This window comes from Arthrobacter sp. FW306-06-A, from assembly GCF_021870055.1.
Lineage (GTDB): Bacteria > Actinomycetota > Actinomycetes > Actinomycetales > Micrococcaceae > Arthrobacter.
Genome location: NZ_CP084554.1, coordinates 1 through 55,965 on the forward strand (window position 1 = coordinate 1; position 55,965 = coordinate 55,965).

57 protein-coding genes, 1 pseudogene and 2 riboswitches (1 of these 60 only partly in view) are annotated in these 55,965 nt (G+C 64.1%); of the genes and pseudogenes, 35 read left to right on the top strand and 23 right to left on the bottom strand.

Translation table 11 applies throughout. The features are described 5' to 3' along the window. Positions 1-794 precede the first annotated feature (794 nt). The 4 genes from LFT49_RS21795 (at position 795) to LFT49_RS21810 (ending at position 3,556) form a co-directional block, all read left to right on the top strand. Positions 795-1,223 (top strand): hypothetical protein, encoded by a 429-nt coding sequence (locus tag LFT49_RS21795; RefSeq protein WP_237430671.1) that lies wholly within the window; start codon positions 795-797, stop codon positions 1,221-1,223. 73 nt (positions 1,224-1,296) lie between these two features. Further along, positions 1,297-1,572, top strand: coding sequence for a hypothetical protein (locus LFT49_RS21800; RefSeq protein WP_237430672.1), 276 nt, complete (start codon positions 1,297-1,299; stop codon positions 1,570-1,572). 659 nt (positions 1,573-2,231) lie between these two features. Continuing rightward, positions 2,232-3,215 (top strand): DUF4192 family protein, encoded by a 984-nt coding sequence (locus LFT49_RS21805; RefSeq protein ID WP_237430673.1) that lies wholly within the window; start codon positions 2,232-2,234, stop codon positions 3,213-3,215. 191 nt (positions 3,216-3,406) lie between these two features. Beyond that, positions 3,407-3,556 (top strand): hypothetical protein, encoded by a 150-nt coding sequence (locus LFT49_RS21810; protein WP_171059156.1) that lies wholly within the window; start codon positions 3,407-3,409, stop codon positions 3,554-3,556. An 85-nt stretch (positions 3,557-3,641) separates the two neighbouring features. On the opposite strand, the gene LFT49_RS21815 is transcribed toward LFT49_RS21810, so the two are convergent. Continuing rightward, complete coding sequence (locus LFT49_RS21815) at positions 3,642-3,854, bottom strand: hypothetical protein (RefSeq protein WP_237430674.1); 213 nt, start codon at positions 3,852-3,854, stop codon at positions 3,642-3,644. 506 nt (positions 3,855-4,360) lie between these two features. Here LFT49_RS21815 and dprA point away from each other — a divergent pair. From dprA to LFT49_RS21835, 4 genes are all read left to right on the top strand, one after another. After that, positions 4,361-5,284: a DNA-processing protein DprA gene (gene dprA / locus LFT49_RS21820; protein ID WP_237430675.1), complete on the top strand. Its 924-nt coding sequence runs from the start codon at positions 4,361-4,363 to the stop codon at positions 5,282-5,284. Between the two features lie 614 nt (positions 5,285-5,898). Beyond that, the gene (locus LFT49_RS21825) at positions 5,899-7,251 is read left to right on the top strand and encodes a ParB/RepB/Spo0J family partition protein (protein ID WP_237430676.1); all 1,353 of its coding nucleotides are present in this window, start codon (positions 5,899-5,901) and stop codon (positions 7,249-7,251) included. Positions 7,252-7,366: 115 nt separating this feature from the next. Further along, positions 7,367-8,584 (top strand): tyrosine-type recombinase/integrase, encoded by a 1,218-nt coding sequence (locus LFT49_RS21830; RefSeq protein WP_237430677.1) that lies wholly within the window; start codon positions 7,367-7,369, stop codon positions 8,582-8,584. Between the two features lie 26 nt (positions 8,585-8,610). Continuing rightward, a complete protein-coding gene (locus tag LFT49_RS21835) occupies positions 8,611-10,896 on the top strand; it encodes a tyrosine-type recombinase/integrase (RefSeq protein WP_237430678.1) in 2,286 nt (761 codons plus the stop codon). Between the two features lie 23 nt (positions 10,897-10,919). On the opposite strand, the gene LFT49_RS21840 is transcribed toward LFT49_RS21835, so the two are convergent. From LFT49_RS21840 to LFT49_RS21855, 4 genes are all read right to left on the bottom strand, one after another. Next, a complete protein-coding gene (locus LFT49_RS21840; RefSeq protein ID WP_237430679.1) occupies positions 10,920-11,213 on the bottom strand; it encodes a hypothetical protein in 294 nt (97 codons plus the stop codon). A 157-nt stretch (positions 11,214-11,370) separates the two neighbouring features. Then, entirely contained in the window at positions 11,371-12,516 is a 1,146-nt protein-coding gene (locus LFT49_RS21845) for a hypothetical protein (RefSeq protein WP_237430680.1), read from the bottom strand. Positions 12,517-12,651: 135 nt separating this feature from the next. After that, complete coding sequence (locus LFT49_RS21850; RefSeq protein WP_237430681.1) at positions 12,652-13,488, bottom strand: hypothetical protein; 837 nt, start codon at positions 13,486-13,488, stop codon at positions 12,652-12,654. An 883-nt stretch (positions 13,489-14,371) separates the two neighbouring features. Next, positions 14,372-14,680: a hypothetical protein gene (locus LFT49_RS21855; protein WP_237430682.1), complete on the bottom strand. Its 309-nt coding sequence runs from the start codon at positions 14,678-14,680 to the stop codon at positions 14,372-14,374. A gap of 247 nt (positions 14,681-14,927) precedes the next feature. Here LFT49_RS21855 and mobC point away from each other — a divergent pair, with 247 nt between their 5' ends. Genes mobC through LFT49_RS21870 form a run of 3 tightly spaced genes read left to right on the top strand, consistent with a single transcriptional unit; the run spans position 14,928 to position 17,706 of the window. Next, the gene (mobC, locus tag LFT49_RS21860) at positions 14,928-15,326 is read left to right on the top strand and encodes a plasmid mobilization relaxosome protein MobC (protein WP_237430683.1); all 399 of its coding nucleotides are present in this window, start codon (positions 14,928-14,930) and stop codon (positions 15,324-15,326) included. Positions 15,327-15,333: 7 nt separating this feature from the next. Continuing rightward, complete coding sequence (locus tag LFT49_RS21865) at positions 15,334-16,938, top strand: relaxase/mobilization nuclease domain-containing protein (RefSeq protein ID WP_237430684.1); 1,605 nt, start codon at positions 15,334-15,336, stop codon at positions 16,936-16,938. A gap of 9 nt (positions 16,939-16,947) precedes the next feature. After that, a complete protein-coding gene (locus tag LFT49_RS21870) occupies positions 16,948-17,706 on the top strand; it encodes a hypothetical protein (protein ID WP_237430685.1) in 759 nt (252 codons plus the stop codon). A 112-nt stretch (positions 17,707-17,818) separates the two neighbouring features. Here the strand turns inward: LFT49_RS21870 and LFT49_RS21875 are convergent, their stop codons facing one another. Together LFT49_RS21875 and LFT49_RS21880 are read right to left on the bottom strand one after the other, a co-directional pair. Beyond that, positions 17,819-18,037, bottom strand: a complete 219-nt coding sequence (locus tag LFT49_RS21875) for a hypothetical protein (protein ID WP_237430686.1) — start codon at positions 18,035-18,037, stop codon at positions 17,819-17,821. A 94-nt stretch (positions 18,038-18,131) separates the two neighbouring features. Further along, positions 18,132-18,803, bottom strand: coding sequence for a hypothetical protein (locus LFT49_RS21880; protein WP_237430687.1), 672 nt, complete (start codon positions 18,801-18,803; stop codon positions 18,132-18,134). A 190-nt stretch (positions 18,804-18,993) separates the two neighbouring features. Here LFT49_RS21880 and LFT49_RS21885 point away from each other — a divergent pair, with 190 nt between their 5' ends. Together LFT49_RS21885 and LFT49_RS21890 are read left to right on the top strand one after the other, a co-directional pair. Next, positions 18,994-20,235, top strand: coding sequence for a UPF0158 family protein (locus LFT49_RS21885; protein WP_237430688.1), 1,242 nt, complete (start codon positions 18,994-18,996; stop codon positions 20,233-20,235). A gap of 242 nt (positions 20,236-20,477) precedes the next feature. After that, complete coding sequence (locus LFT49_RS21890) at positions 20,478-20,780, top strand: DUF4193 domain-containing protein (protein ID WP_237430689.1); 303 nt, start codon at positions 20,478-20,480, stop codon at positions 20,778-20,780. Between the two features lie 82 nt (positions 20,781-20,862). Here the strand turns inward: LFT49_RS21890 and LFT49_RS21895 are convergent, their stop codons facing one another. After that, positions 20,863-21,186: a hypothetical protein gene (locus LFT49_RS21895; protein ID WP_237430690.1), complete on the bottom strand. Its 324-nt coding sequence runs from the start codon at positions 21,184-21,186 to the stop codon at positions 20,863-20,865. 384 nt (positions 21,187-21,570) lie between these two features. On the opposite strand from LFT49_RS21895, the gene LFT49_RS21900 reads away from it, so the two are divergent. Together LFT49_RS21900 and LFT49_RS21905 are read left to right on the top strand one after the other, a co-directional pair. Next, the gene (locus tag LFT49_RS21900) at positions 21,571-22,803 is read left to right on the top strand and encodes an ATP-binding protein (protein ID WP_237430691.1); all 1,233 of its coding nucleotides are present in this window, start codon (positions 21,571-21,573) and stop codon (positions 22,801-22,803) included. Between the two features lie 281 nt (positions 22,804-23,084). Then, a complete protein-coding gene (locus LFT49_RS21905; protein WP_237430692.1) occupies positions 23,085-23,630 on the top strand; it encodes a hypothetical protein in 546 nt (181 codons plus the stop codon). A 216-nt stretch (positions 23,631-23,846) separates the two neighbouring features. On the opposite strand, the gene LFT49_RS21910 is transcribed toward LFT49_RS21905, so the two are convergent. Next, on the bottom strand, positions 23,847-26,534 hold the full coding sequence (locus LFT49_RS21910; protein WP_237430693.1) for an AMP-binding protein: 2,688 nt from the start codon (positions 26,532-26,534) through the stop codon (positions 23,847-23,849). A 387-nt stretch (positions 26,535-26,921) separates the two neighbouring features. Here LFT49_RS21910 and LFT49_RS21915 point away from each other — a divergent pair, with 387 nt between their 5' ends. The 6 genes and pseudogenes from LFT49_RS21915 (at position 26,922) to LFT49_RS21940 (ending at position 30,592) form a co-directional block, all read left to right on the top strand. Continuing rightward, a complete protein-coding gene (locus LFT49_RS21915; protein WP_237430694.1) occupies positions 26,922-27,785 on the top strand; it encodes an SURF1 family cytochrome oxidase biogenesis protein in 864 nt (287 codons plus the stop codon). A 78-nt stretch (positions 27,786-27,863) separates the two neighbouring features. Next, positions 27,864-28,190 carry an ArsR/SmtB family transcription factor gene (locus LFT49_RS21920; RefSeq protein ID WP_237430695.1) on the top strand — a complete coding sequence of 109 codons (327 nt, stop codon included), beginning with the start codon at positions 27,864-27,866 and terminating at the stop codon, positions 28,188-28,190. Beyond that, positions 28,187-29,035 (top strand): cation diffusion facilitator family transporter, encoded by an 849-nt coding sequence (locus LFT49_RS21925; protein WP_237430696.1) that lies wholly within the window; start codon positions 28,187-28,189, stop codon positions 29,033-29,035. The genes LFT49_RS21920 and LFT49_RS21925 overlap by 4 nt, the downstream gene beginning before the upstream one ends. A gap of 15 nt (positions 29,036-29,050) precedes the next feature. Continuing rightward, positions 29,051-29,356: a hypothetical protein gene (locus tag LFT49_RS21930; RefSeq protein WP_237430697.1), complete on the top strand. Its 306-nt coding sequence runs from the start codon at positions 29,051-29,053 to the stop codon at positions 29,354-29,356. 68 nt (positions 29,357-29,424) lie between these two features. After that, a pseudogene (locus LFT49_RS21935) lies at positions 29,425-29,652 on the top strand (signal peptidase II); the annotation flags it as partial. A gap of 190 nt (positions 29,653-29,842) precedes the next feature. Beyond that, on the top strand, positions 29,843-30,592 hold the full coding sequence (locus tag LFT49_RS21940) for a cytochrome c biogenesis CcdA family protein (RefSeq protein ID WP_237430698.1): 750 nt from the start codon (positions 29,843-29,845) through the stop codon (positions 30,590-30,592). Between the two features lie 51 nt (positions 30,593-30,643). Here LFT49_RS21940 and LFT49_RS21945 read toward each other — a convergent pair whose 3' ends face one another. From LFT49_RS21945 to LFT49_RS21955, 3 genes are read right to left on the bottom strand one after another with little or no spacing between them, the layout of a single operon-like run. Beyond that, positions 30,644-31,279 carry a DUF3105 domain-containing protein gene (locus LFT49_RS21945; protein WP_237430699.1) on the bottom strand — a complete coding sequence of 212 codons (636 nt, stop codon included), beginning with the start codon at positions 31,277-31,279 and terminating at the stop codon, positions 30,644-30,646. Positions 31,280-31,329: 50 nt separating this feature from the next. Beyond that, positions 31,330-32,010, bottom strand: coding sequence for a DUF305 domain-containing protein (locus LFT49_RS21950; RefSeq protein ID WP_237430700.1), 681 nt, complete (start codon positions 32,008-32,010; stop codon positions 31,330-31,332). Further along, complete coding sequence (locus tag LFT49_RS21955) at positions 32,007-32,774, bottom strand: M23 family metallopeptidase (protein WP_237430701.1); 768 nt, start codon at positions 32,772-32,774, stop codon at positions 32,007-32,009. Before LFT49_RS21955 ends, LFT49_RS21950 begins: the two co-directional genes overlap by 4 nt. 37 nt (positions 32,775-32,811) lie before the next feature. Continuing rightward, a riboswitch (cyclic di-AMP (ydaO/yuaA leader) is annotated at positions 32,812-32,986 on the bottom strand. A gap of 168 nt (positions 32,987-33,154) precedes the next feature. On the opposite strand from LFT49_RS21955, the gene LFT49_RS21960 reads away from it, so the two are divergent. Next, entirely contained in the window at positions 33,155-33,769 is a 615-nt protein-coding gene (locus LFT49_RS21960; protein ID WP_237430768.1) for a TlpA family protein disulfide reductase, read from the top strand. 43 nt (positions 33,770-33,812) lie between these two features. Here LFT49_RS21960 and LFT49_RS21965 read toward each other — a convergent pair whose 3' ends face one another. Both LFT49_RS21965 and LFT49_RS21970 read right to left on the bottom strand, forming a co-directional pair. After that, positions 33,813-34,787 (bottom strand): cytochrome c oxidase assembly protein, encoded by a 975-nt coding sequence (locus tag LFT49_RS21965; RefSeq protein WP_237430702.1) that lies wholly within the window; start codon positions 34,785-34,787, stop codon positions 33,813-33,815. Between the two features lie 39 nt (positions 34,788-34,826). Next, a complete protein-coding gene (locus LFT49_RS21970; RefSeq protein ID WP_272912576.1) occupies positions 34,827-35,243 on the bottom strand; it encodes an ArsR/SmtB family transcription factor in 417 nt (138 codons plus the stop codon). Positions 35,244-35,433: 190 nt separating this feature from the next. On the opposite strand from LFT49_RS21970, the gene LFT49_RS21975 reads away from it, so the two are divergent. From LFT49_RS21975 to LFT49_RS21995, 5 genes are all read left to right on the top strand, one after another. Continuing rightward, positions 35,434-37,524 carry a cytochrome c oxidase assembly protein gene (locus LFT49_RS21975; protein ID WP_237430703.1) on the top strand — a complete coding sequence of 697 codons (2,091 nt, stop codon included), beginning with the start codon at positions 35,434-35,436 and terminating at the stop codon, positions 37,522-37,524. Positions 37,525-37,809: 285 nt separating this feature from the next. Further along, positions 37,810-38,727: a cation diffusion facilitator family transporter gene (locus tag LFT49_RS21980; protein ID WP_237430704.1), complete on the top strand. Its 918-nt coding sequence runs from the start codon at positions 37,810-37,812 to the stop codon at positions 38,725-38,727. Further along, on the top strand, positions 38,727-39,419 hold the full coding sequence (locus tag LFT49_RS21985; RefSeq protein ID WP_237430705.1) for a DsbA family protein: 693 nt from the start codon (positions 38,727-38,729) through the stop codon (positions 39,417-39,419). Before LFT49_RS21980 ends, LFT49_RS21985 begins: the two co-directional genes overlap by 1 nt. A gap of 59 nt (positions 39,420-39,478) precedes the next feature. Further along, positions 39,479-40,093 carry a hypothetical protein gene (locus LFT49_RS21990; protein WP_237430706.1) on the top strand — a complete coding sequence of 205 codons (615 nt, stop codon included), beginning with the start codon at positions 39,479-39,481 and terminating at the stop codon, positions 40,091-40,093. Positions 40,094-40,195: 102 nt separating this feature from the next. After that, a complete protein-coding gene (locus tag LFT49_RS21995; protein WP_237430707.1) occupies positions 40,196-40,810 on the top strand; it encodes a copper resistance CopC family protein in 615 nt (204 codons plus the stop codon). Positions 40,811-40,868: 58 nt separating this feature from the next. Here the strand turns inward: LFT49_RS21995 and LFT49_RS22000 are convergent, their stop codons facing one another. The 7 genes from LFT49_RS22000 to LFT49_RS22030 all read right to left on the bottom strand — a co-directional run bounded on the left by LFT49_RS22000 (position 40,869) and on the right by LFT49_RS22030 (position 46,650). Then, positions 40,869-41,180 carry a hypothetical protein gene (locus LFT49_RS22000; RefSeq protein WP_237430708.1) on the bottom strand — a complete coding sequence of 104 codons (312 nt, stop codon included), beginning with the start codon at positions 41,178-41,180 and terminating at the stop codon, positions 40,869-40,871. A gap of 361 nt (positions 41,181-41,541) precedes the next feature. Then, complete coding sequence (locus LFT49_RS22005) at positions 41,542-41,715, bottom strand: hypothetical protein (RefSeq protein ID WP_307311603.1); 174 nt, start codon at positions 41,713-41,715, stop codon at positions 41,542-41,544. 133 nt (positions 41,716-41,848) lie between these two features. Then, complete coding sequence (locus LFT49_RS22010) at positions 41,849-42,088, bottom strand: DUF3188 domain-containing protein (RefSeq protein ID WP_236803137.1); 240 nt, start codon at positions 42,086-42,088, stop codon at positions 41,849-41,851. Between the two features lie 362 nt (positions 42,089-42,450). After that, a complete protein-coding gene (locus LFT49_RS22015; RefSeq protein ID WP_237430709.1) occupies positions 42,451-43,230 on the bottom strand; it encodes an NlpC/P60 family protein in 780 nt (259 codons plus the stop codon). A gap of 3 nt (positions 43,231-43,233) precedes the next feature. Further along, positions 43,234-43,431: riboswitch (cyclic di-AMP (ydaO/yuaA leader) on the bottom strand. A gap of 344 nt (positions 43,432-43,775) precedes the next feature. Beyond that, entirely contained in the window at positions 43,776-44,252 is a 477-nt protein-coding gene (gene lspA / locus LFT49_RS22020; protein WP_237430771.1) for a signal peptidase II, read from the bottom strand. A 47-nt stretch (positions 44,253-44,299) separates the two neighbouring features. Further along, positions 44,300-46,252 carry a heavy metal translocating P-type ATPase gene (locus tag LFT49_RS22025; RefSeq protein ID WP_237430710.1) on the bottom strand — a complete coding sequence of 651 codons (1,953 nt, stop codon included), beginning with the start codon at positions 46,250-46,252 and terminating at the stop codon, positions 44,300-44,302. Next, positions 46,249-46,650, bottom strand: a complete 402-nt coding sequence (locus LFT49_RS22030) for an ArsR/SmtB family transcription factor (RefSeq protein ID WP_237430711.1) — start codon at positions 46,648-46,650, stop codon at positions 46,249-46,251. The genes LFT49_RS22025 and LFT49_RS22030 overlap by 4 nt, the downstream gene beginning before the upstream one ends. A 254-nt stretch (positions 46,651-46,904) precedes the next feature. On the opposite strand from LFT49_RS22030, the gene LFT49_RS22035 reads away from it, so the two are divergent. The 8 genes from LFT49_RS22035 to LFT49_RS22070 all read left to right on the top strand — a co-directional run bounded on the left by LFT49_RS22035 (position 46,905) and on the right by LFT49_RS22070 (position 53,645). Further along, positions 46,905-47,624 carry a ZIP family metal transporter gene (locus tag LFT49_RS22035; RefSeq protein ID WP_237430712.1) on the top strand — a complete coding sequence of 240 codons (720 nt, stop codon included), beginning with the start codon at positions 46,905-46,907 and terminating at the stop codon, positions 47,622-47,624. Between the two features lie 304 nt (positions 47,625-47,928). After that, positions 47,929-48,372, top strand: coding sequence for an ArsR/SmtB family transcription factor (locus LFT49_RS22040; RefSeq protein ID WP_237430713.1), 444 nt, complete (start codon positions 47,929-47,931; stop codon positions 48,370-48,372). Further along, on the top strand, positions 48,369-48,701 hold the full coding sequence (locus LFT49_RS22045; RefSeq protein WP_237430714.1) for a TFIIB-type zinc ribbon-containing protein: 333 nt from the start codon (positions 48,369-48,371) through the stop codon (positions 48,699-48,701). Before LFT49_RS22040 ends, LFT49_RS22045 begins: the two co-directional genes overlap by 4 nt. A gap of 65 nt (positions 48,702-48,766) precedes the next feature. Next, entirely contained in the window at positions 48,767-51,268 is a 2,502-nt protein-coding gene (locus LFT49_RS22050) for a heavy metal translocating P-type ATPase (RefSeq protein ID WP_237430715.1), read from the top strand. Between the two features lie 657 nt (positions 51,269-51,925). Then, positions 51,926-52,357 carry a hypothetical protein gene (locus tag LFT49_RS22055; RefSeq protein ID WP_237430716.1) on the top strand — a complete coding sequence of 144 codons (432 nt, stop codon included), beginning with the start codon at positions 51,926-51,928 and terminating at the stop codon, positions 52,355-52,357. Continuing rightward, positions 52,314-52,694, top strand: a complete 381-nt coding sequence (locus LFT49_RS22060; protein ID WP_237430717.1) for an ArsR/SmtB family transcription factor — start codon at positions 52,314-52,316, stop codon at positions 52,692-52,694. Before LFT49_RS22055 ends, LFT49_RS22060 begins: the two co-directional genes overlap by 44 nt. Continuing rightward, positions 52,691-53,173, top strand: coding sequence for a GNAT family N-acetyltransferase (locus tag LFT49_RS22065; protein WP_434738956.1), 483 nt, complete (start codon positions 52,691-52,693; stop codon positions 53,171-53,173). The genes LFT49_RS22060 and LFT49_RS22065 overlap by 4 nt, the downstream gene beginning before the upstream one ends. 133 nt (positions 53,174-53,306) lie before the next feature. Continuing rightward, positions 53,307-53,645, top strand: a complete 339-nt coding sequence (locus LFT49_RS22070) for a YnfA family protein (protein WP_237430718.1) — start codon at positions 53,307-53,309, stop codon at positions 53,643-53,645. Between the two features lie 485 nt (positions 53,646-54,130). Here the strand turns inward: LFT49_RS22070 and LFT49_RS22075 are convergent, their stop codons facing one another. Continuing rightward, the gene (locus LFT49_RS22075; protein WP_237430719.1) at positions 54,131-54,952 is read right to left on the bottom strand and encodes a hypothetical protein; all 822 of its coding nucleotides are present in this window, start codon (positions 54,950-54,952) and stop codon (positions 54,131-54,133) included. Between the two features lie 173 nt (positions 54,953-55,125). Continuing rightward, positions 55,126-55,965, bottom strand: the 3' portion of a protein-coding gene (locus LFT49_RS22080) for a UPF0158 family protein (RefSeq protein WP_237430720.1). The gene runs 402 nt beyond the window's last position; only the last 840 of its 1,242 coding nucleotides appear in the window; its start codon lies off the right edge, out of view — the gene reads right to left on this strand; it ends in the stop codon at positions 55,126-55,128.

The following is a 55,965-nucleotide window of genomic DNA, read 5'->3' on the forward strand; positions in this document are numbered from 1 at the left end:
GGCTCTTCCGCCGCCGGCTCGCTCGCCACGATCGGAGCAGCAATCGCACCGGCCCCTCTCTGACGTCTGCCGAACAAGCTCCTCAGACCCACGCCTAAACCCCCTACTTGATGGAATGAATGACCCGCCAAGGTGGGGCGCATTGGGGGGACGACCTGCCCTGGCGGGACCCTTCCACCGTATCAATACCGGCGAATCCCCTTTGACCAAGACAGAGGGCCCGCATTCCAAGGAATGCGGGCCCTCTGCTGGTAAACATCCTGCTGCTTACGTCTTCGAGCATGACACATCAACTGGCTTATTTGGAGGTCTAAGCCCTGCCGTCACCGGCCAACTGGGGGGAACGGCCGGTGACGGGGGCAGTACAAGTTTAATGCCGCAAAAGCCTGGTTTCCGCTGCGCTTCAACCAGAGAATCGGCGTCCGCTGGCGCGGCCGGCTGTTGGGTGCTGCCGGTCCGTCGCAGAGCTCCGGCCCGTCATCACCTGTTTGTTTACAAGCTTTTTCTGGTTGCTGTCCTGCGGATTCTAGGCGTCCGCTCCAGCCTGTCTAGCCCCGGTTCCGCAGGCTCCACCAGGGCCTGCGGTCCGAAAATTCTTTAGCCAGGGATCCTCGCACGCTCGAATCCCGCAAGATTTTTCTGCCCTTGCCCTGCCGGGTAGACAGGCTTCCGTCGGCCGCCGAGCAAGCAAGCTTGCCAGCAACCAAAAAACAACGGGGGGAGCAGGGGAGCTGGCCGGTCACCACGAGCCGCCCCACCCACCCCACTTCTCGGACAAGAAGGAACACCACCCAATGAACGCAATCACCACCAAGACCGTGACCACCGCCGACACTGGCGAGACCATCGACGGCGTGACCGTCCTCGGGGATTACCACATGAACGGCGGCTACGACTGGATGGAACTCATCGGCGAACACGGCTGGGCCGTGATCCCCAGCTGGGGGCACGAGGGCTGGGACCTGGGCCAGTGGCCCTACGTCATGGTCGCCGGGATCCGCACCGCCGATGCCATCGGCAACCTGTTTGGCATGGCCACGTACTGCGAGGGCGACGTGACCTGCACGTACTACCGGACTAAGGCCAGGTTCTGGGACGCGATCAGCGAACAGGCGTTCTTCCACTGGAAGAACGGACAGGCTCACGGCCCGGACGACCTCCCCGAAGCCGCCGCCGAACTGCCCAGCCGGTACCGCATGCCCTACGCCGTCCACGCCGCCTAACCACCGGAACCCTTGCCGGGCGGGAAAGCCCCGCCCGGCAAGGCCCGGCCATCGTCACCGAAGGACAAGCACCATGACCGAAAACAGCCGCATCACTGAAAACACCGCGCAGACCGTGGTGTTCCTCGAAACCCTCGCCAAGCTCGTTGAAAAATCCCCAGTCACCTACAGCGCGGCCGCCGCGAAAGACCTCGCCGCGCACGTCCGCGGCATGGCTGAAGCGGTGACCAGCGATGCCCGCGTCGATCCTGGGTTGCTGGACGTGACCCGGCGGTACGCAGCGCTGGACTGGCACAACGAACTCGTGGCCGTCCTGTTCTCACCGGAGCACCGGCCCACAATGACCTAAGGCCGCACGGGGACTCATTTGCTCAAATACTCAAATGAGTAAGTGAGTCCTCGTCAGTGCTGCCTGTACCTGCCCAAGGTGCGCGGGCGGTCCGCCGCCCCTGGCTGGCTCGGGTTGGTGGTCGCCGGCGGCGGACCGCCGTTCCCGCCAACAGCCCCGGACGGATCACCTGGTGTCGGCGGCCAGCCTGACAGATGGGCCGGCCCGGGCGGATCCGGTGGCCCAGGGGACGGGCATGCTCGCAGGGCTCGCACTGGTTTGCGCTGCGCTTCAACCAGTTGATCGGGCGTCCGCTGGCGCGGCCGGCTGTTGGGTGCTGCCGGTCCGTCGCAGAGCTCCGGCCCGTCATCACCTGTTTGTTTACAAGCGTTTTCTGGTTGCTGTCCTGCGGATTCTAGGCGTCCGCTCCAGCCTGTCTAGCCCCGGTTCCGCAGGCTCCACCAGGGCCTGCGGTCCGAAAATTCTTTAGCCAGGGATCCTCGCACGCTCGAATCCCGCAAGATTTTTCTGCCCTTGCCCTGCCGGGTAGACAGGCTTCCGTCGGCCGCCGAGCAAGCAAGCTTGCCAGCAACCAAAAAACAACGGGGGGAGCAGGGGAGCTGGCCGGTCACCATAGCCGCCCCACCCACCCCACTTCTCGGACAAGAAGGAACACCACCATGACTGAAAAACTGACCATCACCGGTCCCGCTGACCTGATCGCCATCGTCCCGCACCTGCTGGGCAACCGCCCGAAGGAATCCTTCGTGGTGCTCACGGCACGCGGGAACACCTTGGGCGCAACCTTGCGGATGGACGCCCCGGCCGCGTCCGCGCCGCTGGACTACGCGCAGATGATGACCACCTACGCCGCCAATGATGAGAAGGCCACGGCCAGCTACGTCATCGTCTACACCGACGAAACCGGCGGGGACGGCCCATTCCCCTATGCGGAGCACGTCGCGGCGTTGAGCATCGAGCTGGCGACGGCACGGATGCCTGTGCGGCAGGTTCTGCTGGTCACCAGCGCCCACTGGGGAACCTACGGCACCGCGGAGAGGAACCCGCTGGACGCTATTAAGGACAGCCAGGCCAACGCGACGCTGACCTACTTCGGCTCAGCGACGGACATCGACGTGTACAACCCGGCGTTGCTGGGCAGGTGGGCACTTCCGGTGGAAGCACCCGAGGGGACCTTCGAGGACCTCGAAATGGCCTGCACGACGTGGCAGGCTGTCCTGGACGCAGACGGAATGCCTGACACCGAAACCGCCCGTGCACTGGCGGCAGCATTCCAGCACCGGCACCTCCGTGACTACCTGTTCCGGGACACCATCACCACCCACAACGGCAGCTTCGGAGACGTGCTGACCGGAAAATTCACCGCCCGTCCCGACTGGGCACGCGTGGACCGCGCCGAGGCTATCGCTTTCGAGCTGATGAAGGTCGTCCCGGCAGGACAGCGGGCGCCCATGCTGACCCTGATGGGCTGGCTGGAGTGGCTCAAGGGCCACGGAAGCCAGGCCGACCGCTACCTGAAACTCGCAGCCGAGGACGTATCCGACTTCCGGCTCGCGGTGCTGCTGCGGGAACTGATCAACAACGGCCACATCGCCGACGTCGCCCGCAACGAGCACATGTCCTACAACCGCCGCCTGATCTAAGAGCCACCAGAGGCCGGGACGGATCACCCTTGAGGGATCCGACCCGGCCTTTCCGGTGGCGGGGCGGCCTCCCCCGCATTCGCTCCTCCGGCCGCCGGTCACGCTGACGCGGGCGGAGCCCACACCCAGAAAACATGCAGGATCCCGGACTACAGTGGGCATGAAGCATCACAAACGGGAGGGCACGCACTTTGGGACACGAATACATCCTGACCGAGGACGACCAGCCGGCTGCCGACGCCAGCCTGGCCGAAGACATCCTCGAGCTGCAGCTGCTCACCGCCGGCGACAAGACAGGGCCCATCGACGTTGGCCACGCCCGGGAACACCACAACTTCTAGCACCCAGGCAGCAAGGACGCTGCACCACAGATTTCCTTTGTCCGAGGAAAAACCGCGAAAGGCCGGCCTACGTGCCGGCCTTTCGTCATGTCCGCTCGTTTTCAGATCTCCATCGCCACAACGTCACGGCCGCCACACTGTTGAGGAACGCGATGAAAACATCGCCCGAAGCAGGCCGGCCGATGGCCAGGTCCACGGCCACCAGCACCAGCGATCCGGCTGCGGCAACCGTGAAGACCACAGCCAGGATCCGCAGCATCCTGTGAGGGCGGCTCGGGCGCGGCGCCGGATCAGTCATGCCCCCACCCTAAGCAGGGCAGGAAAGCGTAAGCGATAGGGGAGTGGCCGGCTCGGGCGGATCGGTGGCGCGGGGAAGGGAATGCTCGCAGGGCTCGCACTGGTTTGCGCTGCGCTTCAACCAGAGAATGGGCGTCCGCTGGCGCGGCCGGCTGTTGGGTCCAGGGTGCGCCGTCGCAGAGCTCCGGACACCCTGGCCCTGTTGTTTACAAGCGTTTTCTGGTTGCTGTCCTGCGGATTCTAGGCGTCCGCTCCAGCCCGTCTAGCCCCGGTTCCGCAGGCTCCACCGGGGCCTGCGGTCCGAAAATTCTTTAGCCAGGGATCCTCGCACGCTCGGATCCCGCAAGATTTTTCTGCCCTTGCCCTGACGGGTAGACAGGCCTCCGTCGGCCGCCGAGCAAGCAAGCTTGCCAGCAACCAAAAAACAACGGGGGGAGCAGGGGAGCTGGCCGGTCACCACGAGCCGCCCCACCCACCCCACTTCTCGGACAAGAAGGAACAACACCAATGACTGACGAAAACCGCATCGCACGCGCCGCGCTGACCAGGATGTTCGCACCGACTGACCTTGTAGCCCGCGCCCTTGTTGCCCGTCATGGTGCACACGCCGCCTACAGGATGGCCCTTGGAGCACGCCCGGTGTTCCCGTTCTGGGACGTCACGGCCGAGGAACTGGCCGACGGCCTGAGCCGCTGGGCGCCGCACCCCCGCGAGCTCGACACCCACGCGGCAGAGGCTGATCTGGCCACCATCGAGCGGCTGGGCGGCGGTTTCCTGATCCCGGGCGATGAGCACTGGCCGACAGGGCTGGACGACCTGCCCGACGCACCCTACGGGCTTTGGTACCGGGGCGACATCGGGAAAGGGATCCCGGCACCGTCCCGGTGCACGGCGCTGACCGGTTCACGGGACAGCACCAGCTACGGCGCGGCCGTCACCGGCGACATCGCCTATGGGCTGGCGCAGCGAGGAATCTGCGTGATCTCCGGGCTTGCCTACGGCATCGACGCGCACGCCCACCGCGCCGCGCTGGCCGGAAGCCAGGGCGACGGACCGGCCACCATCGCGGTGCTGGCCGGAGGCCTTGACCGGGACTACCCGTCCGGGAACGCGGACCTCGCGGCAGCGATCCGCGCCAACGGCCTGACGCTCTCGGAGCTGCCCCCAGGAGCCGCGCCTACTAGGGCCCGTTTTTTGCAAAGAGGCCGCATCATTGCGGCGCTGGCCGGAGTGACGTGTGTTGTGGAAGCCCGCTGGCGCTCCGGTGCGCTGAACACCGCGCACCACGCCGAAACCATCGCCCGGCACGTCGCAGCAGTTCCGGGCAGCGTGCACAGCGCCAACTCGGCAGGATGCCACCGGCTCCTGAAGGAAGGAACCGCCGCGCTGGTGACCGACGCGGCCGAACTGACCGAACTGCTCGCCAGCTAGGCCCGAAGGGTGGCCGGCCTTTCGGGGCCGGTCACCGCGGGCGGTCCGCCGCCCCTGGCTGGCCTGGGTTGGTGGTCGCCGGCGGCGGACCGCCGTTCCCGCCAACAGCCCCGGACGGGTCACCTGGTGTCGGCGGCCAGCCTGACAGATGGGCCGGCCCGGGCGGATCCGGTGGCCCAGGGGACGGGCATGCTCGCAGGGCTCGCACTGGTTTGCGCTGCGCTTCAACCAGTTGATCGGGCGTCCGCTGGCGCGGCCGGCTGTTGGGTGCTGCCGGTCCGTCGCAGAGCTCCGGCCCGTCATCACCTGTTTGTTTACAAGCGTTTTCTGGTTGCTGTCCTGCGGATTCTAGGCGTCCGCTCCAGCCTGTCTAGCCCCGGTTCCGCAGGCTCCACCAGGGCCTGCGGTCCGAAAATTCTTTAGCCAGGGATCCTCGCACGCTCGAATCCCGCAAGATTTTTCTGCCCTTGCCCTGCCGGGTAGACAGGCTTCCGTCGGCCGCCGAGCAAGCAAGCTTGCCAGCAACCAAAAAACAACGGGGGGAGCAGGGGAGCTGGCCGGTCACCATAGCCGCCCCACCCACCCTACTTCTCGGACAAGAAGGACATACATTCATGACTGCAACACCCACGCTTGAAATGCTCGACCCGGCTACCCTGACCGTGGACGTGAACGTCCGCAAGGACGCCGCCCTGACTCCGGATTTCATTGCCAGCATCAAGGAACACGGCGTGATGGAACCGGTGATCGCCCACCGCAAGGACGACGGTACCGTGCATGTGCTGATGGGCCAGCGCCGCACCCGCGCCGCCGTCGAAGCCGAACGGCCCCTCATCCCGGTGATGATCATCGACAGCCCGGAAGAGGCTGAACGCATCGTGACGCAGGTGGTGGAGAACATCCAGCGCGCCGAACTCACCGAAGCGGACGAGGCCGAGGCCTACCACCAGCTGTCTTTGATTGGTGTTTCGGTGGCCGCCATCGCGAAGAAAACCGGACGCACGAAGACCACTGTGGAAAGCGCATTGAAGGCCAAGTCCTCCGATGCCGGAGCGGCCGCCCTAGGCAAAGGATGGAGCATCGAGGAAGCGTTGATCATGGCCGAGTTTGAAGGGAACCAGGAGGCGACGGAGGAATTAGAGTCCGTCATCATGGACGAACCGGACCAGCTCCTTCACGTCGCCCAACTGCTGCGGGACAAGCGCGAAAGCGCCGCCGCCCTCGCCGCGCTGATCGAGGAACTGGAAGCCCAAGGCAAAACCATTGTCGAGGACGCCGGACACTATGCCGACGACGAGAATTTGTACGTCTCAGCGGCCAACCGGGCAGACGGGGAACCGGCCACCGACGAGGACGCCAACGCCTACGTGATCAGCACCGACTACCGGGGCCAGCCCAACGCTAAACCGGCCATCACAGGTTGGAAGGAACTGGGCTTCACCCCGAAGTACGAGCGCTACGACGGCGGCCGCCAAGCACAGACAGGCCCGATGACCGACGAGCAGAAGGCCGAACGCAAAACGCTGATAGAGAGAAACAAGGCGATGGTTGCGGCTACTACGGTAAGGCGCGAGTTCGTGAAGAGTTTGCTGGCGCGTAAGCAGGCCCCGAAGGGCTGGCAGTACTTCACCGTGCACGCCATCACCCACCACTCTGAAACGGCCAGCGGCTATGACGGGAAGGTGGCGGCTGTGATGGTCGGGGCGAAGGTCGAAGAGTCCAACGCCTGGGCGTGGAACCCGCTCCGTGACCACGTCGGCAAGACGACGACGCGTCCGGAGTTTTCCCTGATCGCGCTGGTGTGCGCAGGGTATGAAAAGACGATCGCCAAGGACTCGTGGCGGTCCCCGAGCCAGACCCACCGGGACTACCTGAAGCAACTGGTCACGTGGGGATATGTTGACCGGACTAAGGCGGGCGTCCCCTCACTGGCGTACGCAAACCGATCACGAAGGACTAAGAAATGAAGCCCGGAGGTGATGAAATGTCAGTGCTCCGCGGCAGCATGATCCTCGTGAAGTAAGGATCTATCAGACCCTGAGGTTGCTGACCTCGGACGACTGGGCCAATGGAGGCTGCAGTATGGGTATTCAGAATCAGGGCATCGTGGGTGACCTCCCCTCCCTTGGCAGGGTTAGGGCCTTGCCTGCATCTCCGTATTGGGAAATGTTGGACCGTGATGATGCGCGCGTGCCCAGTGTGGAACGGTATTTGCAGGACTTCTGGGCGCGGGGGATGAGCTCATCGAGTGTGGAGTCTTATGCGCGGGACCTTTTGAGGTGGTTCCGCTTTCTATGGGGTTCCGGCAAGGAATGGCACCGCGTGACCCGCGATGACGTACAGGAATTCGTGGCAATGCTTCGGGCATCGACGAAGACGCCGGCGCGGCCACGGCGGCCTGTGCCAGCTGTAAACGAAGTATCGGGCAAGCCCTATTTGAGCGCCCAATACTCGCCACGAACTATCAACCACAACCTGTCAGTGCTCTTCGCGTTCTATGACTTCCACCGAAGAGCATTGACCGGGCCACTGCGGAATCCAGTGCCAGAGCGGACGGGCCATTACGGACGTTTTGGGGCGCACCACAACCCAGAAGATGAATACCGACAAGGACCTCGAGCTGACTACCGCCAAAAGGTCCCCGTCCAGGCGCCGCGATCCATACCCGACAAGGCCTTCCAAGACCTGTTCACCAAGCTCAGGACGGACAGGGACAGAGCCTTGGTCGCCTTCTACGTCTCCAGCGCCGCCAGACCCTCGGAGCTTGTCGGACTAACCAACGGCATGGTCGACGTGGGGCAACAATGCATCTCGGTCGTGCGCAAGGGCTCCGGAGCGGTCCAGCGGATCCCCGCGTCTAACGAGGCCTTCACGTGGTTTCGGCTTTACCAGGAAACGTTGCCTGAAGATCTCATCCGGCCAGGGGCCGCCGCCTGGTGGACTTTACGAAAGCCCTACCGGCCGCTCAACTACGAAGCCGCCAGGGGCATTCTTCGGCGTGTGAATTCTGTTCTGGGTGCTAACTGGGCCCTCCACGACTTTCGCCACACAGCCGCTGTTCGCATGGCGCGAGATCCGAACGTCTCCCTCAGGGATATCCAGGCGGTCCTCGGACACGTCCACATCACCACAACCGAGAACTACTTACGGCTCCGCGAGGACGAAGTCATTGAACGGGTGAATCAGCATTTCGTCTCGCGTGCGGCAGCGAAGAGGAGCCCCGGGACCCCTCCTGATCGGCCGTCGCCGTACGCGGCTGCAGACATGACCGAGCTTTTTGGAGGCAGCCAGTGGCAATAGTTCGCGATTACGTCCCCTCATCCCCTGTGCCCACCGCACCTCCAACGCCGGAAGCCGACCCGCAAAGCTGTATTCCACGTCTCTCCTCGATAGCCCAGGACGAGCTGATTGAACGCGCCAAAGGCCTCACTGGCGCCGATGCGGTTACTGTCCGGGGCGTCAGGGTCATTCTGAAGGCGTTGAGTGAATTCGAGGGCCAGACATGGCAGCAGCGGTGGGAAAACGCCGGCTGCCAAGATCCTGGCCGTGACTGGAAAGACCGGCTCGGCAGCCCGTGGAAAGGGATCTACCTTAACCGGGCAGCCTTCGAATCCGCGAACGGAATCGCAGACCTCATAGCGATGGACGTGATCCGCCCCAGTTACACCTGGCTTCGAGAAGGATCACCAAGGCTCCGCCGTATTCGCTTGAACAGGCATCCGGACTTCTTCACTCAGATGACCGAACATGGGCTAGGGCTGCAGGTGCGACCGTCAAACATCGAAAACGGCCTCACGGTCATGACGAAAGTACTGGCCCACACCGGCGCGCACTTGCAGGAGCTACGACCTGAACATCTACTGGGATTCCGGGATTACCAGATCGAGCGAGGCAAGACACCGGACGGGCTCACCTATGCCTGGGCCGCGCTGAAAGATCTGAGGATCTTCGACTCCACCACACCAGGACTATTACAGGCGGTCGCCGGCAGGCGGCCTTCCGTCCCCGAGATGGTCGACTCCTACGGAGTCCGAAGCCAACCGGTAAGGGACATGCTGGTGCGCTATCTCCAGATCAGAGAACCCTCGGTGGACTACTCCACCCTTCGGTGGATGGTCTACGAACTGGTCAAGAACTTCTGGCTCGATATTGAAGCTCACAACCCCGACGCCAACAGTCTGCGTATCGGCTTTGAAGAAGGCCGGGCCTGGCTCAGCCGATTTACACATGGATCCATCTCAACCAAACACCGCACGCTGTTCATCGTCAGAGGCCTTTACCTGGACATCGCGTCCTGGGCCACCGACGACGCCTACTGGGCTCAATGGGCCGCCCCTTCATTCCTGACACGCGAAGACACCTCTGGGGCCAACAAGCATAAGCGTCGGACCCAAGCCCGAATTCACCAAAGAATCCGGGATCTGAGCCCGATTCTGCCGAAGTTGCTGACCAGCACCGCCGAGCAACTCAAAGATGCTCAAGCGCTACTGGCTGCAGGAGCAGAGGCTGAGCAAGGCCAGGAATTCGAACATCAAGGCATCACCTACCGCCGCGTCGAGCTGAGACGGCGAACAATAAATGCGCCGCGAGGCTCAGGCCGAGTCTGGGTCACTGGCGGACGCTATGAACGTCGCTTTGACCTCACTCAACACGAGGACAACTGTTTCTGGAGTTGGGCGGTGATCAACACCCTGAACGAGACAGGAGTGCGAATCGAGGAGTTGGTCGAGATCACCACTCACGCATTCTCGATTTACCGGTTGCCAGAAACCAGGGAGGCGCTTCCCCTTCTTCAGATCGTCCCGTCAAAGACCGACAGGGAACGAATCCTTCTCATCTCTCCGGAACTTGCACACGTCTTCGCACTCGTGAAGAGGCGGATTGCCGCCGTTGACGGACGTGTGCCGTTGGCCGTCCGCTACGACGGCGCAGAGCGCATCTACAGCCCGCCGCTCCCGCACCTGTTCCAGTTACGCACCGGAAGTGAACGGCGAACCATGTCACCATCCTGGGTCCGGATCGCCATCAAGGAAGCCGTACGGAGGGCCGGCATCAAAGATGATAATGGGGACGACTACAAGTTCACTCCGCACGACTTCCGCAGGTTGTTCGCCACATCAGCCTTGTCTGCGGGGCTGCCCATACACATCCTCGCCAAGCTCATGGGCCATCAAAACATCTCCACAACCCAAGGCTATGCAGCGATTCACGATGAGGAGACCCTTCGGCATTTCCGCAGCTTCCTCGATAGGCGTAGAGCTCTACGTCCACACGACGACTACCTGGAACCCACGGAAGCGGAGATAAGTGAGTTTCACGAACACTTCAAAAAGAGAAAGGTCGAATTGGGCAACTGCGGAAGGGCCTACGGAACACCCTGCATCCACGAACACGCTTGCATCCGGTGCCCAGTGCTCCGCCCCGACCCTGCACAACGGCCCCGCATGGAAGAACTTATAGGAGCCCTTCAGGACCGGAAATTGGAAGCTGAACAGCGCGGATGGCTAGGCGAACTCGAAGGCATAGAAATCAGTCTCCAAGCGGCAAAGGAAAAACTGAACCAGATGGCCCGGAAGGTGTCCCTCGGTATGCCGGGCATCCCCTCGGCCTGAAAGAGATTTATCCGCATCAAGCCCTACGGTGAGGTATCCGCCTTTTTCTGCTCCGAAGACAGCGAAGACAAGGCCAAATACCGCATCACCAAGGCAGCCGAAATGAGGCCTGCAGAAAACGGCAGGCAACCCTGCGCCGCCAGTACATAGAGTTGCGTCAAGGCATAGAAGAATCCGTTCGCACCGTTGAACGTATAGGTGCCGATGGACTGCATGAACATGTTTGAGAACAGCATGATCAAAAGACCGACTACACCAACGATGATTCCCGCCCATAAGGTGCGCCGGTACAGCAGCGACTTCGCGTTTGTAGTCATCTCATTTCCCCCAACATGAGCAACTCGTGCCATCGATAATCACCTAAGCACGTTAAGCGAAGCCCGACAAGGTCGGGCTTGCTGGTTGATGGAGCTGTTGGGGGGACAAGATGCCCTGGTGAAAGGGAAAACATCATGTGGGACGGCCGGGAACCAGTCAAGGGCGGCGTACCACCCTGGTCTGCCAGTAGTCTCGATTCGAGGGTTTTAAGGCTGAGCCCTGGTTCATCTGCTCGATCTTCTGGGTCGCCTTTTCGGACCACCGCACGGTCAGCTTCGCCCCACCAACACCAATCCCACCCGCGGTGAGTAGGGCACCGACCAAAACGGGATTCACCAAAAGACCCCCCAAGCTCAACAGAAAGAGGGTGAAACCAGTTAGCACCGCGAGGGCAACTCGGTCCTGTCGGTTCTGCAAACTGACAGACAGATTCCAGTAGGCGGAAACGCTGGTGAGGAGTTCCTCATCGGAAGTCATCTCATCCAGAACATCGTGGTTCTTCTGGGCAAATCCTTCTTCGTCAAGTGATCGGGCAAGTTCTGCAAACTCCTCGTCAATCGAGGTTTCTTTGAGCTGCTCACGAGTGGCTTGTTCGAAAAGACTTCTCATTGACAGAGCAATGCTCGGGCTATCCACGATGTTGGTATAAAAATTGCGCCCCCAAGGAAGCTTGGATACGTTCGCAAAAGTCCTTGCCACTGAGGAGACCGGGGAATTGCGCCCATTGAGCACCGATTCGACTAACGGCCTGACAGCGGAGTCCGAAACGCTAGCCACAGAAAACTTGGTTGGTTCCAAGGCAGGCTTGAGGAAATTTTGGAGGGCAAAGCCCGGGTATGCCTTGGAGAAACCCTGCAGCGGGGACATGTAGGCGGAGCGGAAGCTATGGAGGGCAGTTCCTTGGATGGATTGGGCGAAGTCTTCCAGTGGTGATTTGTAGGCTGCGCCGAAGGCGGAGCGGAAGCTATGGAGGGCAGTTCCTTGGATGGATTGGGCGAAGTCTTCCAGTGGTGATTTGTAGGCTGCGCCGAAGGCGGAGCGGAAGCTTTCGAGGGCCGTTCCCTGGACGGACTTGGCAAAATCGTGCAGCGGTGATCTGTAGCCTTCGCCAAATAACGTCCTACTCAAGCCGGTCAGCTGAGGAAACCCGTGGGAAAAAGCCAGCACCGAGCGATAGGAGGGCAAGAAAGCAGACTGAACCGACTGGCTTGCGTCAGGAGGACTAGTGGCGGCCTCGATCGGTCGGCTCGCTTCAGCTCGTAGTTCCTCCAGGGGAGACATGCGCCGTACTTCCTGAATCATTTATTCATTCTGCTTTATGATCCCGACAATATTGGAAGCGCGGGTCGTCAAGGCCCTCCAATGCGATGCCGCAGAAGTCGCCAAAATTTGGTCGAAACTAGCCAGCCCGCCGAGTCACACGCGCAACTGTTGTGGCTACTTGCGAATCACGTCAGATACTTCTCTGACGGTCAGCTGCTCCAACGTCTTGTCCCCGTTGATTCGCCAGCGGACGCCTTTTGGATCCGTAAACTCGACACCTACCTTCGGAGTCAGCCATTGCAGGGCTGCAACATCGTCGCCGCTAAAGGGACCGTCACCGGTGACCCTCCATACAAGGTCATAGCGAAATCCGGCGGCGCCTACTTTCGCTTCCTCGGCTCTCGAGATTGACTCTTCCATACCGTCCAGCTCAGTCATATCAGGGACGAGGAGTCGAGCGTCCTGGTATGGGCCTAACGACATTGGTTCATTCGACTGATGAAAGTGTGCCCTCACCTTCAACGCGAGGTGGCCATCGCTTGAGCGCGCATGTCCAGGATCGGGACGCTGATGCGCTGCGGTCACTTCGAGATCGACTAAGCGAGCGTACTTCTCGTGTTCCGCCCTCAAACGCTGTGTCTCTTGCTCCATCTGTCGCATGACCTCAGCCTTTGCCCGAGCCTGTCTTGCAACCGCAGCGTCTGATTTCTCTTGCACCTCTTCTTGCCGCTGTTCATGCTGGATTTCGACAGCCCTACTTTGTATCCGAAGTGCAGCAATTGCTCCGACAAAACCACAGAAAGTCACGACGACACCGGCCCACTCCGCTACGTTTCCCCACACAGTCTCAAGCGGTGCCGACTCGCCATTGAGAGCAAACAGAAGGACCACCACCAGAGCCGTCAGCCCAATGACTAGAGCTCCCAGCGCGTATTCAAGGTGGGTACGTGTCACCAACCACATCTTTAGCCGCTGCCTCTTGTTCAGACTTGGCGTCTTCAGTTCATCCACTGGACAAGTCTGCCGGACCCTAGACGAATCTAGGCTGATTGCTTCCACGACATCACGTACCCACAGAAGACGTTCCCGATCCGTTGACGACGACCGTTAGTCCGGAGAAGGTACACCGCCAGTGAGACTGAGCAGATCATCCTCGACAGCGGCAAGCCAGCCGAGGCCGACGCCGCCTAAACTGGTACCGCCTTGCCGGGCGTCATCTGTCGCACCGCCCGGCAAGGCCACCACCAAACTCACCACACCAGGGCACGGAGCCTTCCAGACGTCGGGCGGTCCGCCGCCCAGGGCGAACCACAGCAGCCACTCACCAGCGGCGGACCGCCGTTCGACGCGACTACCCCATGCCCGCACCAGGTGCCGCGCTGTCACAAACAGCGGGGGTTTCCCCGCGCAACTGGGTTCACGGAAACACGCTCAGCTACGCTGAGTTTGCAAGATCTCCTTTGTCCGAGGAGCGAAGACAGGCCGACCCTCCAGCCGGCCTGTCTTTGTTTAACCACACCCGCCGCGCACAACCAGGCAGATCGCACGCGTTGCGGCAAAGATTTAGACACGTCACTGCAGAGACAGCAAAAGGCTCCGCACCCAACTGGTGCGGAGCCTTAACCATGTGTGCTCCGGGCTGCAAAAGACCTCGCCCACGTTCAGGAGCTGGGACGGCAGCGGCGAGGTTTGGCCCAGGGCAAACTGCCCCGTCCCGACCCCGCACTCAACAGAGGCTGTGCACAGCCACCGCTCGCCTAAGGGCGATGTGGGCACATGAGGTGCCGTGGTGGTTGTGTGCAGGTGGTCCGATGGGTCCCGTCGTCCACTTGGGTGCGGGAAAAGCAGCGGAGCGGTTGGGCTTTTGCCGTGCACATGTGGGCGAGGGGCAAGCTTACTCGGCCGCGGTAACCCCGCCGTCAGAAGACGGGGAATTGTCGCCCGAAGTACGAGTGGTGGCCGGCTTCCGGCGACGGGTGGCGGCGCCGGACTCCAGACCGAGCTTCTTCAGCTCCTCCGGGCTCCACCCGTCTTTGGTGGCGCGAACGTAGGCGCGCTTGTCTTCACGCTCGGCGTCGGTGAGCTGCTCGCGCAGGTCAGTGATGCGCTGCCTGGCCTTGACCAGGTTCGTGACGGACTCGATACGCGAGTCCAGAAGGGCGCGGGCCTGATTGCGGGTCTGTTCAATATCAATGGTTGGCATGCCCCCACCGTAACCACAGGGCGACCCGCCTTTCCGGCAACGACGCGCAGCGGCGTGCCACTTCCAGACCAGCAAAGCACCAAAGGCACAAAAGGAGCAGGAGCCGACTGCGGCGGAGCAAGCTGGGAACTTAGCCGGGCTAAGTTCGTGTCGTTCCCGGGAACTGCGTTCCGGTCGCGGCAGACTGGTGTCTGGTCCCGGGGTTTCCGGGTCGCTGCGCTGGCAAGGTAGGGGAGGGGCGGAAAAGATGAGTGAGGGTAACGGCTTCGCCGGTTGGAAGTCCCGCCGCCGCCGCCGCGCGAACGTGGACGGGGGCAGGATGCACCGTCATGAGGTCAAGGTAAGCCCGGAAGAAGAGGCGCAGCTGCTGGCCCTGGCGGAGAAGCACCGCGTCACGATCCCACGGCTTCTCATAGAGGCTGCGCTGAACGAGGACAGCGAAAGCCCTTCGGAGCGGCGTGATCAGTTCATGCAGCTTTCGAACCTGCAGCGCCTGATCGGGTCCGTCGCTAACAACATCAACCAGATCGCCCGGCACGCCAACTCAACAGGGGAAGTACCACCGGATGCGGCACCCGCTATTGCGCACGCCAAGAGCGTCATCATCCGCATCGACCGCCAGCTCGCTGACATGGCCGGCCGGTGATCCTGCCGTGATTCCCAACATCACCCAGGGCGACCGCATGGCGGGCCTGATGATCTACCTCGCGGGCCCGGGACGTGCCAACGAACACGAGGAACCGCACCTCGTTGCCGGTGACGCCGCGCTCATGGCGTGGCACGACGACAACGAACTGAACCGCGACGCGGCCCTGGATATCGCCAACGCCTTGGACCGTGCCAAGCAGTTCTACAAAACGGAGGTCGATGGCGGCCACGTCTTCCACTGCTCCCTGAGCTTGGCGGCCGAAGAAGGGCAGCTCACTGACGAGCAGTGGGGCGCCATCGCCAATGACTTCATGAAGGACATGGACTTCACCGAGGACGGCGGAAAGGCCCCGGCCCGGTGGGTTGCCGTCCGCCACGGGCTGAGCAAGAACGGCAACGACCACATCCACATCGTGGCCAGCATGGTCCGCGACGACGGCACCAAATGGAACAGCTGGAAGAGCAAGTACAAGTCCCAACAGGTCGCCCGGGCACTGGAGAAAAAGTACGGACTCACCGAACTCGAAGCGGTCCGCGCCGAACGCGGATACACCCCCGCGGAACAGGCCAAAGCCATCCGCCAGGGACTGCCCGAGGTCGAACGCCACAGCCTCGCCCGCAAGGTCCGCACTTGCGCGACGGCATCAACGGACGAAGCAGAGTTCGTTCGCCGCGCCCGCCAGGAAGGGCTGCTCGTGCGGCCCCGCTACGCTGCCGGCCGAACCGACGTCGTGACGGGATACTCCGTTGCCGAACGGCCAAGCAAGGGGGAGCGGGCCGTCTGGTTCGGCGGTAACTCCCTGGGCCGCGACCTTGCCCTCCCTAAGCTCCGCAGCGAATGGTCAAGCACCCCCGAATCAGCAACCGCGGCCGTCGCGGAATGGAACGCAGCAGCCCGCAACCGCCGGCCCGTCACACCGGGCAGGGAGATGCTGCAGCCCTCCGCTGAACTGTGGAGCAAGTACGCCAACAACGTCAGAACTCTTCGCGAGAAACTGGCAACCACCCCGCACAATGACCACGCCGCCTGGGCGCAGGCCGCCCGCGAAACATCCGCCGCCTTCGGTGCATGGTCCAAGCGCATCGAACCCACCCCCGGACCACTGGCAGACGCCGCACGAGAGCTGTCCAAATCAGCCCAACTCCGCCGCTACCCGAAACGGCCGGCGGTCGCCCTGCCGTCAGCACGCGGCGCGACAATGATCCTGCTGGCGGCCACCTCAAAGAGCGAACGCGCAGCCTACGCCCTGATGTTCCGGCAGCTCGCCCAGACCGCCCGGGCCATCCACGACATGCACAAGGCCACCGACGACCTCCGCCGCGTCAGAGGCCTCGCCGCAGCCGTAACCGCTGCCAGCAAAGCCGTTGAAGCCAGCGCCACAACACAGACCATCAAGGCGCAGCCCCTCACCATGGAAGCACTGCGGGAACAGCACCCGGGAGCCAGCGAAGAAGCCCTCCGGGCACGGCTCATCGCCGAACGGACCCGCGGCGGCTCACCCATCCCGACGACACTCACCAGGGCAGAAAAAACACTGCAACAGGCCGGACCTGCCGGCCCGCAGGAACCACACCGAGACCACCATCCGAAACCAGGCATCGAGCGATAGGGGAAGAGCATGAGCGAAGCAGACGGAATGGACGAAGCAGTAGACGGTGCAATGCGCACCGGGCTAATGGTCGCCGCACGCATCGGCGAGCAACTGGCTCGAATGCGGGAAGAAGAACAACGCACCATCGCCGCCGCCGAGGAACAACGCGCACGCCAGCTTCAGGAGCGCTTTGACGCCCAACGCGCAGGCGCGCGCGCCCAGCTCGCACCCACTGCCAGGGATGACTGGTGGGACAAAGCCACCCCCCAAATGATCGAACAAGCCCACCAGACAGCTACCGCCTGGAAGGCATACGACCCCGAAGCGGCCCAGGCATCCGACCACATCCGCGGTCAGGTACAGGCACGGTACGGCATCGACATCAACAACACAGGCGCGGATGAAGCGTCCGTTTCCGCCGCCCTCACCCGGGCACAGCAAGCACGTACCGAAACCGACAACGAACGGACCAAAGCCTCAGCTGCACGCACCGATGAAGCGGTGGCCGGAGCCGCGGTGGCTGGCGCCAACGGGCAGGACAAGGCAGCACAAAAGACACAGGACGAACCGGGTTACGACTCCCCGGAGCGGCGCCAGCAACTTGAAGAGAGCCTTGAAGGCAAAGGCGACCGCGAAGCCGTCAACTCCCGTCTCCTGGCCGACAAACACCAGGGCACGCCGCCGACGGCAGCCGTGGCTCAAAAGCCGTCTCTCGCCAAAACCTCGAAGATGACCAAACCGGGCGGCAAGGAAAAGACACTGGAACGGGGTGGGCTCGAACGCTAGGACTTCTGTTTCCCAGCGCTCCTCGTCCATTGAGTTGGCCCCGGGATGCCTACTCGAAATACTGATTTCGTGGTGGTGGTCGGACTCCATCAACACGGCGGTCAGTGTGGCGTCAGGCGTCGTCGTTCCCGGCTTCCGCGTTCGGAGGAGAGGTCGTGGCTGTTGGAGAGTTTCGGGCAGCGTGGAGACGCTGGCCCGCGACAAGAACGGCCCAATGGAAGGGGAGTTGGGGAGTCAGGTCGTACGGCTGCTCGAGGACGTCATCGATCGACGTTTGGCCTGCCAGCAGGGGCGCAGCCGCCGCCGTGCTCTCCATGCGTCCTCTCGACATGCCTTCACGGTAGCGGGTGACGGACGGGGCGGGTCCAGCTGACACGCAGGCCGGCGGCTCAGCGACATGGCCCGCCGTGAGGCGGCGGCTGTTGTTACGAGGGCGGGGGAGGGGGACACGTTTCATCGGTTGCCATGGAGTAGATGATTTTGGCCTTGTCTGTGAGTTCATCAATATCTTCCAAAGTGATGTTGATGGCCGTGGAGCGGTTCTTCAGGATGAGTACGGCTTCCCTGCCTGGCCACAGCAGATGATCAGTGAAGGTCGAAAACGAGCGCCCGCTGGCGGTGCCGTATCTCAGAATCTCCTGCGGATCCGTGGTGCGCTGGCCAAGGACAAGTTCCACGTCCACGTCGCCGAGAGGATCCACCGCTGTATCGAGGTAGCTGCCGAAGATCCTCAAGCGCTGCACGAAGCAGGGTTTGGTCGGATCGGCGTTGTACGCTTTGGCCCGCTCGATTAGTTCCGCGACCAGCCGGTCCGCTGTCTTGCGGGTGATCGGTTTCCCGAAGCTGGCCATGGCGAGGGCATTGCCGAGCGTTGTTGATCTCCACCACCGTTGGCTGCCGTGGGAGTACTCGGCCCGCTCGATGTACCCCGCGTCTTCAAAGCCCAGAAGGGTCGAATGCGGGCCGGACGCGCCAAGAGACGAGAGCAGGAACAAGGCCCACTCCTCATCGAAGTCTGCGAACCTGATCCGGCGCAGGAACTCCCTGGCTGCCGGGGCCGGCAAGCCCGCGATGACGTCAGTCGTCACGAGCCTCATGCGGATACCGACGCCTTAGCCGCGCGGTCGGGATGGGGAGCGGCCCCTGACCAAGATTGCACCTTGTCCATCCAGCAGATGCTATCGCGGTAGCTAATAAATACGACGGGCGGAAGACAACGGATAGGGCGTCCGGGACCATGCAGTAACGCGGCGACGGAACGGCCGTGGTGCGTGTCATTCTTGGGATATGGCACGAACCTGGTTATCGGTGACGGTGGAACTACTCGGTGGGCGTGGTCAGGAGCTATGGCCGTGGCCCGGGCGTATCTTCGCGGTCGGACCCTCACACACCTTCCTGAATCTCGCCGATGCCATCAACGATGCCTTCGCCCGGTGGGACCGCTCGCACCTGTCACTGTTCACCTTGGCCGACGGCCGGGTCATCACTGATGAAGAGACGGGAGCCGAGATGACCGGATCGATCCGCGGGCCGATCATCGCACCAACTGACATTGCTGCTGCCAAGGTCGTCCGGACGCTGGAGCCGGGGGCAGAGTTTCAGTTCACGTTCGACCTCGGTGACGCCTGGATACACCGGTGCGTGGTCGGGGAGGTGAAGGTCGACCCGCTGGAGGTATTGGGCGTCCGCCCTGATCTTCCTCTGCCGTACTGGGGCTGGGGCAGCATCCCCGACCAGTACGGGCGCCGATGGGCTACCGACGACAGGGAGAGCCGGGCGCCGGAAAAACCGGGCCAGCCGCATCCGATGCTGCTGCACGCCTGGCCCGCATCAGTGCAGATACCGGCGCTCGACCTCTCCGAGCTGCGTGAAGCCATCGCGGCGGAAGATGCGGCCCGCTTCCTCGCAGCGGTGACGGGACGGGACATTGATGACGCGCTCCAACAGGTGGGCGCCGGCATACCGATGGCGCTGGAGCGCAGTCGCCAGGAGGCCGAGCCGGTGGCACTGTCGGTCATCAACCGGCTGACGTGGCGCGGCGGCGATGGTGACCAGGTGCTGGCCGAGGACCTGCTGGCCGGTCTGCGCCGCGTGCCGCTGACAGGCCGGCTGGTGCCGGTAGACCTCGAGATGCTCAGCATGGTGCTGGAAGGGGATCCCGACCTGTCGACCGGCGGATACCTCGACCTGCGCACCGGGCAGGTGTACGACGAGACCGCCACTGACCCGATGATGGTCGGGGAGGACGCCGCCATCGACGTTGAGGAGGAACCGGACCGCTGGCTTCGGCTCAACCGCGCCGGTTCGCGGGACGGCTGGCAGGACATGGAGGCCTTCGCCGAGCGGCAGCACGATGCGGCCCTCCGGGAGCGGCTGGAGCGGGCGATCGGAGGCAAAGGCGCCTTCAGCCGGTTCCGCGACCTCGTCTACAGCGAGAACCTGGCCGAACAGTGGCACACCTTCTCCACCGACCGGCAGATGGGCCGTGCCCGCGAGTTCCTCGCTGACAATGGCATCCGCGTTGGCTAATGGCTAACGAGCCGGCCCGATCAGCGCCAGCGGAAGACCTCATCACCCGCCACATGCACGATCCAGGCGGCGGCATATTGCTCTGGCGATGGGCGCTACGACTGCACGAATGCCGTCCGCGGCAGAAAGCGGCACACTAACATCTTTCGGTCCTCTGAGATGGGAACAGCGGCGCAGTGGTGTACGTTGCTGTCTCGTCAGAAGAACCGCGCAGTAAACGTCAGAAATGAGAATCACCTAAAGTGGCAGCCGATTACGACGAAGTCCGTTCCGACGTCAAGGAATCCCAGGACCGTTCCCTGGAGGCTTTGCAGTCTGCGAATGCCCCGGATGCCCGCAGCGTCGTCACTGAACTGGACGAAGCGGACGCACTCGATGAGGGCCTGACCCCCGGGGGAGAAATCGTTGCCGAGGAACTCATCGTTCAGGTCATTCCCCAGGCCGCGGACGAGTTCACCTGCCACTCCTGTTTCCTCGTCCGGCACCGGTCCCAACTCGCCCGCGAAAGCAACGGCCACTCGTACTGCAGTGAATGCGAGGGGTAGGGCACCCATTCCTCAAGACGCAGTGACCGGGGTGGTTCATCATGGATTTTTGGCCCTGATGTGAGGAGTTGGTTGTTGCCGGTCAGGCTGCCTGGGTAGCCGTTGCTGCCAGGACCGCGGTCTCAGGGGCGAGGATGCTCAGCCTGTAGTCGGACTGGAGCGGATCGACGCAGGCCGGCAGATGGTTGGACCTCGAGCAGGCCCGGAGTTCTTCCAGCGCATCGGGCTCGATCCGGGCCCGGGTCATATCAAGCTCCAGGGCCATGCCCGCGGTGAGCGAGTTGGCGCGCTTCATCACTGCATACAGGCCGTGCACACTTTTAGATGTCACATGACCCTGCGCGGCAACCTGAGCCTTTGCACAGTCGAGGTCCACCCGGACCAGCACCCGAAGCTTGTCTGCCATCACGAACATTCTCTCCGCTCTATGGTGGGCGCCACGACGCTGTGGCGACCCCGAATAACCATAGACCAAATGTGATGCACGCAACACCAGTGGAGGAACCTGTTCCACCAAGGAGCGGGGCCAGCCTCTTTGGGCGGCTGTTTGATCAGCGCCTGCCCGGGCCTGGTTGAGTTTTGGGATTTTCCCACGCGTGAAAAGCATCCTCAGGCTTCCATCCGGCCGCTGAACCACGGAACCAAGGATTCTGTCAGGACAACCCGAGGACTCGCTGAAGCCAGGGTGCACGGCATGGGACAAGCTTCGAGCCCGGTCCCTGACTTTATTGCAAAATACCTACTTTATTACAAATCAATAAAGTCAAGTAAATCTTGTAAGATTCGTGGCATGGATCCAGTGAACAACCCCTACACTCCGAACGCCGGCGCGACACCGGAGATAGTCATCGGCCGTGACGATCTCCTTGAGGACTTCCGGATCCTCCTGCGGCGGCTCGACAAGGGCCGCACCAATCAGTCCATGATCGTCACCGGCCTTCGCGGTGTGGGCAAAACCGTATTGCTGGGGGAATTCCGTCAGATAGCCGAAGAGTTCAGATGGAAGGTGCTGGAGCTCGAGGCCAGCAAACACGATGACGACCACTTCCGCAGGACGATCTACTCGCAGCTGCGGGCGGCGCTCTACCAGATTTCACCACGGGCCAAGTGGGGAGACAAAGCACGGAGGGCTGCCCAGGTCCTGCAGTCCTTCAGCCTTTCCATCGATCCTTCCTCGGGTATCCCGACCCTGTCACTCGATGTCGACGCCGCCGAAGGATTCGCCGATCACGGCAGTCTTACCCTGGACCTGACGGACGTCCTGGTGTCGATCGGCGAAGCCGCCAGGGAACATGGAACAGGCCTGGTACTGCTGTTCGACGAGGTCCAGTTCCTGAGCCAATCACAACTCGAAGCCGTCATCCAAGCGATCCACAAATCGGTGCAGAGAAAACTCCCGGTCACGTTCGTCGGTGCAGGGTTGCCCCAGATCGCCGAGCTTGCCGGCGACGCAAAATCCTACGCCGAGCGGCTCTTCAAGTTCCCGAAACTCGGCTCCCTGGATTTCGAAGATGCCAAGAAGGCACTGGCCGAGCCGGCGCACATCGAAGACGTGCACTTCGAGGACGATGCACTGGTCAGGGCGTTCGACCTCACGGAAGGCTACCCGTACTTCGTGCAGGAACTGGGGTACCAGGTGTGGGCAGTCGCGGACGGCGACACCATCACCCTGGAAGATGTTGAGGATGCCAAGGACGCCTACGAGGCAAAACTTGATTCCTCGTTCTTCCGCGTCCGGCTTGACAGGGCCACCCAGCTGCAGATCGCCTACATGCGCGCGATGGCACAGCTGGGCCCCGAATCCCAAAAGGCTGCCGACGTCGCCGCTGTCATGGGACGTGAGTCCACGCAGCTGGCCCCCACGCGATCCGAGCTGATCAACATGGGCCTGCTCTATACGCCCGCCCACGGCTACGCGGGCTTCACCGTGCCGCACTTTGACCGGTTCATGCTGCGGGCCGTGCCATATCTCGACGTCCCCCCGGTCCAAAAGCGCCGCGCCAAGTCCAAAAAAGCCGGGTGATCGGATGCGCGGGGCCGGCAAGGGTCTGCAGTTTGCGTCCTCTGCAGCCTGTTGAACGACCGGCGAATTCCAGGAAGAACGAACCCGGAAATGCTACTCTTAAAGAGGAGCTATTTGTCCTGTCAAACCGACAACCTTACATAATCTGCATTATCGGCTCTTGGAAAACAGGCGTGTTCGACGTTGTCGGCGGCGCCCTGCGCGTCCTCCGCTGACCTGTTATGACTCTGGGGCCCGGGGATCAAAGGATGCCCGGGCCCCGGCCACACTGAAGGAACAGCATGACCCGCAAACCACAACTTCTCCTGCTCGCCGGTCTGCTCGTTGCGGCCCTGGCCGTGGTTGCCGCTGTCGGTCTGCAGAACCCTGCGGGACCCACCCAGGTTTCCGCGGCTGAAAGCGTTCCGATGGCCGCCGCCGCAAAGACATCCTTCCCTGGACTTGCGGCCGCCACCGAAGATGAACCGGACTTGACTGGTCTCCACACCACTGCCCCGATCAAAGGCCAGATCGTCCAGGTCGCCGGGCCGTTTGATGACAGATTCGTCTTGAAAGACCTGGCCTTCGACGGATCAGCAGCTATGGGTACGGTCACGGTAACCAATGACGTCAGCGATCTTCTTGAGCTGCAGGTGCTGGCAGGGTTCTACGACGAAAAAGGCGCCCTCCTCGTCACGGACCGAATTATCCGTGACATGCGCAGCGAAGGTCAGAACCATCCCCGGTCCGCGGAGGAACGTGAAGAGTTCATCATCCGGGTACCTCCGGAATTTCAAGGCAAAGCAGTGTCCGCCGCTGTCGGAGTTCCCGTCCTGGTGAACGAATAGCCCTCAACGTGAGGCGTGGAGTGCTGGGAGGCTAGCCGAAAGTATTGAAGTGCAGCCACGATTCTGTCCCTTGTCCTGTCAGCCCGTCCGTTCGTACCGGGCCATAAACATTCTCCAAACCACAGACCGCTCCGGTTGCAGGAATGGATGACGCCGCAGTGCGGCCGACAGGGCTAAGCTCAGATTTACTGTTCACCGCCGTTGTAGGAACGGCGGTCAGTCGTCTATAGGCGCGGCTTCGGCGCCATCTGTTGGGCTGCCGCCGAGGACGCGTAATGGCTGGCGATTTCCGGGGGTCCTTGTTCTCGGGTGTTGCCTGTTTCGTCGCCGCAGCCACCGTTCTATGGTGGTCATTGCCTGGGTGGCGGCGGCCCAGTAAAGGATGCCTGCCGCCAGGGAAACGAGGACCGCCAGTGCCTTGTACTCCGGATCAACAAGCGGGTACACCAGCCAGTGGGTGACGTAAATGTATAGCGAGGCGCTGGCCAGCAGGGCCGCGAGTCGGTGCAGCCCGCGCGGGACGGCCAGGGTGGGCAGCCAGAGCAGGATGAGGAAGCCCACCAGGATGGTTGTACTCCGGTACTGATCCTCGAACGATTGGGGGATGGTGAGCAGGGCGATGGCGGTCACGGCTGCCCGCTGCCATTGTGTCCGTGACGCGGCGGCGGCCCAGCCGAGCCCGAACAGCCACAGGACTGGCCCCTGCCCCGGATACCGGCTGTCCACAAGGTCGAAGAGCATCGGCAGGTCAATGACTACTAATGCCAGGGGGAACGCCCATGGCCACCGGCGCTGGGCGCGGGCAACGGCGGGTATCGCCAGCAGGGCGGCGATGACCAGCAGGATCTGGACCAGGATCTCGATGAACCAGAACCTTGAATAGTCGGTCCATCCTGGCGGGCCCAGCAGGTTGTTCAGCAGGAAGACGTTGGCCCAGGCATAGGTATCGGTTACGGCAAAGGCGAAGCCGATGACCGCAACGCTGGGCACGACAATCCGGGCAATGCTGCGCAGTTGCCGCCGGAGCCGGGAACGGCGGGTACCGCTTAGCTGGAAGCGCGCAAAGTTATAGCCGGCGACGGCGATGAGTACGTGGGCGGTCCCTTCCCAGTGGAAGAAACCGATGTGCGTGGAGACGATAAAGATGATGGCAATAGCGCGAAGCACAATTCCGGTTTCCATGGGGGCAAGCAACCGCCGATGCCAGCTCCGGGAAGTTCGTGCAGCTCCCCCCGTCCGCTGGTCTGAGTGCTCATCCGTATCTACGGCCGACGTGTTTGGTGCGTTATGGGCGGCAGGCACAAGTTCACAGACCGGGATCAGGTGCCAGCCCTGCGGGATGTATCCGAGGGCACGCTCCAGCCGGACCGACGCCGCCACGTAGGACAGCGAGTCACCGCCCAGGGAAACAAACGTGTCCGAGTCGGCGATGTTTTCCTGTTCGAGGACCTCCGCGAAGATCCTTCGCGCGTCGGTCGGGTGTCCTGCCGTTTCCGGGGCAGCACCGCCGGTGCCGTCATTGTCATCATTCCTGGACGCCAGGGCCAGGACCGCCGGGTAGTCCGGTTTGCCGTTGGCGAGGCGCGGTATGGACTCCACGCCATGAAGCTGGACTGCTGAACGGGGCAGGCCCAAATCCTGGGCAAGTGTCTTGGCCACCAGGGCAAGATCTTGGCTGCCCTCCACGACGGCGACCACTGCCTGGTCCGATCCTGCTGCCGCGGCGGTCAGGCCGAGACCGGCCAGCAGCCGTTCCACCTGGCCCAGGTCCACCCGCAGGCCAACGATTTTGACGAAGCGGGTCCGCCGGCCAACGATTTCGTAGAGGCCATTGGCTCCGCAACGGGCCAGGTCGCCCGTGTGAAGCTCTGTAGTGACCCGTCCCAAGGCCAGGTCTTCCGGCCGTTCGGCGTACCCCAGCATGACGTTGGGACCTGAATAAACGAGTTCGGCGGCTTCCAGGTCGGGGACGGGCTCCAGCCGGAAGGAGCCGCCGGGCACGGCCACGCCGATGGATTGCGGGTACTCGGCTGCCAGGTCAGGGGGCAGGTAGGCCATGCGGGCCGTGGCCTCGGTCTGGCCATACATGACAAAGAGGTCCCAGCCCTGCCGCCGGCCCATGTCTGCGTAGGAACGCACTCGGTCCGGATCGAGCCGCCCGCCGGCCTGGGTGATGTAGCGCAGGCTGGGCAGATCCATGTCCTCAAAGCCCACCCGTTCAAGGAGCTCGAACGTGTAGGGCACGGCGGCGAAGGATGTGACGTTTTCGGCTCTGGCCAGTTCCCAGAAACACGGGTCCACCACTGAGAGGTCGGTCAGCGCGAGGGACGCGCCCACCAGAAGGTGACTGTTCACCACGCTCATCCCGTAGCAGTAGGACAGGGGAAGGGTGGTGGCCGCAGTATCGGTGGGGCGCAGGTGCAGGTAATCGGCTATGGCTGAGGCATTTGCCTGCAAGGACCCTGCGGACAGGCGCACAAGTTTGGGTGATCCAGTGGATCCGGAAGTACTCAGCAGCAGCGCCAGCTCCGGGTGCAGTTCATGGTGCGTTTCGTCCCGACGCACATCCAGGACCACCTCACCCCGGCACGCGCGGACCACAGTATCGGGATCGTACACGGCAACGAGTGTCTCGGCTGCCGTCCCGCCGCCTGCGGGCAGGATTAGCAACGGGTTGCCGGAGGACAGGGCCGCCAGGTAGGCCACCAGGGACGGCAGGGAATTCTCAGCCTCAAGGGCAATGAGCCGGCGGCCTGGCCCGAAGGCCCGGCCCATATCCTCAACACGGCGCGCAAGTTCCCCGTAGCTCACGGATTGGTCTTTGGTCGTGATGGCGGGACGGTCTCCGAAGCCGGCCAGTTTGGCGGCGAACGAGACTCCTGCCAGTTCCGGCTGTACAGTCACGCCTGAACTGTAAAGGATAGCCTTACCTAACACAAATGGAGTTGGGCTGAGCTTGCGCTTCCCCGTGGTGTCCCGATGACCCCGGCGTCCTTCGGTATGCCGCACTTTAGCAAAGGCAACATTAAGTCGGTCCCACACCGACAGCATCCCACTGCCAGCCCCGGAGAGGACCAGCCCGCGGTTAGGAAATTCACTTCGTGGGCGCAGGGCCGATTGTGCTGATGGCAGGGAAGAGGACTGCACATCCCGCGGTTACGCTGGACGGGTGCTCCGACGTTTCCCGCGCCCCATCCCAGACCGGCCACCGCTGCTACAGCGCCTGTCGTTTATCGGCTATCCAGCCGCGTCAGGATATTTGAAGGATTCCAACTCCCGGCGGTTGCGGCCATGACCTACCGGTTCCTCCTGACGAGGCGCTGGCTGGGGTTTCTGATCCTTGCCGCTGTAGTTGCGGCCGCCTGTGCCGGACTCAGCAAATGGCAGATGGATCGCCGCAATCAGGCGGTGACTGAGATCCGGCGCGTCCAGCAAAACTACGAAAAATCCCCTGTGCCGTTCGAGCAGGTGAAGCAGTATTTCTCCGTGGCTGACCCGGACATGAAATGGACAACAGTGTCGCTGGCTGGTCACTATCTGGTGCAGGACCAGCGGATTGTCAGGAACAGGCCAAACAATTCCGCGCCCGGTTATGAGGTTCTTGTTCCCTTTCGGCTCCGCTCCGGCGAGACCGTGGTCGTGAACCGGGGATGGCTGCCAATTGGCAACGTGAAGCCGGGGTACCCGGATGCTGTCCCGTCCCCGCCGGCGGGAAACGTTGAGGTGGTGGTCCGGATCAAACCGTCCGAACAGACGCTGGATGGCAGGACCGCGCCCGAGGGCCAATTGCCAAGCATCGCCCTGCCCGACTATGCCCGGCAGCTGGAGTACCCGCTGTTGACCGGAAGCTATGGACTGATGGCCTCCGAATCCCCCGCTCCGGACGTAGCGCCTGAACAGCTCGCCATGCCCGCTGTTCAGGAAGGATCGAATCTGTCCTATGCGATGCAGTGGCTGACCTTTGGAATACTTGCCTTCGTGGGTTTCGGATACACGGCCCGGCAGCAGGCCCGCATCTCCCGGGAGGAATGCGAAGACCAGACGCAGGGTGACCCGCAGGACCCGGCCCCGAAAATTCGACTCGAAGAAAAGGCCCGCAAGCGCAACACGTCGGACGACGAAGAGGACGCTTTGCTGGACCGGATGGGTCTCTGAAGGATTCCATGCGTGATGCCAGGGCGGGCCGGAACCGAGACTTTTACATTGATACATTCCTAAATGTACTCTGGGGTTATGGAAACGCTCACGAACGCTCCGGTTCTGGCACGGTTTGGGTATGCGGTCTCGGATCCGACCAGGGCCAAGGTTTTGCTGGCCTTGGCTGAGGGGCCCGGGTACCCGTCCGAACTTGCCGAATCCCTCGGTGTTTCGCGGCAGAGCATGTCCAATCACCTGGCCTGCCTGCGTGGCTGCGGTTTGGTGGTGGCCGTTCCGGATGGCCGGCGGACCCGTTATGAGCTCGCTGATGCCCGGCTGGGGCACGCGATCAGGGATCTTCTGGGTGTGGTGCTGGCCGTTGATCCGGCCTGCTGCGCTGCTGACGGGACGTGCGTGGCATGAGCGGGGCACTCCTCCTCACTGCGGATACGGGACGCCGTGCAGTATTGAGCCGCCGGATCCGTTTTTTTGCGGCCGCGACCATCACGTATAACGTCGTCGAAGCCGTCGTCGCGCTTTGGGCCGGCAACCTGGCGGACTCCTCTGCGCTCATCGGCTTTGGTCTGGATTCGGTGATCGAGGTGGCATCGGCGGTTGCTCTGTCCTGGCAGTTCTCCGCACAGGACCCGGCACGGCGCGAACACGTGACGCTGCGGATCATCGCGGTGTCCTTTTTCGCCCTGGCCCTGTTCGTTACCGTGGATTCGGTCCGTTCTCTGGCCGGCGGCGGTGAGGCGCAGCACTCCACGGCGGGCATCGTGATCGCCGCGCTGTCCCTGGCGATCATGCCGGTCCTGTCCTGGCTGCAGCGCCGCGCGGGCCGGGAATTGGGCTCCCGCACGGCTGTCGCTGATTCCAAACAGACCCTGTTGTGCACCTATCTTTCGGCTGTTCTGCTGGTGGGCTTGGTGTTGAACAGCACCCTGGGCTGGTGGTGGGCAGATGCAGGGGCGGCCTTGGTCATCGCCGCGATCGCCGTCCGGGAAGGCATCAACGCCTGGAAGGGCGATGTCTGCTGTGCGGTCCCGCACAGCACCGCCGAGCACGGCGAGGCCACTGAGGACGCCTGCTGCGCACCTGCCGGACCGGACAAGGGCTCCGAACACGACGCCGGCGCCCCCCTCCCCCACCCCGGCAGTTCTCCCGTCGCTGCGGCGGCACCGCGCTGCGAGGGCTGCGGAACAGCGGCTGCACCGCAACCGGAACCCCTCAGCCTTGCCCTGCCGCTGGCACCCCGGGGCGAGTAAGGCATGTCCTACGAAGTGCGCACCATACCTGGCTGCCCCAACTCCGGACCTGCACTGGAGCTCTTCAGGCACGTCCTGCACGCCGAGGGCCTTGACCCTGAACTGGTGACTGTTCGTGAGATCAGCTCCGAATCCGAGGCCGCCGAGATGCTGTTCCGCGGCTCCCCGTCATTCACGGCCGGAGGGAAGGACCTGTTTCCTTCCACGGCAGACGCCGGATTAAGCTGCCGGCTCTATCCCGCGGGCACCGGTCTTTCCGGGCTGCCTTCCGCTGAATCTTTGCGGGCCGCGGTGCGCGGCACCGCCGCATCGAGCACGTGAGCGTACTGGGCTCTGAGCACTCCAGTGCCGCCAGATCTGTCCTGGTCTTTTCTGCCGCAGCCCTGGCGGTGACCGATCTCCTGGTCAAGGCCGCCCTGGTCCAGGCCCTCGGCCACGACAGACACAACACGGACTTCGGATTGTTTACCGTTTGGCTGGCCTACGACACCGGTGCCGGTTTCAGTCCCCTGTCCTGGCTTCCCCCTGGGGCGCTGGTGCTGGGTGCTGTGTTGCTTGTTGCTGTGCTGGCCGCCGCCCTGGTCCGGTCCGCCCCGCGTTTGAGGAAGCCTGCCCTGTCCGCTGCGGCTCTCCTGCTCGGTGGTGCCCTGGGAAATCTTTGCGGATCTGTTGGATGGGGCCGGGGTGGTGGATTACCTGCACACCGGGTGGTTGCCGAGTTCGAATCTTGCCGGGGTTTTCGTTGTGGCCGGGGCAGGGCTGCTGGTTCTGGGAACGGTACGCGGCGCGGTAAGGGAAGGGCAGTAAGTGGACATCGGAGAGTTTTTTGCTTCCAGCGTGACCTCCGGTGCGCTGGTGCTGGCACTGCCGCTGGCAGCGGTCGCGGGCCTGGTCTCGTTCCTCTCGCCCTGCATCCTTCCGCTGGTTCCGGGGTATCTGGGGTTCGTCTCCGGGCTGACCGATCCCGGCCAGCCCGGGAACCGGCGGCGTGTCCTGACCGGGGTGGCCTTGTTCATTCTGGGCTTCGGGGCGGTATTTACCCTCTATGGTGCAGCCTTCGGTGCCATCGGGTCGTGGTTGGTGCGGTGGCAGGATCCACTGATGCGGGTCCTGGGCGTCGTCGTCATCCTGATGGGCCTGGTCCTGCTGGGCGGTTTCTCCTGGCTGCAGCAGACCAGGAAATTCCGTGCTCCGGGCAGGAAAGGCCTGGCCGGCGCCCCGGTGCTGGGCGTGGTGTTTGGGCTCGGCTGGACCCCGTGCATGGGTCCGACCCTCAGTGCCGTGCTCAGCCTGAGCGTCGCGGCCGCAAGCGCCTGGCGCGGTGCGCTGCTGGCGTTTGTTTATTGTCTGGGCCTGGGGATCCCTTTTGTGCTGGTCGCTTTCGGCCTGAACTGGGTTTCCCGGGTCCTGGCCGTTGTCAGGGCCCATATCCGTGCGGTCAACATCGCCGGGGCGGCGATGTTGATCATCCTTGGCGTCCTGATGGTCTCCGGGCTGTGGGTGAAGTGGATTTATCAGCTGCAGAACCTGGCAGGGACCTTCCTCATGCCCGTCTAGGCAATGCCAGGGACCTGTCAGCCGACGTTGAGAACACCCCTGCGGCTGGGTTCAGCCCTGGATTCCGCCGGTGCAGACGGCTCCCGGTTCCGGGGTCTGCGGGCCCTGACGGTACTTCTTGATGAACGTGGCGAGGCGTTCATCGCCGCTGGTCTGCAAGGCCAGCTGCTTGCCCCATGCCGTGGCCACGATCGGAGCCTCCTGGTCCGGGACGGGACTGAGCAGGAGATACTGCTGCCCCTCGGCGGCAGCGGTCAGTTCCGCGATCTGGTCCGCAGCCAGGTCAGGACGGTAGGAGAGCCACACGGCACCGTGCTCCAGGGAATGCACCGCCTGTGTCTGCTGCACGGGGGCGGTGTAGATTCCGCAGTTGGTCCAGACCGGGGCGTGATCCCCTCCGGTAGCAGGGATCCTGGGGTAGCTGACCGGTTCCCTCGTATGGTTCCTGGACTGGTCCGGGAAGTCCTGCTCACCCTCTATCGGCCGGGACGCCGCCGCGGTGGCTTCCTCGCGCTGGCGTACCTCGCCGACGACGACAAACGCCACCGAACCAATGATCGCGGCGACGACCGCCGCCGCCGCACCGTAGAGCAGCCAGGCTTTACGGCGCGCCTTGGCCCGCTGTTTTGCCTGCAGGGCCTTCAGGATCGCCTGTCGTTCCTCATGGGAGGGCCGGGGCTGGGACATCAGGTGGGCTCGCTTTCGTCGCTGGTGCGGCCGGAATGGGCTGCGGGTGGTCAAAGTCGGGCGCGCAGATCCTGCAAGGCCAGTATTTCAGCGCTTTGGGCTTCGACCAGGCCGGCAGCGAAGTCACGGACGCGGGCGGTCTCGGCGAGGTTCACGGCCGCAGTGGCCATCGCCACCCCGCCCTGGTGGTGGCGGATCATCAAATCAGTGAAAAGCCGGTCCGCCTCTGTCCCGGAAGCAGCCCGGAGGGCCTGCATCTGTTCCGGGGTTGCCATGCCCTCCATCTGTGACTGCGGTGCCGCGGCAGCAGAGGCCCCGTGGGACTGTCCGTGGTCCCCGCTCCCGGCCCCCATCCAGGCCATGGGCGCCCCTTTGCCTGCCTGGGACAGGCCCCATCCCTGCAGCCAGGCGAACATCTGACCCTTCTGGTGCTGCTGCGTGGTCGCGATGTCATAGGCGACCGCGCGGATTTCTTCGTTCGTGGACGTATCCCTGATGATCAGGGCCATCTCCACGGCCTGGGCGTGGTGGACCTGCATGTCACGGGCAAATCCGGCATCCGGTCCATCATCGGAGATCTGCTGCGGCGCGCCGGAGAGCCGGCCGATGGCGAAGAAAGCCAGCGCGGTGAGGATAACCACGGTGACGAAGACGGCCCACAGCAGGCCGCGGCGCTGAACCGGCCGTGCTGCGCGGCCTGCCGCGCCCGCGCCAAGGTTCGGCCCGGTCACAGCCAGCCCTGCGGATCAACGGTCTGGCCGTTGAAGAGCACCTCAAAATGCAGGTGGCAGCCGGTGGAGTTGCCCGTCGTTCCGGCAGCGGCCAGCCGCTGCCCGGCGGCGACGGGGGCGCCGACGCTCGTCTCGATCGAGGCCAGGTGGTTGTAGGTGCTTTTCAGGCCGTTGCCGTGGTCGACCACGATCCGGTTTCCCCCGCCGTACGCGGACCATCCTGCCTCGACCACCGTTCCGGCTCCAGCCGCGAACACCGCTGTCTGGCAGGACGCCACCAGGTCAAGGCCGGTGTGAAGCTCCCCGGATCCCCCGGTTATCGGACTGGTGCGGAAACCGAACGGCGACGCTACGGACATGCTCGCCAATGGTGCGGCGAGCCCGGAAGAAGCCGCCGGGCCGGCGGGAACAGCTGCCGCGGGGACCAGCTGCGCCGAAGCCCCGGCAGACCCGGCCGCCGGGGATTCGGGTACGGCCGGGGCCGGGACAGTGGCCACCGGGGACCGGTCGAAGGAGATGCTGGCGCCCGGGGAAGCCTGCGCCGGAACCTCGATTGCGGCCACCTGTTCCGCGCCTGCCGCAGCGGGCCGGTCAGTGCCCGTGCCGGCATTGGCCGCAGTGATGGCTGCGCCGACCAGCATTGCTGCGGTGATGGTGGCCGCTGCCGGAAGGTTGCGTCGAAGGACGGCGAAGTCCCGGCTGGTGGGCCGGCGCCGGCTGTGCCGGGGTGCGGCAGAATCGACGCGCCAGGCTCGGGCGGGCACCGGGCTACGGTGCCGGCCGCGGGCAGGGGAAGACGGCATGGGGTCCTTTCAGCGCCTGCGAAGTTAGCTGTCGGGTTCGGGCCAAGGATCAAGCCCGGCCGGGGACTCGAACCGCTCGATGCAGTCTTCAGCTCCGGCTTCACCCCAAGGCAGCGCAGCTGCCGGAAGATGGGTTCTCCGCCCCCGCCTGTGAAGCTCGTCGTTTGCGAGGCCCGGGCGGGGCTGGGCTTTCGGCCTCGAAGGCACTGATACACAAATGCCTGTATCAACATTACAGGCAGGTCCTGGAATCGTTATAACCCTGTGATTTACCTGATAGTCGTCTGCAAGCCGCCCGCCGCTCCCTTTTTCTACACGGGATAGAATCGACAACTGTGGATCTGTTCAAGCGTGCAGGAGAAGGCAAGTGCCCGCCGCGGCGGGCTGTTCTGGGGTTCGGTGCTGCGGCGCTGGCCCTGTCAGGTTGCGGGGGGCGGGAGGATTCGCTCGCCGCGCAGGCGCGCGCAGGGGACGACAAGAACTACATCGCAGGTGATGGTTCGGTCAACGAGTACCGCCCCGATGCGCGGGGTTCGAAGGTTTCCCTGACCGGGACGCTGTTCAGCGGGGAAACCGTCTCCTCGGAGGACTGGGCGGGCAATGCTGTGGTCCTGAATTTCTGGTACGCGGGCTGTGCTCCCTGCCGGAAGGAAGCGCCGGACCTGGTCGCGCTGAACAATGAATTCCGGGACCAGGGAGTGCTGTTCTACGGCGTGAACGTCCGGGACGATGCGCCGACTGCGGCTGCCTTTGAACGCACGTTCGGGGTGGGTTATCCCAGTTTTGATGACAGCAACGGCGGGATCCTGCTGGCCATGACGACCTATGTGCCGCCGCGCGCCGTTCCCACCACCCTTGTCCTGGACCGGGAGGGCCGGGTCAGCGCGAGGATCCTCGGGATCTCCGAGAAAGGGACCCTGAAGGCGCTCATCGTTTCGGCGCTTGCCGGACAATAAAGGGAAGTGTTCGGAAGGTAACGACGCGGCGGGCCAGGCCGGTTCAGCGGTGCCGTTCGGGCCTGTTGGCCAGCTGCTGCAGGTACTGGTTGTAGGCATCCATGTCCGCATCGCCGCCGGCGGTGGCTACTGCCCGTTCTGACCGGGCCCAGCCGCTGGCTTCGTCCCGCTGCCACCGGACCAGGATGAACATCAGCAGCAGTACCCCCGGCAGCTCCCCGTAGGACCATGCCAGCCCGCCGGCGACTCCCTGGTCCTGCATTGGGTTGATATTCCAGCTTTCGGGCGGGACGGCAAAGAATTCGACCATCGGATCCGTTGCCATCATGATGACCACCCCGAAAAAGGCATGCAGTGGCATTTCGGCGAAAATATCGATCAATCGCCCAAAATGGGTCTGCCGGGTGGGCAATGGGTCGGCCGAGATCAGCGGCACGGTGAAGAGGATCCCGGCGAGCAGGAACAGCAGCTCCAGCCCGACGTGCCCGTACCAGCTGGGCAGCAGCAGATCGGCGAGCCCGGAGAAGTACACGCCGTAAAAGCTCAGCAGGAACAGGGGGACCATGAACCCCGGGTGGATGGCCAGTCGTCCCCATCTGGAGCGCAGGCCCCAGATCGCGGCTTGAAGCACGGGCCGGCCCAGCCGGTTGTGTGGTGTCGTGCGCAGCAGCAGGGTGCCGGGTGAGCCGACCACCAGCAGCGGCGGAACGGCCATCATCAGCGTCAGTTGCTGGAACATGAAGATGGAGAACATCCGCAGCCCGTAGCCTTCGATCCCGGCTCCCATGACCACGGCGATGGCGGCGCAGCCGGTCAGGAACGAGATGGTGCGTATCGGCGACCAGGCCCTGCCCCGGCGCCAGAGAGTAATGGCCCCGGCCAGGTAGAGGACGGCAGCGGCCAGCGCCAGCGCCGGGATGAGCGGAACGGGCTGCAGGTTCGGGGCCAGATACTCGCCCAATGACGGGGGCAGGGTCGGCAGCCAGACCGGGCCGTCGATACTGTAATCACCGTTCATGCCCGAACCCCCCTGCGCACTTCCCCCGCTGTATCGGTCTTAGCTGCTGGCTGCTGAGACCAGACGGTCCTGCCCCGTGTGCCCGACGTGGGTCAGGCCGAGATCCAGGAGTAAACGGACGTGCGCATCGGCCAGCGAGTAGTAGGCCATCCGGCCCGAACGCCGGACCGTGACGACCTTGGGCCCGCGCAGCAGGCGCAGGGCGTGCGAAACACCGGATTCGCTCAGACCCGTTGTCGCAGCCAGGTCGCAGACGCACATCTCCCCCTCGAGCAGGGCGATGAGGATCCGTACGCGTCCGGGATCGGCCAGGAGACCGAAAATCACGGCAAGGTCGGCGACGTCGGACTCCTGCGGCATCCTGTCCCGGACGGAGCGGACCCGGTCGGCGTCCACCAGCCGGACAGCACAGTCGCTGCCGCGGGCTGCCGCCGGGGGCATCGGAGAGGTGGTCATTCATCAAGATTACCTTCGACTGCTAATGCTTCACATTCGCTTCAGGACCGGGCCGGCCCCCGACACAGAATCAGAAACCAGCCAGATTATCGTCTGAACAACCTTACAGATAATCTGGTTTGGTGTCGGTCCTGACGGCATGTGCCCCGGTGTCCCTGCCGTGCGGCAGGTCTAGTGCGAAGGATTTCTTGTGGCTGTGAAGCTTCCAACCGGGCGGCCGGCAGCAGTGCCCAGGCTCTGGTGGTTGGCCATTGCCGGGCTTCTCGCCATCGCTGCGGTCCTTGTCGCGACTGCCTATGGCAGGGGGACGTTGCCGGCTGAAACCCGGGACCCGGGGTCCTTGGTCCGGTGGGGCTTTGGCATAGTTCAGACGGTCCATAACATCTCTGCGGCGGCCACCATCGGGGCGCTGGTTTTCGCGGCCTTCATTGTTCCGCCGTCCATGTCACGGACGCGGAAGAACAAGCAGGCCGGCAGCAGCGCCGGGGCTCCAGCCCCGGAGCATCCTGCATTTGGGCGCATCATGAACCTGGCCTGTGCGGCGAGCATTCTGTGGATGCTCTCGGCGGTGGCGGTCATCGTGTTCAGCTTCGCCGATATCGCCGGGGTACCGATCTCGGGCAGCCGGCAATTCGCCTCGCAGCTGGCGTCCTACATTACAGAGCTCCCGACCGGGACGGCCTGGCTGTGGGTGGTGATCATCTCCGCGACGGTGGCGACGGCGACCTTCGGCCTCCGCTCCCCGGCCGGCCTGGCCGCGACGGCCGTGCTGGCTATGGGCGGGTTGATTCCGATGATCCTGATCGGCCACGCCGCCGGGGGCAGCGATCATGAACAGGCCATCAACTCACTGGGCCTGCACCTTGTGGGCGTCTGCCTCTGGTTCGGCGGACTGGTCGCCCTGACGGCAGCGGGCACCGCGCTGGGCAGCGACACCGCCGCCGTCGTGAAACGGTTTTCAACCCTCGCCGGGTTCGCCTTAATCCTCGTCGTGTCCTCCGGGGTGATCAACGCGGCCATCCGCATCGATTCCCCCGCCGGCCTCGCCTCACCCTATGGGGTGCTGCTGATGGGGAAAACGGCCGGCGCCATCGTCCTGGGCGGCCTCGGGCTCCTGCACCGCAGGCGTCTCATTCCGGCTCTGTCAGCCGCCGCAGGAGCGACGCGCGCCACTGGGCTGTTCTGGCGGCTGATCGTTATTGAGGTGCTCATCATGGGCGCCGTCAGCGGACTGGCCGCCGCACTGAGCCGCACTCCCCCTCCCCTGGGCGAGGACATCGAACCGGCCCTGACGCCGGCACAAATCCTCACCGGCTACCTGCTGCCACCGGAACTGACCCCCGAACGCTGGTTCACGGTCTGGCGCCCGGACTGGCTCTGGATCGCTGTGGCACTGGCAGCGGCATACCTGTACCTTCGGGCCGCCCGGCTGCTGAAGCGGCGAGGGGACAAGTGGCCCTGGCCCCGGGGCCTGATGTGGCTGACGGGCCTGGCTGCCCTGGTCTTCTTCACCTCCGGCGGGCCCTCGGTCTACGGGCGGGTCCTGTTCAGTGCCCACATGCTCGACCACATGGCGCTGACCATGATCGTTCCGGTGTTCCTGGTTCTCGGCGCCCCCGTCACCCTGGCCCTGCGGGCCCTGGCTCCCCGGCATGACGGGACACGCGGACCGCGGGAATGGATCATGATCCTGGTGCACTCCCGGCCGGCCGCCGTCCTGACACATCCGCTTTTTGTCGCCGCGAACTTCGCCGGCTCGATCGTGCTGTTCTACTACTCCGACGCCTTCGGGTTTGCCCTGCGTGAGCATGCCGGCCATGAACTGATGACCGTGCATTTCGTCATCACCGGCTACCTGTTCGTCCTGTCCATGGTCGGCACCGATCCAGTGCCCCGCCGGGCGCCGTATCCGCTGCGGCTGCTGCTGCTGCTGGCCACGATGGCTTTCCACGCATTTTTCGGCGTCGCCCTGATGGGGGCCACCACGCTCCTGCAGCCGGAGTGGTTTACCGGGCTGGGCCGGGACTGGGGTCTTTCCCCGCTGGCTGACCAGCAGATGGCCGGGGCCATCACCTGGGGAATCGGTGAGGTTCCGACCCTGTTGATCGCGATCGGAGTCGCCGTCATGTGGTCCCGCTCCGATGCCCGGGAAACCCGTCGGACCGACCGGGCAGCGGACAGAAACCATGATGCCGACCTGGAGGCCTACAACGCCATGCTCGCCCAACTGGGCGAACGCACCCACCCGGGCCCCGGCGGCAGCGGCGGGCCGCGCCGGTGACGACGGAAATTCCGCCGATCCCGGCCACACCTGGTGCAGGCGTTCATGAATTCGAACACCGGGATGAACCGGCCGGTCCGGTCCAACCCCTGGGCCTGTCTGCGGGTCCACGGTCCGGTCAGTCCAGCCGGACGAGCGGGTTCGCCCCGAACTCTCCGGCCTCCGGCCCGCGCACGCCCCCGATGATCCGCAGCGTAGATCCGCCCGGTACCTGCAAAGAATCCGGCTGCGGCCAGGACAAGAAGCCCTCACCCCTGCCCCGCCAACCACTGTGAAGGATCCCTCATGAGCGGACATGACCACGACCACGCTGCGGCAGGTGCCGGCCACCGCGGAAAACTCATCATCGTTTTCGCTGTTACGTTCAGCGTCATGGCCGCGGAAATCATCGGTGCCGTGCTGACCGGAAGCCTCGCGCTGCTGGCCGATGCCGGGCACATGTTCACCGACTCCACCGGTCTGCTGATCGCACTGATCGCAGCCTCGCTGGCCCTGAAACCACCGACACTGAAACGCACCTGGGGTTACAAGCGCGCCGAAATCATCGCAGCGGCCTTCCAGGCTGCCCTTCTGCTGGGCGTTGGCGCGTTCGTGATTATCGAGGGCATCCGCAGGTTCTTCGAACCGCCGGAAATCGCCGGACCGACGATGCTGTGGTTCGGCGTCATCGGTCTGGCCGGCAATGCCATCGGGCTGATTGTTTTGGCATCAGGCCGGAATCATAACTTCAACATGAAGGCCGCCTTCCTTGAAGTCCTCAACGATGCCCTGGGATCCGTGGCCGTCATCGTTGCGGCGATCATCATCGCCCTGACCGGCTGGGTGCAGGCCGATGCCGTGGTGTCCCTGCTCATCGGGGTCCTGATCATCCCCCGCACCCTGAGACTGCTCCGGGACACGGTGAATGTGCTGATGGAAAACGCGCCCGCCGGACTGGATCTGGGCCAGGTCCGGGAGCACATCCTCGCCCTTCCCCACGTCATCGACGTCCACGACCTGCACGCGTCCCTCGTCGGTTCCGGAACCCCGGTACTCTCCGCCCACGTCACCGTCGAAGACGGCTGCATGACGGACGGGCACGCCTCCACCATCCTGGCGGACCTGCAGCGCTGCGTCGCCGAACATTTCGACGTCAGCGTCGAACACTCCACCTTCCAGATTGAAGCAGCAGCCCACCGCGACCAGGAAAGCATTCATCACTGATGTCACAACCAAAAGCCACTTCCACGCCCCCGGCAGACCCTGCCAAACGCGCCAGGACCGTCATCTGGATCCTGCTCGGAGTCATCCTGGCCGCAGGAGCCATCTGGTACGCCGTGTTTACGCTCAACAAACCCGCGCCGGTGGCCGTCCAACCCGTCGCCGAGGCCCAGCTCGTCCGTGAGGACAGCCACCGGGTCACCGCTCCGGCAACCGAGAAGGCCCAGCTGGTAGAGTTTTTGGACTTCGAGTGCGAAGCCTGCAAGGCTGCCGAACCCGTCGTGGCCGAGCTGAAGGCAGAATTCGGTGACCGGATCACGGTCGTCCACCGTTACTTTCCGCTCCCGGCCCACCGGAATTCCGGGCAGGCGGCGCTGGCCGTCGAAGCCGCCGCCCAGCAGGGAAAATACGAACAGATGGCCGCGAAAATGTTCGAGACCCAGCCGCAGTGGGGTGAAAAGCAGGACTCCCAGGCACCCCTGTTCCGCACTTTCGCCGAAGAACTCGGACTGGACCTGACCGCCTACGACGCCGCTGTAGCCAACGAAGCCACCAAAGACCGGATCCGTCAGGACATCGCGGACGGTAAGGCGCTTGGCGTGACCGGGACGCCGACATTCTTCCTCAACGGTGAAAAATTGACGCCGAACACGATGGAGGAATTCCGCCAGAAACTGGCGGACGCCGCCCAGTAGCGGTTTCCCGCCGCCGCCAGCAGATTCCGGAAAGAACCAGCCCCACAGGAAGGACCGGGATGAGAGTTCAGCGCGCGCCGTTCCGGTTGCTGCGGACCGCCGCCCTGGCAGGATCAACCCTGTCGCTGGCCGCGGCGGCGCACGTCTCCGCCGGCGGCCTCCTGCCCCCGGCACCGGTACTGGCGGCCTGCACGTCCCTGCTGGTCCTGGCCATCATCATCCTGACCAGATGGAAGCTGAAGACGCCGGTTCTTGGTATGGTCCTGGCCGGCGGTCAGGGCCTGCTGCACTCAGTGATGTCCGCGTTCCCTCCGACAGCGGCCGTCGGCCCTGCCCTCCCGGCTGTCGCGCCGGGGACACACCACCACCCCCTGATCGGCTCCGGGGCGCTGCTGCCCGCAGGGCAGGACATGCATCCGCATCTGGTGTGGGACCTGGGACCTGCCATGATCACCGCCCACCTCGGCGCGACGGTGCTGACCGCGCTGCTGCTGGCCAAAGGCGAATCAGCCCTCTGGGCGCTGGCAACCTGGCTCCGACCCGTACTTTTCCTCGCGCCGGTCCCCTTCGTTCCGGCCCTGGCAGCGCTGGTTCCGGCCCCGCCCCGGGCCCCGGTTCTGCGCCGGATAATACTCCACACCCATTCCCGGCGCGGGCCGCCCGCTACCGCCTGAAGCCCTTTTCGCAGGCCCGCAGCCACGGCCGCGCCTGCACCCTGCAAGCACGTTTCAGCGGAAACGTCGTGCACCCAAAATCTTTCCCAAAGGAAACCAACCATGAAATCGCGCCCCAGAATTAGTACCCGCCTGCGCCTGGCAGCCGTCGCCGCTCTGCTGCTGCCCGCCGCCGCAGTGGCCTCCCCTGCCGTCGCCCACGATGCCCTGTCCTCCACGGCTCCGGCCCGCGACGCAGTCGTGGCCACCGCGCCCGAAACGGTGTCACTGACCCTCACCGAGCCTCCCACGGATTCAGCGTCCCTGAACCTGAGTGTCATCACCGTCACCGACGGCGCCGGGAACACCGTCAGCGACGGCACTGTAAGCGTCAATGGGGCGACCTTGTCGACCAAAATCGCCCCAGGGACACCGGGCAGCTACAAGGTGCTTTGGCGGGCCGTGTCCTCGGACGGGCACCCCATCGAAGGCAATTACGCCTTCACCGTCCAAGCGCCCGCGACCGCGGCATCATCCCAACCGTCGGTACCCGCAACCCCTTCAGCTGCCGCCTCCTCGCAGGCCCCGCAAAACACCGCCAACGCCATGCCGCCGACGGCCCCGAGGCCCAACGACGATAACGCGCCGCTGGCCGTGGGAATCGCCTTCGGGATCCTGGCAGCGGCGCTGGCCGTGACCTGGTGGGTGCGCCGCAGAAACGCCGGACAGCGCTCCTGACCTACGTCTTTCCGGTGTTCCCGTCGCGCGGGAGCACCGGAAAGAACCCAGGAACGGCCTACGACCGGACAGACGCTCCCGCTTCCCGGGCTTTCCGGCGATTCGCCAGCATCCTCAACAGCGCCGCGGTCAGGGCTGCGACCGCCATGACCGCAACGGACACCGCCCCGGCAGTAAAGAGTCCCTGCGCGAAAACCGGCAACGGGGCAGACGCCTCAGCGGCGACCATGATCGTGATGTAGTACGCCGCCGTAGCGGCCAGCCACAGGCCACCAGCCGCGGCGACAGCCAACGACCAGCGCCAAAACCAGCGTTCACCGGGCCCGTGGGACAACGCAACAGCCAGCAGGACAATTCCCGCGACGGCCAACAGTTGAGCAGGCAGCAAAAATGGTCCGGCAACGAGGCCGATTGGAACGCAGATACCGCCAACCATCAACAAACGCCGGCAACCAAGCGGCATACCCGATGCCCGGGACGGCGCGGCCGGCCGATGAGGACCCTCGGCCATTGTATTTTCAGCGGTCATACGGTTCCTTGAATCATCGTCAGGACTGGCCCGGGGGCGGGACAGCATCCGTGGGGCGCGATGAGGCTCCTCACGACTGTACAGGAATGGATGAATGGACTCGCGCGTCCACCAGGTCCGTGCAGGTCAGCCACTGCGTCAATGCACGTGGCTGGTGCTGGAACATATTGGCGAACCACTCGACAGGGCCCCGGAAGTTTCGTTAGGGTGTGGGCTTGCCGGCTTGCGGCTCACCGGCGGTGGCAAGGTTCGTATCCGCTGCGTCCGGACTGTCCTGCCCTGGCAGACGGACCTGCGCCTGGTAGCGAACCCGGCGGATCCGCCGGGTCATGGACACCATGAGCATCACGACGGCTATGACCATAAACGCGGTCATCAGAAACCCGAGAAATCCCGGTGATACCTGATCGGGACTCAAACCGGGCCTCAGCCCGTCAGTTCCGGGACCGGGAGTAGGCATCGTGCTTAGGGCCTGCAGGCCAGCCGCGACGAAAGCGTTCTGCACTGGGTCATCCTTTTCTTGAAGAATTTCGAAGGCGTTTCTGGACCTGATGTCCGCGGATGACAACCCCTGCAGCGTGAAGCAGCAGTCCCGCGCCTATGACAGCCAGCGATGCAAACGACAGGGCCTCATTTTTGGCGGTCTGGCCAAAAATGTTAATCGCGATTCCCAGCGCAATCAGGGCCATGGCACTGAAAACAACCGCTTTGTACGATGCAGGTGCGGTGGCCCAAAACTCGTTTAGCACCCATCCAGCATATGCGGAAAAGCCATGCCCACCTTTTCACGTGCCGCCACGCAGGGGGTTGGCGCCCGCAGTACGTCTTGCCGTTCTCGCCGGAACTCCTCTGGAGGGTTCAACAGCCACGGGGCCTGTCCGTGGAAACGGGCGAGCCTTCGGCTGTACGGTTGCACCTCAGCACAACAGGCTTCGGCGGGACCTTCCGGCGTCTCCGGTCCCTTGGTGTGAGGGTGCAGAGGTTTTGAGGCGCCGGACCGGAGTAAGAGGCAGGGTACTCGACCCTCGACAGAGGGTCCAGTGTGCGAGGGCATGCTGAAGGCCGGTGATTCATTGCCCCCAAGGCATTGAATCACCGGCCTTCAGTGGTTTTATTTGCCTGCGCGCACGAAGGTCACGGCGCCTTTGGAGGTCATCCAGGTCAGGGGGTGGACCGCTGTTTCGTTCTTGCCGTTCAGGCCGGAGCTGAGGACTTGGCCGTTGCCGACGTAGATTCCTACGTGGCCGGGCTGCATGACCATGTCGCCGGGCTGGGGGTCGGTGACGACGGTGCCGTAGTTCATGAACTGCATCGGGCCGAGGTCGCCGACGGGGATGCCGGCAGCGTTGAGGGCGTTTTCGACCAGCCGTGTGCAGTCCTGGATCATACCGATCTGGGCGTAGGCGGAGGACAGCATGATGGCGTTGATCCCGCCCGCGGCCGGCGCGGGCGCCGGCGCGGCAGGGGTGACGGTGACCTGGGCCTTGGCGGGCGCAGCGGCTGGCTTCACAGTGGCAGCGCCCACGGGGACCGTGGCTTTGGGCGCTTCGGCGGCGACTGGCTTGGGTGCTTCCACGACGGGTGCAGGCGTGGTTTCCACTGCGGGACGCTCGAAGGTGATCTGGATCGTGGCGTCGGCGGTCAGCGGGGTCTGGGCCTGGCCTGCGACTTCGAGGGTGGATGCCGGCTCGGCGTCGCGCTGGGCCGGGGTGTCTGCTGCCTGGGCGGCGGTGATGCCACCGGTCAGGACGAGGCCGGAGGCTGCTGCGAGGACGGCTGCCTGGCGGCCTGCGGTGCCGGCGTTTGCGGCGACGGATTGGGACAGCACGGCGATGGCGCTGGTCTGGACGGAGACCGCGCGGTGGCGGCCGTGAGTTTTGCGCATGGGCATGAAAGGGCCTCTCCCACTGCCTGCGAGGTTAGCTGTCGGATTCGGATGGGAGACACCCGGCCGCGGTGGTGCACGAAAGGCACCAGGCACGGCTTCACCCCAAGGCCTGCTCGAAGCGGGCCAACTCTGGGTTCCCCGTCTCTGCCGGACGAATTTTACGAACGGATCCCTGGCAGCGGCAGAGTTAGGCAAGTCTGCTCGGGAGTGCCGTATTCGGAGAAACCGGCACGGTCAGACCCTATGTCACAAAAGCCCCATTTGTCACATTTGCGTAACGCCCTGACTGTGGTAACAACCTGCTTGGCACCCGGCAGATACGCGGGGGTATTTTCGGGGATGTCGTCAGTGACCTGGTCAGACCCCGCCGGTGCCTGCACTGCCTTCCACAGCCGTTCAATCCCAGCGCCCATCGATCCTTCATTTTCAAGGACCGGAAAAGCATGGAAGCAATGTCATCGATGTTGGTCGCTGCTAATACGGCCGTCGTGGCCAGGATGAGCAAGTCACTTCCAGCGTCAGGAGGCCCGTGTCCGGACTGCAGCTGGTTACGCCTTTTCCTGTTCGCGGGATCCCAGCAGGCTGCCCAGCACGTACAGCCCTACGCCGACGGTGACGAACACGTCGGCGAGGTTGAAGGTGGGAAACCAGCCGCTGTGCAGGTAGTCCACGACGCCGCGCCCGTCCATCCGGTCCACAAGGTTCCCGGCACCGCCGCCAACCACCATCGCCGCACCCGCCCGGGAGAGCGCCGGCATGGCGGGGGCGGTGGACACTGCGTACCAGGCCATGGCCAGGACGATGATGGCGGTCGCGGCAATGACCAGCCACGGGGCGAGGTTAGCCCCGAGGCTGAAAGCGACCCCGGTGTTGTACAGCAGTTTCAGGTTCACCAGGCCCAGATCGACCGTGGCACCGTTGGAGAGCAGTTCCTCGGCCAAGGCCTTGATAACCAGGTCGGCCACCCCGAGCACGGCGGCCGAGACGAGCAGGCCAATTTTTACCCGCCATGCTTTGGCGCCAATTGGTGGTGTCCTTGCCGGATCTGCCGGATCTGCCGGTGACGGGACGCTCACGCGGCAGGTTCCAGTGCCGGCGCGGGTTTGGCCGCCCGGAGTGCTGTCTTGCGGCTGATCCGGCCGGCGCGGACGCCGTTGCCGATCACCACGATTTCGGCGAGTTCGTGGATCAGGACGACCGCAGCCAGTCCCAGGGCGCCGACCAGTGCCAGCGGGATCAGGATTGCGATCAGCAGCAGGGACAGGCCCACGTTCTGCAGCATGATGGACCGGGTCCGGCGGGCGTGGTCCAGGACCTGGGGCAGGTGGTTCAGGTCCTCGCCCATCAGGGCGATGTCGGCGGTTTCAATGGCGACGTCGGTGCCCATGGCGCCCATGGCAATACCGGTGTCGGCGGTGGCCAGGGCCGGGGCGTCGTTGACGCCGTCACCGACCATGGCGGTGGGCTGGCGGGACTTCAGGGTCCGGATGATCTCGGCCTTGTCTTCCGGGCGGAGGTCGGCGTGGACTTCGGTGATGCCTGCGTCCTTGCCCAGGGCCGCGGCGGTGATCGCGTTATCACCGGTGAGCATGGCCGTGGTGTACCCGGAGGCGGTCAGCCGGGCGATGACGTCCCGGGCTTCGGGGCGCAGTTCGTCACGGACTGCCACGGCACCAATGACTTCGCCGGCGGATTCGATCAGGACGGCGGTGGCGCCTGCCGTTTGCATCCGCTCGACATCCCCGGCAAGGGCGCCGGCGTTGATCCAGCCGGGGCGGCCCAGCCGGACGGTCTTGCCTTCGAAGCGGCCTTCCAGGCCGGCGCCGGGGACGGTGTCCACGTCGGTCACGTCGGCCCTGGCCGGGGATGCGGCGAGGATGGCTCGGGCCAGGGGGTGTTCGATGCGGGCCTCCAGCCCGGCTGCGAGGGCAAGAACGTCTTCGCGGGTAGTGGTCCCGGCGGCGGCGACATCGATGACTTCGGGCTTGTTCCGGGTCAGGGTGCCGGTCTTGTCCAGGGCGATGGTGCGGATCTTGCCGAGGGTTTCCAGTGCGCCGCCGCCCTTGATCAGCACGCCGATGCGGCTGGCGGCGCCGACGGAGGCGACAACGGTGACCGGGACGGAGATCGCCAAAGCGCACGGCGATGCGGCCACGAGGACGACCAGGGCGCGTTCGAACCACAGCAGCGGCTCTCCGACGATGAAGCCGAAGGCGATGATCAGGGCCGCGGCGATCAGGATGCCGGGGACGAGCTTGCTGGCGATGTTGTCCGCCAGGCGCTGCCCGGGTCCCTTGCGGGACTGTTCGGCCTCGACGATGTGCACGATGCGGGCCAGGGAGTTGTTCTCCGCGGTGCTGGTGACTTCGACTTCCAGCGGCCCGGTGCCGTTGATGGACCCGGCGTAGACCTCGCTGCCGGGACCGGCCTCCACCGGCACGGATTCACCGGTCAGGGCCGAGGTGTCCAGGGAGGTGCGGCCGGTGATGATCCGGCCGTCGGTGGCCAGCCGTTCGCCCGGGCGGACGACCATCCGGTCCCCCGGAACGAGCTCGGCCGGGTCAACGGTGACCTCCGTTCCGCCGCGAAGGACTGTCGCTTCGGCCGGGACGAGGTCCAGCAGGGCCCGCAAGCCGCGCCGGGTTTTGGCCAGCGAGTATTCCTCCAACCCTTCGGAAATGGAGTAGAGGAAGGCGAGCATCGCCGCTTCCTCGAACTCGCCAAGGGCGACGGCGCCGACGGCGGCGATCGTCATCAGGGTCCCGACGCCGATCCTGCCCTTGACCAGGCGGCGCAGGGTGGAGGGAACAAAGGTCCACGCCGCGACCAGCAGCGCCCCGATTTCCAGGACCAGGCGCAGCCAGTCCGGGCCCCCGGTCAGGGACAGGGCCCAGACGGCCACGAGCAGCACACCCGAGATCGCGGCGGCCCGGATCTCGTTGATCTGCCAGAAGCCGACAGCTTCCTCGGCCTCTTCGGCCGCGGTTTCGGGCTTGTCGTCGCTGCAGCCGCAGGCATCGCTCATCGGGCGTTCTCCTTCGTCAGTTCCACGTTTGTCAGTACGGCGCCGGTGCTTCCGGTGCCGTAGTTCGGGCACAGGCTGACCGCGTTGCCGGTGGTGGCAAGCAGGATCTCGGCCTGGGCAAGCATGTCCATCAACTCGGGGCGCGACAGCGAGTAATGGACGCTGCGGCCCTGCGCGCGGCCCTGGACCAGGCCACAATCGCGCAGACACGCCACATGGGCGGACACGGTGGACTGGGCAAGCCCCAGCTCCCCCGCCAGATCCCCCACCCGGATCTCGCCGGCGGCCATTCGCTTCACGATGTTCAACCGCGTCGGATCGCTTAACGAATGAAACAAAGCCGCTGCGGGTTCAAGCCCACCGCAAGCATCCCCCGAACCAGCCATTTGTATCGTCATGCAGCGATGATATCCGATTAAAACGATGGGAACTCGATATGGGTTTTCTCGTCCTTCGGAACCTGACGGAGGGCTTCGGGCACGCCGTCCGGAGTCCCGAGCGGGGTGAGGTTCAAATATCGAAACATTTGCCGTGACTCCGGTAGGGCGCTGGCGGTAGCGTGAGGCAGCAAAAGACCGCCTGCACTGGGCGGGTAGGGCACATGTCCTCTGGGTTGCCTAAAGCAAGGCGTGGTTTGAAAGGTGTTGACAGTGTGAGTCTTTCCGCCCAAACGCTGGTGCTGGTCGCGTTCCCGGTCGCCGCGGCGGCCCTGGGGTCGGTCATCGCTGTCCTAAAGCCCCCGGGGCCAAAACTCTCCAGTGCGATTCAACACTTCGCGGCGGGCGTGGTCCTGGCAGCATTGGCCGGAGAAGTACTACCGGACCTGCGGGCAGAAGGAAACCTCGGGTTCGCGGCCGCCGGTTTTGCCGCAGGCGCAGCTGTCATGCTGGCGTTAGGCGCCCTGGGCCGAAAAATGGACAGAAAGTCCCCGGCGTCCGGGACACTGCCGACAGGCCTGCTGGCCGCCGTCGGAATCGATCTGCTGCTGGACGGTTTACTCGTGGGGCTGGGGACTGTTCTGGGTGCCAGGGAGGCGCTTATCCTCACCATCGCCCTCACCATCGAAATCCTGTTCCTGGCACTGTCTTTGACAGTAGAGCTCAAGGAAATTGGCATATCCAACGTCCGTGCAGCGGCAACCAGCAGCGGACTTGGACTCCTGACGGCCGTCGGTGCGATAGGCGGTGCTATCTTCCTCGGTGGTGCCGGCGCGCCCCTACTGGCCCTTGTTCTCGCCTTTGGTGCTGCCGCTCTTTTGTATCTCACGGTGGAGGAACTGCTGACTGAAGCGCATGAACAGGAAGAAACGGTGTTTTTGGGTTCCATGTTCTTCCTCGGGTTCCTCGTCATCTACATCCTGGGGGCACTGTAAAGAGCCGCCTCAAAGCCTGCATTCCTTGACGCTTTAGTGAAATCCCCCTCGGGCCATCTCCCCCATCCTTTCACCGACGTCCAGGGAGGATTCACGGTCGAGGACGTAGATGCTTTGACGGAAACAGGGGCTCGGGGAGCCATAAAGGCGCCGCAATCACACCAGCCGTCACACGCAACAGATAGTACTGCGCCATGCCCCGCCTGCTGTTCTGACATCCTGGCGGTTCGGACGGCAGCACCAAGACTGAAAACTGGTGAATGACTCGCGGCGTCAATATCTGAACAAATGATAATCTGTTCAGATGAGTCGTCGATTACGTTCCATTACCGATCCGGATGCCCTGCCCGGATATCGGGACAACGATCGTGCCTCTGCCCGCATTGAGTTTCTTCGGGAGGCACTGCCCCCAGGCGAGGATGTTGAGCGGGTTGCCGCGGTGTTCCGGTTGATGGGAGATCCCGGCCGGGTGCGGATCCTCGCCACGCTGCTGGAGGCCGGGGAGGTATGCGTGCATGACCTCGCCTCGGTGGCCGGGCTCAGCGAATCCTCAGTGAGTCAAGCTCTTCGACTCATGCGCGCGCACCGAGTCGTGGAAACCCGCCGCGCTGGCCGGGTCGTGTTTTACCGTCTCGGCGACAACCACGTTCGGATGTTGCTGGACCTGGCGATCACCCACGCCGGGCACTCCCCCGCAGTCACCGCAGTCTCTTCCCCTATCGACCCCACTCGTCAGGAGCCCACATGAACGCCTCGCCTGCCCCTCTTACTTGCCCTAAATGCGAATCAGAGATGCGTCCCTACGAACGCAACGGGGTCATCATCGATCAATGCACAGGGTGCCGCGGAATCTTCCTGGACCGCGGTGAACTGGAGTCCCTGATGGATGCTGAAGCCGCGTTCTACGCTGCCCGGAACGCCGCACCCGGAATGACACAGCCCCCCTATGCCCAGACTCCGCAGCCCCCCTACGGCCAGTCTCCCTATGCGGACCGGCGGGACGGTCACCACAGTGGTCATGGTGACCGGCACGACCGCCGCAAGCGCGGGGGGTTCCTCGGGGATCTGTTCGGCTGAACCCCGAAGCCCCTGCACCAGCACCCCTCAACCTGACCGGCCCTGACTATGAGAAGTGAGCACGCGTGGCGATCGACACCCAGCTTGACCTGAAGACTGTTTTGCCCGAGGCGCTGGATGAACAGGACGCCTGCGTGCGCAGTCTGACCGAGGGCCTGCAGGCCCGGCAGGGCGTTATCGATGCCCATGTCAAGCGCCCGGACGGCGCCGAAGCGGCGCAGCTGTGTGTGCATTTCGAACCCGGTCTCATCAGCCTGGGCCGGATCCGCGAACTGGCCGTGTCCCTGGGCGCCCGGGTGGACAGCGACTTCGGCCACCTCAGCCTTGATGTGGACGGCATCTCCAGGTCCGCCCGGGCGCAACTGCTCGAACAGCGGCTGCGCGAGCTGGACGGGGTGGCGGAGGCCCACGTCTCCGCCACCGGCTCCGTTACGGTTGAATACCTCACGGACCGGACCTCGGAGAAGGCGGTTTTGGACCTTCTGGCACGCTTTGGAACACCACCGCGCGCAGGCCGGCTCTATCTCTCCGAGGCACGCCATGCAGGTGCCGTCGAAGCTGGCCTGCCAGAAGCGGACGCGCATGACCGCAGGCACGAAAAGCAAGAAGAACATGATCACAAACACGGCGGGATCTTTAGTGAGCGAAGCGAGCTGATCTTCGCGGTCCTGTGTGCCCTGACCCTGGCGACGGGGTTCCTCCTGGGGCTCAGCTCTGCGGTTCCGGACGTAGTTTCCACGGCGCTGTATATCGCCGCGTATTTCTTCGGCGGCTACTACACCCTGAAGGAAGCCATCCAGACGGTGATGGCCAAACGGTTCGAGATCGATTTCCTGATGCTGGTCGCAGCCGCCGGGGCCGCGGTGCTCGGGGACCTGGCCGAAGGCGCCCTGCTGCTGGCTCTGTTCAGTATCGGCCACGCCCTGGAAAGCTATGCCATGGGCCGGGCCCGGCGCGCCATCCAGGCCCTGGCCGAACTCGCCCCGGACACCGCACTGGTCAGACGCGCCGGTGCTGAGCAGGAGATCCCGGTCGGGGAATTGCGGATCGGCGACACCGTCATCATTAAACCCAACACCCGCATTCCCTCGGACGGTTACGTAACCGTCGGGCAGAGCAGTGTGGACCAGTCGGCGGTTACCGGGGAAAGCATCCCAGTTGACAAGACCCCCATTGGGCAAGAGGCGTCCCGGAAGGAGGCCGACATCCCGGCCGAAAGCCGGATCTATGCCGGAACGGTCAATGGTCCCGGCGTCCTGGAGATCGAGGTGACACGGCTGTCTAAGGACTCAACGCTCGCCCGCGTGGTGCGGATGGTCAGCGAAGCCCAGGCCCAAATTTCGCCCACGCAGCGCTTCACGGACCGCTTTCAGCGCGTATTCGTCCCCGCCGTGCTGATCCTCGTCCTCGCCCTGCTCTTCGCCGGCCTCGTCATCGAGGAACCGTTCTCCGCCACGCTCTATCGGGCCATGGCCGTCCTGGTCGCCGCCAGCCCGTGCGCGCTGGCAATCTCCACCCCCAGCGCCGTCCTGTCCGGGTTGGCCCGGGCAGCCCGCGGCGGCCTGCTCATCAAAGGCGGGGGACCTCTGGAGAACCTGGGCACGCTGAGCGCGATCGCCTTCGACAAGACCGGGACTCTTACGGAGGGCAAACCCGAAATGACTGACGTGGAACCCGCGGCGGGGGTGAAGGAATCCGAGTTGCTATCCGTCGCACTCGCCGTCGAATCCCAAAGCGACCACCCGCTGGCCTCGGCCATCGTGACGGCGGCACGCGCCCGGCTGGACGGCACACCGCCGCTCACCGCCGGGGCTGTCACCAGCATCACCGGCCGCGGGGTCAGCGCCCTGATCGACGGCGAACAGATCCACATTGGCAAGCAGCAGCTCTTCACCGAAACCGACGGGTCGCCGTTGACCAAGGACATCCTGGACTCCACTGCCCGGCTCGAGGCCGGGGGACGGACCACCATGGTAGTGCGCCGGGGGTCCAGGTACCTGGGGGTCCTGGGCCTGATGGACACTCCCCGGGACTCCGCAGCAACAGTTATCACACAGCTGCGCCAGGCCGGTATACGGCACATGATCATGCTCTCGGGTGACAACCAGACCGTCGCCGGTGCTGTGGCCGGGAAGCTCGGGCTCGATGAGGCCCGCGGCGACCTGCTCCCCGAGGACAAAGTCAAAGCCGTAGTCGAGCTGCGGGGCCGGGAAAATAAGGTCGCGATGGTCGGTGACGGCGTCAACGATGCACCGGCCATGGCCAACGCCACTGTCGGGATCGCGATGGGCGCCGCCGGCTCGGACGTCGCCATGGAAACCGCCGACGTCGCGCTTATGGGAGATGACCTGAAACGGCTCCCCTTCGCCGTGAATCTTAGCCGGCAATCCAGCCGAATCATCCGGCAGAACCTTTGGGCCAGCCTCGGCGTCGTCGCGATCCTGATCCCGGCAACGATCACCGGGGCCATCGGCATTGGCTTGGCGGTCCTGATCCACGAAGGATCAACCCTGCTCGTCGTCGCCAACGCCCTCCGCCTCCTGGCCTACCGCGAACCCAAAACCTAATAGAAGCCTCACCATCACCGACCCCTGACTAGGCCTTTAGCATGGGAACCCGGTCGATGGACGGCGATAGATGGGCCCTGGCAGGCTGCGCCTGCAAGCGGTGGCTGCAGATACTGTCCTATCTCCGGGAGATTTCCCGCGACCCCGCCTGGTGGAATGCCCTGTTGGTTATCACTCTGGCCGCGGTAGGCACGTTAGACGCCCCTGATGGCTAAACGCCCCTGCCGGCTTGAGGCCGTCAGGCAGGTATGGAACTCCTTGGCGCAGTCCCTCATCATTTCTGGCCAGTCGTTGCCCGGCGCGGGGGATGGCGTACTGATTCCCGACCATCACCCAAACTTTTGGACTAGATGGTCGTGTCTTGTCCTACTGGGATATGTCGGGGAAAGTTCGTTGCCGGCGTGGACCCGCCCGACGTCCTCGCGCACCTTGGTCGCGCTGCAACGCAGGTCCCCTCCATCACCTCATTCTTGCTGCCAACCCGAACTAGAAACTCGCCGTATTTGTTTTCAGGCAGTCCTCCCACCGGATCGAGAATTACGGGCCGAAGATCACGACATCTGCCACGCGCTGTCACTTAACCGAGAGTCGGCACCGGCACCGGCCTCATAAACCGGTCGATCCATTCCGGAGTCGAGCGCCGGGTAAATTGGAGGGATGCCCCACTTTTCTTCCCAGTTTCTGCGTGTCCTTTCCTGTGCGGCCACCATCGTTGTCCTGGCGGCCGTCTCCGGCTGCGCCACCCCGGTATCGGCGGGTGACGTACCGACATGGCAGGCCACTACGCTCCCCTCTGACCCAGGAGTCGTAGCGGCAGACGCAGGCCGAATTCTCGATCGGCAACCTGTGGTTCAGCGGAAAGACGTAGAGTCAGGCAGCTACATTTTGACTCTGGTCTGCGAAGGCGTCGGCAAGGCCTTCCTGACGGTGCGCTCCGGGGGCAATGACCTGGTGGAACTCGGAGCGGCCTGCAATGGCGCCAAGGAGACAACCAAAGTCAGCGTTACCGACCCGGGCATGCTGGAACTACGTACGTCCAGTGTGGATGCTCCCCTCCTCTACGCCTACCAGCTGGCCGCTCCCAGGTAGAGGGCCAGGTCAAAGCGGTTCCCGCACCGGCTGCTGCCCGCCGGCAGCGCCCAGCCTGGGCGCTGCCGAGGCGAACGACAGGGCGGCGGTCTTCAAAGCCCTTGCCGACCCGAACCGGCTGCGGCTGCTGTCCATCGTCAAAGGCGCCCAAGGCGGCGAAGCCTGCGTCTGCGACCTCACCGATCCACTGGATCTCACCCAGCCGACCGTTTCCCACCACCTGAAGATCCTCGTCGACGCCGGCCTGCTGCACCGCGAAAAACGCGGAACCTGGGCCTACTTCTCACTCGTCCCCGGCGCCCTCGAGCGCACCGCAGGACTGCTGGAGACCCTGTGACCCCACCAGTTCCGACGGGCGCCTCCGTTCGCCCCATGTTCCGGGAGGATTGGCCGGACGTCCGGGACATATACCAGGCGGGAATCGACACCGGCCAAGCCACCTTCGACTCCGTTGCACCCGACTGGGACCGGTTCGACACTTCCTGGCTTCCCGGCCATCGGTTTGTCGCCGCAACGCGGGAAGACCAATTCTTCGGGTGGGCTGCTGCCTCCGCCGCCTCAGCCCGCCCCGCGTACTCCGGCGTGGTCGAACACTTCGTGTACATAGCCGCTGCTGCCCGCGGTATGGGTATGGGCATTGGCAAAGCCCTCCTTGAAACGCTTATCAAGTCCACCGAGAGCCATGGCATCGGGACTATCCAGGCCAGCGTCTTCCCCGAGAACGAAGCCAGCCTCAGACTCCACTTTCTCCATCGTCGGACGCCGGCAACGCATCGCCCGGATGGCCCACGGTCCACTGAACGGGCAGTGGCGTGACACCCTCCTGGTCGAACGCCGCTCAACCAGCATCTAAAGACCCGCCAAGCACTTCGACTTCCACTACCGGCAACTCAGCTTGGCCGCCCGTACCGCTAATCCGCATGGCCGCGCGGCTGCAATGATGAACCCTGTGACTATCGCGAAGACCACCCTGCTGTTCATTCTTGCCGCCGCCGCCGAGATCGGCGGCGCCTGGCTGGTCTGGCAGTCCGTCCGGGAAGGCAAGGACTGGTGGTGGGCCGGACTGGGCGTCATCGCCCTCGGTATTTACGGTTTCGCAGCGACATTGCAGCCGGACGCGCACTTCGGCCGAATACTAGCCGCCTACGGCGGGGTGTTCGTAGCCGGGTCACTGCTGTGGGGCATGGCCTTTGACGGTTTCCGACCCGACAGGTGGGATGTTGCCGGCTCGGCGATCTGCCTGCTCGGGGTAGCCGTGATCATGTTCGCGCCCCGAAACGCAGGCTGAACTACAAATCCGACCTACGAGTTGAAAGTTATCCCACTGCCCCGGCAGCATTGCTGCGTGGAACTGTTCCATCGCGCTCTGGGCGCAGAAAGCACAACACTACCTGCCTGATTCCGCGTCCTGTTGAAGCACACCCCAACCTGACGTCAGCAGCAAGAAAAAAGGGCGTCAGAATAGGGTCTTCAGAGCGGTTCTTACACTCCCCAACCCTTCTGTCTTAGATTCAAATCTGACAGCCAGCCCCGCTGAGGAGCTTGCGCGGGGCAGGGACGCAATTGGGCAACAGCCTGTTGCCCAATTGTCCAGAAACCGTCTGGACAATTGGTTCCGCTGCCCACACTCGGGGACAATCCTGATGGGTTATCCACCGCTACTGCTGCGAAGGGAGCTATCCTCAGGGCTCCCAATTCCAGCTGTGGATAACCCGGATTGACCACAACTATGGACAGCTTCTAGTCCCACCTTTGTGCCTTGGACTCCTGGTGTCAGGGCAATTCGTCGAGTTTGGTTCGGAGGTTCCTAAACACCGCGTCGCGCTGCTCTTGGGAGAGCTGCATTAGCGGCACATCACGCAGCTCGTCGAGGTTGAAATCGGTGTCCTCCTGGTCCTCGTCCTCGAGCATGGCGAGCATGTCCTCGTAGGTCAGGACCATTATGTTGCCGTCCAGTGGCCGGAATCCGAGTTCGCCCCAGTACTTGGCAAGGGCGCGGCATTCCCTCCGGTGTTTCAGGGATCCTTCATCCGTATCGTCCTTGAGCCCGGGTGCCGCGTGCAGGACGGTGACGACGGTACCGCGGCCGATTGCTCCGAGGATAGCCTTGAATATTTGGTGCCCGGCCCGGTGCCCACGGAACCGCGGCTGGACGCTCACCCAGGACACGACCATCAGATCGCCTTCTAGGACCGGTTCGCCCTCGACGCTGAGCTGACTGGGCTCGGATCCGGCGACGATGAACGCTTCGGCGAATCGGGACAGGTCAGCGCTGTGGGCGTCCAAGGTGTCGAAGAGGTTGACGCTGCCAACGTCCGGGACGAGGTGGACGCTGGCTTCGGCGACGGTGACCCGGCCTTGGGCGTCGGCGTCGAAGGTGTCGTAGTCGGGTTCGAGGATGTCAGCGTCGATGTAGGCGCGAATGCTCCATGACTGCGGGTAGTCTTCGGGCCGTTCCCAGGAGTCGGGGCGGGCGGCGTAGTCGAGGGCATAGGTCAGGCGCATCCACTGGAGGGCGTCGCTGATCTCGTCGTGCTCCTCTGGCCGGGTGCCACCATCCACTTCCTTGCCGCGGGTGTGCTCGTTACTGGCCATGAGATTCCTTGCCCGCTCCCCCGACCAAGGGGTGCTCTGAATGTTGTCCAGTGTGCCGGGTTCACCGTACCCGACACTGGCCCTGGCGTGACAGTAAAGCCCTCCCGAATTTCCGGGTGGCCATTCATGTGGGTAGGTCCGCACGTCGAAGGGATCAACCGGCCGAGCCCGGGTCAGCCCACGTGGATGCCGTTGTCAGCGAGGTATTCGCGAGCACGGCCCATCTGCCGGTCGGTAGAGAAGGCGTACCAGTGTTCGCTGAGGTTCTCGTCGTGGACGATTTCCCGGAACCGGAAGAAGGCGCCTTTGCCCTCGATCGCCCGCTCCAGTCGCTCTCGGAGGGCTTCCTCGTGCTGCCTGTCTGCGAAAGCTGCCATGTCCTGCCAGCCGTTCCCGGAACCCGTGCGGTTCAGCCGAAGCCATCGGTCCGGTTCATCCTCTACGCCGATCGCGGTGTCCTGCCCTACGATCATCGGGTCAGTGGCGGCCTCGTCGTACACCTGCCCGGTGTGCAGGTCGAGGTAGCCGCCGGTGGACAGATCGGGGTCCCCTTCCAAGATGATGCTGAGCATGTCGAGGTCCACGGGAACCACCCTGCCGGTCAGCGGCACGCGGCGCAGGGCTGCCAGCAGGTCCTCGGCGAGCACCTGGTCACCGGCGCAGCCGCGCCGGGTCAACCGGTTGATGACCGACAGTGCCACGGGTTCGGCTTCCCGGCGCCTGTGCTCTAAGGCCATCGGTATGCCGGCCCCCACCTGCTGGAGGGTGTCATCGATGTCGCGTCCGGTCAGGGCTGCGAGGAAACGGGCCGCGTCTGCTGCCGCGATGGCTTCACGCATTTCGGGCAGGTCCAGCCTCGGCACCGAGACCTGGGCGGGCCATGCGTGCAGCAGCATCGGATGCGGTTCGCCCGGTTTCGCCGGGACCCGGCTCTCCCCGTCATCAGTGGACCACCGGCGCCCGTATTGGTCCGGGATGCTGCCCCAGCCCCAGTAGGGCAGAGGGAAATCAGG

Excerpts from the sequence above, each read along its gene's own strand:
- LFT49_RS21985 (WP_237430705.1), top strand. The coding sequence starts at position 38,727 with ATGTCACAACCAAAAGCCACTTCCACGCCCCCGGCAGACCCTGCCAAA.
- LFT49_RS21920 (WP_237430695.1), top strand. The coding sequence starts at position 27,864 with ATGGAAACGCTCACGAACGCTCCGGTTCTGGCACGGTTTGGGTATGCG.
- LFT49_RS21795 (WP_237430671.1), top strand. The coding sequence starts at position 795 with ATGAACGCAATCACCACCAAGACCGTGACCACCGCCGACACTGGCGAG.
- LFT49_RS22060 (WP_237430717.1), top strand. The coding sequence starts at position 52,314 with ATGCTCCCCTCCTCTACGCCTACCAGCTGGCCGCTCCCAGGTAGAGGG.
- LFT49_RS22040 (WP_237430713.1), top strand. The coding sequence starts at position 47,929 with ATGAGTCGTCGATTACGTTCCATTACCGATCCGGATGCCCTGCCCGGA.
- LFT49_RS21805 (WP_237430673.1), top strand. The coding sequence starts at position 2,232 with ATGACTGAAAAACTGACCATCACCGGTCCCGCTGACCTGATCGCCATC.
- LFT49_RS21990 (WP_237430706.1), top strand. The coding sequence starts at position 39,479 with ATGAGAGTTCAGCGCGCGCCGTTCCGGTTGCTGCGGACCGCCGCCCTG.
- LFT49_RS21870 (WP_237430685.1), top strand. The coding sequence starts at position 16,948 with ATGAGCGAAGCAGACGGAATGGACGAAGCAGTAGACGGTGCAATGCGC.
- LFT49_RS22030 (WP_237430711.1), bottom strand. The coding sequence starts at position 46,650 with ATGACGATACAAATGGCTGGTTCGGGGGATGCTTGCGGTGGGCTTGAA.
- LFT49_RS21945 (WP_237430699.1), bottom strand. The coding sequence starts at position 31,279 with ATGTCCCAGCCCCGGCCCTCCCATGAGGAACGACAGGCGATCCTGAAG.
- LFT49_RS21900 (WP_237430691.1), top strand. The coding sequence starts at position 21,571 with ATGGATCCAGTGAACAACCCCTACACTCCGAACGCCGGCGCGACACCG.
- LFT49_RS21885 (WP_237430688.1), top strand. The coding sequence starts at position 18,994 with ATGGCACGAACCTGGTTATCGGTGACGGTGGAACTACTCGGTGGGCGT.
- LFT49_RS21845 (WP_237430680.1), bottom strand. The coding sequence starts at position 12,516 with ATGATTCAGGAAGTACGGCGCATGTCTCCCCTGGAGGAACTACGAGCT.
- dprA (WP_237430675.1), top strand. The coding sequence starts at position 4,361 with ATGACTGACGAAAACCGCATCGCACGCGCCGCGCTGACCAGGATGTTC.
- LFT49_RS21965 (WP_237430702.1), bottom strand. The coding sequence starts at position 34,787 with ATGAACGGTGATTACAGTATCGACGGCCCGGTCTGGCTGCCGACCCTG.
- LFT49_RS21905 (WP_237430692.1), top strand. The coding sequence starts at position 23,085 with ATGACCCGCAAACCACAACTTCTCCTGCTCGCCGGTCTGCTCGTTGCG.
- LFT49_RS21880 (WP_237430687.1), bottom strand. The coding sequence starts at position 18,803 with ATGAGGCTCGTGACGACTGACGTCATCGCGGGCTTGCCGGCCCCGGCA.
- LFT49_RS21915 (WP_237430694.1), top strand. The coding sequence starts at position 26,922 with ATGACCTACCGGTTCCTCCTGACGAGGCGCTGGCTGGGGTTTCTGATC.
- LFT49_RS22025 (WP_237430710.1), bottom strand. The coding sequence starts at position 46,252 with ATGAGCGATGCCTGCGGCTGCAGCGACGACAAGCCCGAAACCGCGGCC.
- LFT49_RS22045 (WP_237430714.1), top strand. The coding sequence starts at position 48,369 with ATGAACGCCTCGCCTGCCCCTCTTACTTGCCCTAAATGCGAATCAGAG.
- LFT49_RS21995 (WP_237430707.1), top strand. The coding sequence starts at position 40,196 with ATGAAATCGCGCCCCAGAATTAGTACCCGCCTGCGCCTGGCAGCCGTC.
- LFT49_RS22005 (WP_307311603.1), bottom strand. The coding sequence starts at position 41,715 with ATGACCGCGTTTATGGTCATAGCCGTCGTGATGCTCATGGTGTCCATG.
- LFT49_RS21830 (WP_237430677.1), top strand. The coding sequence starts at position 7,367 with ATGGGTATTCAGAATCAGGGCATCGTGGGTGACCTCCCCTCCCTTGGC.
- LFT49_RS22075 (WP_237430719.1), bottom strand. The coding sequence starts at position 54,952 with ATGGCCAGTAACGAGCACACCCGCGGCAAGGAAGTGGATGGTGGCACC.
- LFT49_RS21840 (WP_237430679.1), bottom strand. The coding sequence starts at position 11,213 with ATGACTACAAACGCGAAGTCGCTGCTGTACCGGCGCACCTTATGGGCG.
- LFT49_RS22055 (WP_237430716.1), top strand. The coding sequence starts at position 51,926 with ATGCCCCACTTTTCTTCCCAGTTTCTGCGTGTCCTTTCCTGTGCGGCC.
- LFT49_RS21815 (WP_237430674.1), bottom strand. The coding sequence starts at position 3,854 with ATGACTGATCCGGCGCCGCGCCCGAGCCGCCCTCACAGGATGCTGCGG.
- LFT49_RS21855 (WP_237430682.1), bottom strand. The coding sequence starts at position 14,680 with ATGCCAACCATTGATATTGAACAGACCCGCAATCAGGCCCGCGCCCTT.
- LFT49_RS21800 (WP_237430672.1), top strand. The coding sequence starts at position 1,297 with ATGACCGAAAACAGCCGCATCACTGAAAACACCGCGCAGACCGTGGTG.
- LFT49_RS21980 (WP_237430704.1), top strand. The coding sequence starts at position 37,810 with ATGAGCGGACATGACCACGACCACGCTGCGGCAGGTGCCGGCCACCGC.
- LFT49_RS21970 (WP_272912576.1), bottom strand. The coding sequence starts at position 35,243 with ATGACCACCTCTCCGATGCCCCCGGCGGCAGCCCGCGGCAGCGACTGT.
- LFT49_RS21925 (WP_237430696.1), top strand. The coding sequence starts at position 28,187 with ATGAGCGGGGCACTCCTCCTCACTGCGGATACGGGACGCCGTGCAGTA.
- mobC (WP_237430683.1), top strand. The coding sequence starts at position 14,928 with ATGAGTGAGGGTAACGGCTTCGCCGGTTGGAAGTCCCGCCGCCGCCGC.
- LFT49_RS22015 (WP_237430709.1), bottom strand. The coding sequence starts at position 43,230 with ATGCCCATGCGCAAAACTCACGGCCGCCACCGCGCGGTCTCCGTCCAG.
- LFT49_RS21875 (WP_237430686.1), bottom strand. The coding sequence starts at position 18,037 with ATGTCGAGAGGACGCATGGAGAGCACGGCGGCGGCTGCGCCCCTGCTG.
- LFT49_RS21895 (WP_237430690.1), bottom strand. The coding sequence starts at position 21,186 with ATGGCAGACAAGCTTCGGGTGCTGGTCCGGGTGGACCTCGACTGTGCA.
- LFT49_RS21825 (WP_237430676.1), top strand. The coding sequence starts at position 5,899 with ATGACTGCAACACCCACGCTTGAAATGCTCGACCCGGCTACCCTGACC.